Origin of the sequence: Streptomyces sp. NPDC059866, from assembly GCF_042731325.1 — a bacterium.
GTDB classification, from domain to species: Bacteria; Actinomycetota; Actinomycetes; order Streptomycetales; family Streptomycetaceae; genus Streptomyces; species Streptomyces flavusporus.
Genome location: NZ_JBHWJT010000024.1, coordinates 57,672 through 114,650 on the forward strand (window position 1 = coordinate 57,672; position 56,979 = coordinate 114,650).

General features: G+C 70.6%; 51 protein-coding genes, 2 tRNA genes and 2 pseudogenes (2 of these 55 running past the window's edge). 40 read left to right on the top strand and 15 right to left on the bottom strand.

Translation table 11 applies throughout. The annotated features are described in order from the left end of the window. Positions 1-203: the start of an MFS transporter gene (locus tag ACFV7R_RS32305; RefSeq protein ID WP_385269784.1), read on the bottom strand. Its footprint begins 1,165 nt before the window's first position; 203 of the gene's 1,368 nt are visible here — the first part of the coding sequence; the start codon lies at positions 201-203; its stop codon lies off the left edge, out of view. 84 nt (positions 204-287) lie between these two features. Here ACFV7R_RS32305 and ACFV7R_RS32310 point away from each other — a divergent pair, with 84 nt between their 5' ends. From ACFV7R_RS32310 to ACFV7R_RS32325, 4 genes are all read left to right on the top strand, one after another. Then, on the top strand, positions 288-1,259 hold the full coding sequence (locus ACFV7R_RS32310) for a LysR family transcriptional regulator (RefSeq protein WP_385269786.1): 972 nt from the start codon (positions 288-290) through the stop codon (positions 1,257-1,259). Between the two features lie 156 nt (positions 1,260-1,415). Beyond that, on the top strand, positions 1,416-2,420 hold the full coding sequence (locus tag ACFV7R_RS32315; RefSeq protein ID WP_385269788.1) for a hypothetical protein: 1,005 nt from the start codon (positions 1,416-1,418) through the stop codon (positions 2,418-2,420). Positions 2,421-2,440: 20 nt separating this feature from the next. Beyond that, positions 2,441-4,642, top strand: a complete 2,202-nt coding sequence (locus ACFV7R_RS32320; protein WP_385269790.1) for a glycosyltransferase — start codon at positions 2,441-2,443, stop codon at positions 4,640-4,642. Next, complete coding sequence (locus ACFV7R_RS32325; RefSeq protein ID WP_385269792.1) at positions 4,639-5,907, top strand: acyltransferase; 1,269 nt, start codon at positions 4,639-4,641, stop codon at positions 5,905-5,907. Before ACFV7R_RS32320 ends, ACFV7R_RS32325 begins: the two co-directional genes overlap by 4 nt. A 120-nt stretch (positions 5,908-6,027) precedes the next feature. Here the strand turns inward: ACFV7R_RS32325 and ACFV7R_RS32330 are convergent, their stop codons facing one another. Next, positions 6,028-6,279: a hypothetical protein gene (locus tag ACFV7R_RS32330; RefSeq protein WP_385269794.1), complete on the bottom strand. Its 252-nt coding sequence runs from the start codon at positions 6,277-6,279 to the stop codon at positions 6,028-6,030. Positions 6,280-6,642: 363 nt separating this feature from the next. Between ACFV7R_RS32330 and ACFV7R_RS32335 the strand changes: the two genes are divergently transcribed. From ACFV7R_RS32335 to ACFV7R_RS32380, 10 genes are all read left to right on the top strand, one after another. Further along, positions 6,643-7,230 carry a hypothetical protein gene (locus ACFV7R_RS32335; RefSeq protein ID WP_385269796.1) on the top strand — a complete coding sequence of 196 codons (588 nt, stop codon included), beginning with the start codon at positions 6,643-6,645 and terminating at the stop codon, positions 7,228-7,230. A 106-nt stretch (positions 7,231-7,336) separates the two neighbouring features. Further along, positions 7,337-8,266, top strand: coding sequence for a hypothetical protein (locus ACFV7R_RS32340; RefSeq protein ID WP_385269798.1), 930 nt, complete (start codon positions 7,337-7,339; stop codon positions 8,264-8,266). Positions 8,267-8,465: 199 nt separating this feature from the next. Beyond that, on the top strand, positions 8,466-9,851 hold the full coding sequence (locus ACFV7R_RS32345; RefSeq protein ID WP_385269800.1) for a nitrate/nitrite transporter: 1,386 nt from the start codon (positions 8,466-8,468) through the stop codon (positions 9,849-9,851). Positions 9,852-9,950: 99 nt separating this feature from the next. Beyond that, positions 9,951-11,147 carry a uroporphyrinogen-III synthase gene (locus ACFV7R_RS32350; RefSeq protein WP_385269802.1) on the top strand — a complete coding sequence of 399 codons (1,197 nt, stop codon included), beginning with the start codon at positions 9,951-9,953 and terminating at the stop codon, positions 11,145-11,147. A 154-nt stretch (positions 11,148-11,301) separates the two neighbouring features. Continuing rightward, positions 11,302-11,898, top strand: coding sequence for a CGNR zinc finger domain-containing protein (locus ACFV7R_RS32355; RefSeq protein WP_385269804.1), 597 nt, complete (start codon positions 11,302-11,304; stop codon positions 11,896-11,898). 328 nt (positions 11,899-12,226) lie between these two features. Next, positions 12,227-12,748 carry a sigma-70 family RNA polymerase sigma factor gene (locus ACFV7R_RS32360; RefSeq protein ID WP_010039908.1) on the top strand — a complete coding sequence of 174 codons (522 nt, stop codon included), beginning with the start codon at positions 12,227-12,229 and terminating at the stop codon, positions 12,746-12,748. Positions 12,749-12,798: 50 nt separating this feature from the next. Then, entirely contained in the window at positions 12,799-13,581 is a 783-nt protein-coding gene (locus ACFV7R_RS32365; protein ID WP_385269806.1) for an anti-sigma factor family protein, read from the top strand. Between the two features lie 116 nt (positions 13,582-13,697). After that, complete coding sequence (locus tag ACFV7R_RS32370) at positions 13,698-15,995, top strand: HelD family protein (RefSeq protein WP_385269808.1); 2,298 nt, start codon at positions 13,698-13,700, stop codon at positions 15,993-15,995. A gap of 370 nt (positions 15,996-16,365) precedes the next feature. Next, on the top strand, positions 16,366-17,790 hold the full coding sequence (locus ACFV7R_RS32375) for an NAD-dependent malic enzyme (RefSeq protein WP_385269810.1): 1,425 nt from the start codon (positions 16,366-16,368) through the stop codon (positions 17,788-17,790). Positions 17,791-18,144: 354 nt separating this feature from the next. Then, positions 18,145-18,426 carry an HU family DNA-binding protein gene (locus tag ACFV7R_RS32380; RefSeq protein ID WP_129799764.1) on the top strand — a complete coding sequence of 94 codons (282 nt, stop codon included), beginning with the start codon at positions 18,145-18,147 and terminating at the stop codon, positions 18,424-18,426. A 171-nt stretch (positions 18,427-18,597) separates the two neighbouring features. On the opposite strand, the gene murA is transcribed toward ACFV7R_RS32380, so the two are convergent. After that, positions 18,598-19,938: a UDP-N-acetylglucosamine 1-carboxyvinyltransferase gene (gene murA / locus ACFV7R_RS32385; RefSeq protein WP_385269812.1), complete on the bottom strand. Its 1,341-nt coding sequence runs from the start codon at positions 19,936-19,938 to the stop codon at positions 18,598-18,600. 251 nt (positions 19,939-20,189) lie between these two features. Between murA and ACFV7R_RS32390 the strand changes: the two genes are divergently transcribed. The 13 genes and pseudogenes from ACFV7R_RS32390 (at position 20,190) to ACFV7R_RS32450 (ending at position 32,395) form a co-directional block, all read left to right on the top strand. Next, positions 20,190-20,762, top strand: coding sequence for a YqgE/AlgH family protein (locus tag ACFV7R_RS32390; protein WP_129799762.1), 573 nt, complete (start codon positions 20,190-20,192; stop codon positions 20,760-20,762). Between the two features lie 29 nt (positions 20,763-20,791). Continuing rightward, positions 20,792-21,079, top strand: coding sequence for a DUF3039 domain-containing protein (locus ACFV7R_RS32395; protein WP_030054422.1), 288 nt, complete (start codon positions 20,792-20,794; stop codon positions 21,077-21,079). Between the two features lie 239 nt (positions 21,080-21,318). Beyond that, a complete protein-coding gene (locus tag ACFV7R_RS32400; protein WP_385269815.1) occupies positions 21,319-23,001 on the top strand; it encodes a beta-N-acetylhexosaminidase in 1,683 nt (560 codons plus the stop codon). 224 nt (positions 23,002-23,225) lie between these two features. Further along, positions 23,226-24,119, top strand: coding sequence for an FAD binding domain-containing protein (locus ACFV7R_RS32405; protein WP_385269817.1), 894 nt, complete (start codon positions 23,226-23,228; stop codon positions 24,117-24,119). Then, the gene (locus ACFV7R_RS32410) at positions 24,116-25,765 is read left to right on the top strand and encodes a 2Fe-2S iron-sulfur cluster-binding protein (protein ID WP_385269819.1); all 1,650 of its coding nucleotides are present in this window, start codon (positions 24,116-24,118) and stop codon (positions 25,763-25,765) included. Before ACFV7R_RS32405 ends, ACFV7R_RS32410 begins: the two co-directional genes overlap by 4 nt. After that, complete coding sequence (locus ACFV7R_RS32415; RefSeq protein WP_385269821.1) at positions 25,762-28,071, top strand: xanthine dehydrogenase family protein molybdopterin-binding subunit; 2,310 nt, start codon at positions 25,762-25,764, stop codon at positions 28,069-28,071. The genes ACFV7R_RS32410 and ACFV7R_RS32415 overlap by 4 nt, the downstream gene beginning before the upstream one ends. A gap of 14 nt (positions 28,072-28,085) precedes the next feature. Next, positions 28,086-28,217, top strand: a complete 132-nt coding sequence (locus ACFV7R_RS32420) for a hypothetical protein (RefSeq protein ID WP_385269823.1) — start codon at positions 28,086-28,088, stop codon at positions 28,215-28,217. Further along, on the top strand, positions 28,217-28,750 hold the full coding sequence (locus tag ACFV7R_RS32425; protein ID WP_385269825.1) for an AAA family ATPase: 534 nt from the start codon (positions 28,217-28,219) through the stop codon (positions 28,748-28,750). Before ACFV7R_RS32420 ends, ACFV7R_RS32425 begins: the two co-directional genes overlap by 1 nt. A 164-nt stretch (positions 28,751-28,914) precedes the next feature. Continuing rightward, positions 28,915-30,084: an SUKH-4 family immunity protein gene (locus ACFV7R_RS32430; RefSeq protein ID WP_385269827.1), complete on the top strand. Its 1,170-nt coding sequence runs from the start codon at positions 28,915-28,917 to the stop codon at positions 30,082-30,084. Positions 30,085-30,126: 42 nt separating this feature from the next. Further along, complete coding sequence (locus tag ACFV7R_RS32435; protein WP_385269829.1) at positions 30,127-30,603, top strand: GNAT family N-acetyltransferase; 477 nt, start codon at positions 30,127-30,129, stop codon at positions 30,601-30,603. An 11-nt stretch (positions 30,604-30,614) separates the two neighbouring features. Continuing rightward, positions 30,615-30,844 (top strand): annotated as a pseudogene (locus tag ACFV7R_RS32440) (hypothetical protein). Between the two features lie 94 nt (positions 30,845-30,938). Then, a pseudogene (locus ACFV7R_RS32445) lies at positions 30,939-31,539 on the top strand (tyrosine-type recombinase/integrase); the annotation flags it as partial. 610 nt (positions 31,540-32,149) lie between these two features. Continuing rightward, entirely contained in the window at positions 32,150-32,395 is a 246-nt protein-coding gene (locus tag ACFV7R_RS32450) for a biotin/lipoyl-containing protein (protein ID WP_385269830.1), read from the top strand. A 265-nt stretch (positions 32,396-32,660) separates the two neighbouring features. Here ACFV7R_RS32450 and ACFV7R_RS32455 read toward each other — a convergent pair. Then, positions 32,661-32,732: transfer RNA gene (locus ACFV7R_RS32455), tRNA-Cys, on the bottom strand. Between the two features lie 328 nt (positions 32,733-33,060). On the opposite strand from ACFV7R_RS32455, the gene ACFV7R_RS32460 reads away from it, so the two are divergent. Continuing rightward, a complete protein-coding gene (locus ACFV7R_RS32460) occupies positions 33,061-33,480 on the top strand; it encodes a hypothetical protein (protein WP_385269832.1) in 420 nt (139 codons plus the stop codon). Here the strand turns inward: ACFV7R_RS32460 and ACFV7R_RS32465 are convergent. Then, positions 33,452-33,549: transfer RNA gene (locus tag ACFV7R_RS32465), tRNA-OTHER, on the bottom strand. The genes ACFV7R_RS32460 and ACFV7R_RS32465 overlap by 29 nt on opposite strands. Before the next feature lie 182 nt (positions 33,550-33,731). Here ACFV7R_RS32465 and ACFV7R_RS32470 point away from each other — a divergent pair. From ACFV7R_RS32470 to ACFV7R_RS32485, 4 genes are all read left to right on the top strand, one after another. Continuing rightward, a complete protein-coding gene (locus ACFV7R_RS32470) occupies positions 33,732-35,177 on the top strand; it encodes an MFS transporter (protein WP_385269834.1) in 1,446 nt (481 codons plus the stop codon). A gap of 219 nt (positions 35,178-35,396) precedes the next feature. Then, positions 35,397-37,196: a DEAD/DEAH box helicase gene (locus tag ACFV7R_RS32475; protein ID WP_385269836.1), complete on the top strand. Its 1,800-nt coding sequence runs from the start codon at positions 35,397-35,399 to the stop codon at positions 37,194-37,196. 379 nt (positions 37,197-37,575) lie between these two features. Continuing rightward, positions 37,576-38,217 carry an IclR family transcriptional regulator gene (locus tag ACFV7R_RS32480; RefSeq protein ID WP_385269838.1) on the top strand — a complete coding sequence of 214 codons (642 nt, stop codon included), beginning with the start codon at positions 37,576-37,578 and terminating at the stop codon, positions 38,215-38,217. Between the two features lie 56 nt (positions 38,218-38,273). Further along, complete coding sequence (locus ACFV7R_RS32485) at positions 38,274-39,065, top strand: S16 family serine protease (protein ID WP_385269839.1); 792 nt, start codon at positions 38,274-38,276, stop codon at positions 39,063-39,065. Between the two features lie 14 nt (positions 39,066-39,079). Here the strand turns inward: ACFV7R_RS32485 and ACFV7R_RS32490 are convergent, their stop codons facing one another. Genes ACFV7R_RS32490 through ACFV7R_RS32510 form a run of 5 tightly spaced genes read right to left on the bottom strand, consistent with a single transcriptional unit; the run spans position 39,080 to position 43,291 of the window. Next, complete coding sequence (locus ACFV7R_RS32490) at positions 39,080-40,042, bottom strand: glycine betaine ABC transporter substrate-binding protein (RefSeq protein ID WP_385269841.1); 963 nt, start codon at positions 40,040-40,042, stop codon at positions 39,080-39,082. Next, a complete protein-coding gene (locus tag ACFV7R_RS32495; protein ID WP_385269976.1) occupies positions 40,039-40,869 on the bottom strand; it encodes an ABC transporter permease in 831 nt (276 codons plus the stop codon). Before ACFV7R_RS32495 ends, ACFV7R_RS32490 begins: the two co-directional genes overlap by 4 nt. Before the next feature lie 26 nt (positions 40,870-40,895). Next, positions 40,896-42,134 (bottom strand): betaine/proline/choline family ABC transporter ATP-binding protein, encoded by a 1,239-nt coding sequence (locus ACFV7R_RS32500; protein ID WP_385269843.1) that lies wholly within the window; start codon positions 42,132-42,134, stop codon positions 40,896-40,898. Then, positions 42,127-42,774 carry an ABC transporter permease gene (locus ACFV7R_RS32505; protein WP_385269845.1) on the bottom strand — a complete coding sequence of 216 codons (648 nt, stop codon included), beginning with the start codon at positions 42,772-42,774 and terminating at the stop codon, positions 42,127-42,129. The genes ACFV7R_RS32500 and ACFV7R_RS32505 overlap by 8 nt, the downstream gene beginning before the upstream one ends. A gap of 46 nt (positions 42,775-42,820) precedes the next feature. Then, entirely contained in the window at positions 42,821-43,291 is a 471-nt protein-coding gene (locus ACFV7R_RS32510) for an Lrp/AsnC family transcriptional regulator (RefSeq protein ID WP_129799745.1), read from the bottom strand. Between the two features lie 124 nt (positions 43,292-43,415). Between ACFV7R_RS32510 and hppD the strand changes: the two genes are divergently transcribed. Further along, positions 43,416-44,561 carry a 4-hydroxyphenylpyruvate dioxygenase gene (gene hppD, locus ACFV7R_RS32515; RefSeq protein WP_385269847.1) on the top strand — a complete coding sequence of 382 codons (1,146 nt, stop codon included), beginning with the start codon at positions 43,416-43,418 and terminating at the stop codon, positions 44,559-44,561. A gap of 52 nt (positions 44,562-44,613) precedes the next feature. Here hppD and ACFV7R_RS32520 read toward each other — a convergent pair whose 3' ends face one another. Beyond that, a complete protein-coding gene (locus tag ACFV7R_RS32520) occupies positions 44,614-46,065 on the bottom strand; it encodes a tetratricopeptide repeat protein (protein ID WP_385269849.1) in 1,452 nt (483 codons plus the stop codon). A 92-nt stretch (positions 46,066-46,157) separates the two neighbouring features. Here ACFV7R_RS32520 and ACFV7R_RS32525 point away from each other — a divergent pair, with 92 nt between their 5' ends. Next, the gene (locus ACFV7R_RS32525) at positions 46,158-47,564 is read left to right on the top strand and encodes an FAD-binding oxidoreductase (RefSeq protein WP_385269851.1); all 1,407 of its coding nucleotides are present in this window, start codon (positions 46,158-46,160) and stop codon (positions 47,562-47,564) included. Between the two features lie 10 nt (positions 47,565-47,574). On the opposite strand, the gene ACFV7R_RS32530 is transcribed toward ACFV7R_RS32525, so the two are convergent. Further along, positions 47,575-47,985 (bottom strand): SsgA family sporulation/cell division regulator, encoded by a 411-nt coding sequence (locus ACFV7R_RS32530; RefSeq protein ID WP_385269853.1) that lies wholly within the window; start codon positions 47,983-47,985, stop codon positions 47,575-47,577. Between the two features lie 242 nt (positions 47,986-48,227). Between ACFV7R_RS32530 and ACFV7R_RS32535 the strand changes: the two genes are divergently transcribed. Both ACFV7R_RS32535 and ACFV7R_RS32540 read left to right on the top strand, forming a co-directional pair. Continuing rightward, on the top strand, positions 48,228-49,877 hold the full coding sequence (locus tag ACFV7R_RS32535; protein WP_385269855.1) for an RDD family protein: 1,650 nt from the start codon (positions 48,228-48,230) through the stop codon (positions 49,875-49,877). 87 nt (positions 49,878-49,964) lie between these two features. Then, a complete protein-coding gene (locus ACFV7R_RS32540) occupies positions 49,965-50,615 on the top strand; it encodes an RDD family protein (RefSeq protein ID WP_385269857.1) in 651 nt (216 codons plus the stop codon). Here the strand turns inward: ACFV7R_RS32540 and ACFV7R_RS32545 are convergent. After that, positions 50,602-50,883, bottom strand: a complete 282-nt coding sequence (locus ACFV7R_RS32545; RefSeq protein WP_385269859.1) for a hypothetical protein — start codon at positions 50,881-50,883, stop codon at positions 50,602-50,604. The genes ACFV7R_RS32540 and ACFV7R_RS32545 overlap by 14 nt on opposite strands. Before the next feature lie 384 nt (positions 50,884-51,267). Between ACFV7R_RS32545 and ACFV7R_RS32550 the strand changes: the two genes are divergently transcribed. Together ACFV7R_RS32550 and ACFV7R_RS32555 are read left to right on the top strand one after the other, a co-directional pair. Next, positions 51,268-53,613: an immune inhibitor A domain-containing protein gene (locus ACFV7R_RS32550; RefSeq protein WP_385269861.1), complete on the top strand. Its 2,346-nt coding sequence runs from the start codon at positions 51,268-51,270 to the stop codon at positions 53,611-53,613. Positions 53,614-53,734: 121 nt separating this feature from the next. Further along, positions 53,735-54,064, top strand: a complete 330-nt coding sequence (locus ACFV7R_RS32555; protein WP_385269863.1) for a hypothetical protein — start codon at positions 53,735-53,737, stop codon at positions 54,062-54,064. 9 nt (positions 54,065-54,073) lie between these two features. On the opposite strand, the gene ACFV7R_RS32560 is transcribed toward ACFV7R_RS32555, so the two are convergent. Both ACFV7R_RS32560 and ACFV7R_RS32565 read right to left on the bottom strand, forming a co-directional pair. Continuing rightward, positions 54,074-54,661 carry an isochorismatase family protein gene (locus ACFV7R_RS32560; RefSeq protein WP_385269865.1) on the bottom strand — a complete coding sequence of 196 codons (588 nt, stop codon included), beginning with the start codon at positions 54,659-54,661 and terminating at the stop codon, positions 54,074-54,076. Between the two features lie 158 nt (positions 54,662-54,819). Continuing rightward, a complete protein-coding gene (locus tag ACFV7R_RS32565) occupies positions 54,820-56,166 on the bottom strand; it encodes a nicotinate phosphoribosyltransferase (protein ID WP_385269867.1) in 1,347 nt (448 codons plus the stop codon). A 57-nt stretch (positions 56,167-56,223) separates the two neighbouring features. Here ACFV7R_RS32565 and clpS point away from each other — a divergent pair, with 57 nt between their 5' ends. Together clpS and ACFV7R_RS32575 are read left to right on the top strand one after the other, a co-directional pair. Beyond that, complete coding sequence (clpS, locus tag ACFV7R_RS32570) at positions 56,224-56,541, top strand: ATP-dependent Clp protease adapter ClpS (RefSeq protein ID WP_129799735.1); 318 nt, start codon at positions 56,224-56,226, stop codon at positions 56,539-56,541. Positions 56,542-56,552: 11 nt separating this feature from the next. Continuing rightward, positions 56,553-56,979, top strand: partial view of a DUF2017 domain-containing protein gene (locus ACFV7R_RS32575; RefSeq protein ID WP_385269869.1) — the 5' portion only. It continues 176 nt past the right edge of the window; only the first 427 of its 603 coding nucleotides appear in the window; its start codon is at positions 56,553-56,555; its stop codon lies beyond the right edge, outside the window.

A 56,979-nucleotide genomic window follows, 5' to 3' on the forward strand; every position in this document is an offset into this window, starting at 1 on the left:
AACATGCCCATGGGAAGCCGGGCGATCAGGTTCCCGGCCGTGAAGGCCCGGGTGCCGGGGATCATGAACAGGCGGCGGTACGGGCCGGGCCGGCGGCCGCCGGAGCGGGGGGAGAAGTCGACGGTGACGAGGGAGTCCGCGGTGACGGTGTGGAGGGGCTGAGGGGTGACGGTGCGGAGGGGCTGAGGGCTGCTGTCCGGCATGGGGACAACCGTCGCCCGTGAACGATCACCGGGTCCAACACTTACTCCGTACCGATTCACGCACCCGTGTTGTAAGTTCGCCGGATGCCCGCCCCGCCCCACCTCGACCCCCGCCTCCTGCGCGCCTTCGTCACCGTCGCCGAGGAACTGCACTTCACCCGCGCCGCGGCCCGTCTCTACGTCGCCCAGCAGGCGCTCAGCAGGGACGTACGGCGGCTGGAGCGGGAGGTGGGCGCCGAGCTGTTCGTACGGACCACCCGGCAGGTGACGCTGACGGCGGACGGCGAGCGGCTGCTGCCGTACGCACGCCGGGTGCTGACGGCGCAGGAGGAGCTCCTCGCCGCCTTCGGACAGGCCCGCCCCCTGCTGGTCGACCTGAACTCCCCGGGGCTCGGCACCCCGCGCCAGGTGCTGCACCGGGCCCGTGAACTCGCCCCGGAACACGAGCTGATGGCCCGCTACGAGAGCGGGCTGACCGGCGCGGCGGGGGAGCTGCTCGCCGGGCGGCTCGACGCGTCGTTCGGGCGCTTCGCGGGGCTGGAACCGGCGCTGCAGGCCCGGCTGGAGCACCAGCTCGTCCGGTACGAGCCGATGGCGATCGTGCTGGCCGAGGACCACCGGCTGGTCTCCCTGGAGGCGGTGCCGCTCGCCGAGCTGGCGGGCGAGACCGTGTACGCGGGGGCGGGGAACCCGCGGACGCCGGAGTGGACCGACCTGGCGCGCCGACTGTTCGAGGGGCGGGGGATCGAGATCGCGCCACCGCTTCCCCTGGCCGTCGGTGACGAGGAGTTCGAGCGGATCATGGCCAAGACCCGCTGCCCGGTGCTCGCCGTGGTGGACTTCCCGGACATGCCCCGGACGGTACGGCGGCCGCTCGTCGACCCCGTTCCGCTGTCACCGGTGTCGTTGGTGTGGCGGAAGGGGCTGGTGCATCCGGCGTTCGACGCGCTGCGTCGGGCGGCGGCCGGGCTGGCGGCCGAGGAGGGGTGGCTGCGGCTGCCGGTCGGGGGCTGGATCCCCGCCATCGACAAGCGCTCGCCGAATGTCCAGAAATGACACCCCGCACACACACAACCTCCGCGTGCGCTACATTCATGGCCCGAGCACGGTGTGGTAAACGGGGCGCTCGAACCTCATGGGGGCTTGGTTCGGTCGACGGGTGCTCGGTGTCGTCTGCGCACCCGGAACTGTCCCGTGGGGGGAAGTGCGCGCGTGAGCAAGTGGCGAGAAGACGCCCGACCTGAAGCAGAGTGGCCCGAACCTGCGTCCCCGACGGGGGAAGTGCGGGGGCTGCCGGGCCGGGGTCGGGGCCGGGCCGGGGAGACCCAGGCCTTCCCGGAGACCGCGAGTACGTCGGCCGTACAGGACGACGACCGCGATCCGGAGACCAGGGCGATCGCCCTGCGCGATCCCTGGGCGGAACCCGAGGAGAGCGGACGCGCCGGCGGTGCGGCGGGCAGGCAGGCCGAGACGTCCCCCGAGATATCCGGCGCGCCCACCCACGACCCCCACGAGGTCACCGTCCAGCTCGACGCCGTAGGCCTGCACCTGGGTCAGCTGGTCCCCGGGCAGCCGGGACCCGCGCGGCCGGGCGGGGCGCAGGACGCCTCCGACGGGCCCGTGTTCGTGGACGAGTCGGGCCGCAGAAGCCGTACGTTCCGCCGGATAGGCATGGCCGTGGGCCTGGCCTGCGCGATCTACGCCGTCGTCATGGTCGTGACCCTCCTGTCCGGCAGCTCCAACGCTCCCTGGCTGCCCGTCCCGGACCAGAACGGCAAACCGGCCGGCAAGGTCGACAGCCCCCCGCTGCCCGCACAGTCGGCCCAGCCCACCGCCACCGGCGTCGAAACCCCGGGCAGCACGCCGACGGCCGGCCCCGACACCACGCCGGTGCCGGGCGACGCCGACGCCACCGCCCCCGGCACCGCCACCACCCCCGACGCGTCGGGCACGTCCGCCGACCCCACGCCCACCGCGACGCGGACGGCCCCCGACCCCGGCACCAGCGACCCGGCCCCGCCCGTTCCGTCGTCGCCGGTCACCAACTCGCCCGCCCCGAGCCCCACCGGCGGCACCTCGGCCGACCCCTCCCCGTCGGCGGGCGGTGACAGCGGGGGCACGAGCGCCGGCACCGGCACGGTGGCGGACGGCCCGCCCCAGCCGGTCCCCGCCGCCCAGGACCAGGCTGCCGCCGCGCTCACCACCCCGTCCCTGTAGTCCCTGGAGTACCACCTCTGATGGCATCCCGCCCAAGCCGTCAAGGGGCCGGCCGGACCGGAGCCCGCGACGGCTCCCGACGCCGCCGCCTGCCCCTGCGCTATCTGCTGCCCGTGCTCGTCCTCGTCGCCCTGATGGCGATGCTGATGCTGCGCGGCTACGTGCACAGCGAGATCCTGGCCGACCACCGCGTCCGCCCGCCGGCCGCCACCGACCGCGTACCGGAGCGGATCCTGAACGGCGGCCCGGTCATCGACACGCGCAGCGGCCGCACCACGAGCCTGAGCGTGCCCGACCACCGCCTCGTCCTCACCTTCGACGACGGCCCGGACCCGGTCTGGACGCCGAAGGTCCTGGACGTGCTGAAGAAGCACGACGCGCACGCCGTCTTCTTCGTCACCGGCACCATGGCCTCTCGCTATCCCGACCTGGTCAAGCGCATGGTGGAGGAGGGCCACGAGGTCGGCCTGCACACCTTCAACCACCCCGACCTCTCCTACCAGTCGAAGCAGCGCATCGACTGGGAGCTGTCCCAGAACCAGCTCGCGATATCCGGCGCCGCCGGCATCCGCACCTCGCTCTTCCGCCCGCCGTACTCCTCGTTCTCCGCCGCGATGGACAACAAGTCCTGGCCGGTGACCGAGTACATCGGCAGGCGCGGCTACATCACCGTCGTCAACAACACCGACAGCGAGGACTGGCGCAGGCCCGGCGCCGACGAGATCATCCGCCGCTCCACCCCGGCCGACGGCAAGGGCGCGATCGTCCTGATGCACGACTCCGGCGGCGACCGCAGCCAGACGGTGGCGGCGCTGGACCGGTTCCTGCCCGACATGAAGGACCGGGGCTACGAGTTCGACAACCTCACCGAAGCCCTCGACGCGCCCAGCGCGCACACGCAGGTCAGCGGCCTGGAGCTGTGGAAGGGCAAGGCATGGATCGTCCTCGTCCAGGCCTCGGAGAACATCACCGACGTGCTGGTGGCCGGCTTGGCGGTGGTCGGCTCCCTCGTCATCGGCCGCTTCGTCCTGATGCTCGTCCTCTCCGGCTGGCACGCCCGCCGCGTCCGGCGCCCCGGCTTCCGCTGGGGACCGCCGGTCACCGAACCGGTGTCGGTGCTGGTCCCGGCGTACAACGAGGCCAAGTGCATCGAGAACACCGTCCGTTCCCTGATGGCGAGCGAGCACCCGATCGAGGTGATCGTCGTCGACGACGGTTCCTCCGACGGCACGGCCCGCATCGTCGAGGCAATGGGGCTGCCCAACGTCCGGGTCGTCCGTCAGCTCAACGCGGGCAAGCCGGCCGCGCTCAACCGGGGCCTTGCGAACGCCCGTTACGACATCATCGTCATGATGGACGGCGACACCGTCTTTGAACCCTCCACCGTCCGCGAACTCGTCCAGCCCTTCGGCGACCCGCAGGTCGGCGCCGTCGCGGGCAACGCGAAGGTCGGCAACCGCGACTCGCTCATCGGCGCATGGCAGCACATCGAGTACGTGATGGGCTTCAACCTCGACCGCCGCATGTACGACGTCCTGCGCTGCATGCCGACGATCCCGGGCGCGGTGGGAGCGTTCCGCCGATCGGCGTTGGAACGAGTCGGCGGCATGAGCGACGACACCCTCGCCGAGGACACCGACATCACCATGGCGTTGCACCGCGACGGCTGGGGAGTCGTCTACGCGGAGAACGCCCGCGCCTGGACCGAGGCCCCGGAAACGGTCCAGCAGCTGTGGTCCCAGCGCTACCGCTGGTCGTACGGCACGATGCAGGCCATCTGGAAGCACCGCCGCGCCCTTCTGGACCGGGGCCCGTCGGGCCGCTTCGGCCGCGTGGGCCTGCCGCTGGTGTCCCTGTTCATGGTCCTGGCCCCCCTCCTGGCCCCGCTGATCGACGTGTTCTTGTTGTACGGCATCATCTTCGGCCCCACCGGCAAGACGATCATGGCCTGGCTGGGCGTCCTGGCGATCCAACTGTTCTGCGCGGCGTACGCCTTCCGCCTGGACCGCGAACGCATGACCCACCTCATCTCGCTCCCGCTCCAGCAGATCCTCTACCGCCAGCTCATGTACGTGGTCCTCCTCCAGTCCTGGATCACCGCCCTGACGGGTGGCCGGCTGCGGTGGCAGAAGCTGCGGCGGACGGGCGTCGTGGGCGCCCCTCTCGGGGCGGTGCCGAGCCAGCGGGGCGCGGAGACGGACGACCGGAGGCCGGTGGGATGAGCAACAGATACACAGAGGGCCCGGTCACCGGGACGACACCGTCGTCGTACGGCATCCCGCTGCAACGGACGCCCGACACCGCCCCGGACACGGCGGCGGCCCCGCCGGCGAAGCCGCCCGCCGGCCGGGACCGCTACCTGGACCTCCTGCGCTCGATAGCTCTGGTCCGCGTGGTCGTCTACCACCTGTTCGGCTGGGCGTGGCTGACCGTGCTGTTCCCGTCGATGGGCGTGATGTTCGCGCTGGCGGGTTCGCTGATGGCGAGGTCGCTGAAGCGCCCTGCCTGGGGTGTCATCCGGGGCAGGATCAGGCGGTTGCTGCCACCGCTGTGGGCGTTCAGCGCGGTGGTGCTGACACTGCTGTTCGCGGGTGGCTGGAACCCGACGAAGAACACCGAGGAGAGCCCCACCTGGGCCCTGCTGGAACTGGTCAACTACGTCATCCCGATCGGCGCTCCGCCGTTCCCCTGGCACATCGGCTCCAAGTCGGGCCTGCTGGAGGACACCTGGGCGGTACAGGCGTCTGGCCCGCTGTGGTACCTGCGGGCGTACCTGTGGTTCGTGGTCGCCTCCCCGCTCCTGCTGTGGGCGTACCGCAGGGCCCCTTGGCCGACGCTGTTGGCCCCGCTGGGCCTGACGGCGATCGTCGGCACCGGCCTGGTGAAGATCCCCGGCGAAACGGGCAACGCGGTCACGGACTTCGCGATCTACGGCGGCTGCTGGGTCCTGGGCTTCGCGCACCACGAGGGCCTGCTGCGTCAGATCCCGCGGTATGTGGCGGTCTCCTGCTCGTCCCTCCTCATGGCCTTCGGCCTGTGGTGGGCGTCGGGCCACCTCGGCGCGGACGGCTGGGATCTGAACGACATTCCACTGGCCCAGGCGACATGGTCGTTCGGCTTCGTCGTCATCCTGCTCCAGTACTCCCCGTCCTGGCAGGAACTGCCGGGCCGGCTGGCGAAGTGGGACCGCGTCGTGACGTTGTCCAACAACCGCGCGGTCACGATCTACCTCTGGCACAACATGCTGATCATGGCCACGATCCCGATCATCGACCTCGTCTACGAGCTTCCGTTCATGCAGGGCGACAGCGCGGTGGCGGCGATGGACGCGACGTACATGCTGTGGATGTTCTGCCTGGTCTGGCCCCTGATCGGTCTCGCGATCCTGACGGTCGGCTGGATCGAGGACATCGGGGCGCGGCGGAGGCCGCGGTTGTGGCCGGATGGTGGGAGGCGTGGGGGTCGGCGCGGGATTCGCCGTCAGTGACCGAACGCTCGTGCCGCCGGAGGACGCGTCGGTGCCGGGCGCACCATCGCAGCCGGCCGACGGGCGCCTCACCGGACGACGGTCGGACAGCAGACCCCGTCCTCCGTCGGCTGGCGGTGATCAGAGCTCGGGAGCGAGCAGGGTAAGCCGCAGCACCGCGGCGACGGCGAGCACCGTGGGGATGACGTACCACCACCTGCGCAGCCACTCCGCTTTCACGAACACCCACGTCAGACCCGCGGTAACCGCCGCCAGAGCCAAAGCAAGGCCCGAGGCGAACTGCGAGTGCGCGACGCTCTCGCTGCCCCAGGGCCCGGCGGGCTCCGCCATGTACGCGAGGAAGACGACGTATCCCGTAATCGCATGTCCCAACGTCAAAAGGAAGCCGCATACGACGGATCCGACCCCGAATCGGGACTGAGCTGCTGGTGCTCCGCCCAGTGACGTCTAGGTCGTTGAGGGCGGAATCGGACCGCTCACTTGAGGGCCTCCTTCGCGTCGTCGAGATTCCGGTCGAAGCCCCGGCCGTACGCTTGGGCATTCGGATCCTCGTAGTAGGAGCCGCCGTTGTAGCGGGTGGCAAGTTCTTGCATCTGCGCGCGGGTCATCTGTTCCGACGGATTGGCTATCGCCGACTCAGCAGATGAGCCGGTCCACAGCCAAGCAGAAGCCGACCAGACTGCGATGTCAGTGACAGCCCGTAGGGTGCGCGCAACGTCTCAAGGAGGAACTCCCGTGGGATTCTCGGGCCACCTGGTCTTTGCGCGCAGCAACCGTCCGTTGCTGGAGGCCCTCGTGTTCGACAGCCTCGATGAAGAGCTGGAGGACGCCGTGCACGTATGGGAGCCGCGGCCTGACGGCTGGCAGACGCTCCAGCTCGATCAAGGGATATGGCACGACGAATACCTGCCTGTCTTGGTCGATTGGAGCAAGGCGCCTGCCTGCGTCGCCGACATCTCCGACAGCGACATCGCCCTGGTGACCGGCCTGGATGCCACCGGACAGCGCTGGCAGGCGTGGCTCAACTTGGACAACGCCGCGCGGCTGCTCGTCGACGAACCCGAGGACGTGGACGATGTGATCGAATGGCTGGACACACCTGAGTTTCACGATGCCGTCAGACGCAAGCGCGCGGAACTCGACTTGGAAGTCCCATCCGACGCCGCCGGCGCCCTCGCATGGGCCGCAGCCGCCGACATCCCTGCCACAGCGCAGCAATCCAGGATCGAAGAGCTGCTTCGTTCCCAAGAGGCCTTCGCCGAAGACCTCTTCAGCACGCTGCTCGACGAACTGGGATTTCCCCAGTGCGCGCGCTGCTTGTGAGGATGCGGGATCTGTACAGCAGCGGATGACTCCCCGACGCCCGTGTGAAAAACTGCCCCGCGTTGCGGACGTGAAGACGGTGACCCGGCGGGGGAGTTGGTTGCGGGTGAGCAAGCGGCAGGTGCAGAAGATGCTGCAGTTGATGGCCGGGGGTGGGCCGGTTCAGCTCACCAGTCCCATGGCCTCCGTGAAGAAGCTCGCCCGGCTCGCCTTCATCGCCCAGCAGTTCGGGTACGAGTACGCGGACGCACGGCAGACCGGCGGTCGCAACAACGCGCTCGTGATGATGATCGTGCCCGATCCCAGCCCGCACGCCCGTGCGCGGGCCGCGCAGAACTGGGCGCAGTATCCGAACGCCGGCGACGGCGTCTCGCTGCCGCCCCTCGTGCCGGACGCCCTCGAGCTCCTCAAGGCGCGGATCAACTTCGACCTCACCGGCCGGCACTCCGAGAAGCAGCGGCTGGGGTACGCGGCGGTCGTCATCACTGTCGGGTCCTTTGTCGTCACCGTGAACATCGGCGGGGACACCGGCCTCCTCATCGGCGGGATCATGTGGGCCGTGACCATGGGCCTGCTCGGCTTCGCGCTCACCTGGGGCCGGAAGCGCAACGCCAAGTTCGCGGCCCTTCTCCAGGCCGCCGGGTTCGCGCCGGTCACCGACGAGAGCGGGCGGCTGCGGTATCTGCCGCCGGGGGCGCAGCTTCCGGGGCACGGGAATCCGTTCGCGAGTGGGCCGTACGGGGGGCCGGCCGCGGGGCCGTACGGTGGTCAGCCGGGTGCGCCCGGTGGTTACGGGCAGCAGCAGGCGCCGGGGCCGTACGTCCCTCCGCCTGCGTCCGGGACGCCGGGGCCCTACGCCCCTCCTCCGCCCGCGTCCGGGCCGTACCCCGCCGCCCCCCAGGCCCAGCCCCAGCCGGGGCCCCAGCCATACGGCCACCCTCAGCCGTATCCACAGCAGTCACCCCAGCCCCACCAGCCCCAGGCCCACCACCCTCAGCCCCAGCAAAACCCCCATTGGCAGCCCCCACAGCACTGACCCGGCACCAACCCGGCACCACCCCGGGCCGCCCCCGGGCCACCCCGCACCGAAGAACCTCTCATCCCGCTCCCACCCAGGGTGAGAGCAAAGTTCCTTTCCGGTCACCCACAGCCACAGACCGGAAACGCGCCCTCCCTACCTTCGGGACTCAACCGCTCAGAGCAGTACCCGAGTCCCGGAGCACCGTGGAGGCGTCATGACAGCCCCGAGTACAGCCCCCGCACCCCCGAGCAGGGGCGGCCGCTGGATCCAGCACTGGGATCCGGAGGACGAGACCTTCTGGAACGAGACGGGTGAGAAGGTCGCCCGGCGGAACCTGTTCTTCTCCGTTCTCTCCGAGCACATCGGGTTCTCGATCTGGACCCTGTGGTCCGTGATGGTGCTCTTCATGGGGCCGGAGTACGGGCTCACCCCCGCCGACAAGTTCACGATCGTCTCGATGGCCACGCTGGTCGGCGCCATCGTCCGGGTGCCGTACACCTTCGCCGTCGCCATCTTCGGTGGCCGGATGTGGACGGTCATCTCGGCGAGCCTGCTGCTCCTGCCGACGGTCGCCGCGTTCGCCGTGATGGAGCCGGGGACGTCGTTCACCACGTTCCTGCTGTGCGCGATGCTGGCCGGTGTCGGCGGCGGGAACTTCGCCTCCAGCATGACCAACATCAACGCCTTCTTCCCCCTCCGTAAGAAGGGGTGGGCGCTCGGTCTGAACGCCGGCGGCGGCAACATCGGCGTGCCCGTGGTGCAGCTCGTCGGTCTCGCGGTCATCGGCGCCAGTGGCGGCCCGCGCGTGCTGCTCGGGATCTACATCCCGTTCATCGTGATCGCCGCCGTCCTCGCGTGGCTCAAGATGGACAGCATCTCGTCCGTAAGGAACGACACCGGCGCAGCCAAGGACGCCGTGAAGGAGGCCCACACCTGGATCATGTCCTTCCTCTACATCGGCACGTTCGGTTCGTTCATCGGGTACAGCTTCGCCTTCGGACTGGTCCTCCAGACCCAGTTCGGCCGTACGCCGCTGCAGGCCGCCTACGTCACCTTCATCGGCCCGCTGCTCGGTTCCCTGATCCGCCCGCTGGGAGGCGCGCTCGCCGACCGGTTCGGCGGCGCGAAGATCACGCTGTGGAACTACGTCGCCATGGCCGCCGCCACCGCGGTCATCATCGTGGCCTCGATGCAGAAGTCGCTGCCGCTGTTCACCACCGCGTTCATCGCCCTGTTCGTCCTGTCCGGTCTCGGCAACGGCTCGACGTTCAAGATGATCCCCGGCATCTTCCACAACAAGGCCCTCGCCAAGGAACTCACCGGTGAGGAGGCCGCCGCCTACGGCCGCCGGCTGTCCGGCGCCTCCATGGGCCTCATCGGCGCGGTGGGTGCGCTCGGCGGGCTCGGGATCAACCTGGCCTTCCGCCAGTCGTTCCTGAGCGTGGGCTCCGGCACCGGCGCCTTCGTCGCCTTCCTGGCCTTCTACGGCCTGTGCTTCGTGGTCACCTGGGCCGTATACCTTCGCCGCCCGGCCGCCTCGGAGACCAACGCCACACCGGCCTCAGAGGCAAAGCCGCAGCTCAGCTACGCCGAGGTGTGACGTAACACGGGCGACATCGAGCCGAACCGAGCCTGTCACGCACCGTTGACAGGCTCGATCGGCATGTAGGTGCAACGACTCGAGTGCGGGACGAGAGTTATGTACGAGCAACAACAGCGACCGGATCAGCCGGCGAGGCAGGCGGCGGACATGGTGGGACAGCGGGCGGAACACGGGCCCCTCGCCGGGTTCACCGTGGGCGTGACGGCCGCGCGCCGGGCCGACGAACTCGGGGCGTTGCTGCAGCGGCGCGGCGCCGCCGTCCTGCATGCTCCCGCCCTGCGCATCGTGCAGCTCGCCGACGACAGCGAGCTGCTCGCCGCCACCAAGGAGCTCATCGACCGCGTACCGGATGTGGTCGTGGCCACCACCGCGATCGGTTTCCGGGGCTGGGTCGAGGCCGCCGACGGGTGGGGGCTCGGGGAGGCGCTCCTGGACCGGCTGCGCGGGGTGGAGCTGCTCGCGCGCGGGCCGAAGGTGAAGGGGGCGATCCGGGCCGCGGGGCTGACCGAGGAGTGGTCGCCGTCCTCCGAATCCATGGCCGAGGTGCTCGACCGGCTGCTGGAGGAGGGCGTCGACGGGCGGCGGATCGCCGTACAACTGCACGGGGAGCCGCTGCCCGGGTTCGTGGAGTCGCTCAGGGCGGGCGGGGCCGAGGTCGTCGGCGTTCCCGTCTACCGGTGGATGCCGCCGGAGGATCTCTCGCCGGTCGACCGGCTGCTGGACGCCACCGTCTCGCGCGGGGTGGACGCGCTCACCTTCACCAGCGCGCCGGCCGCCGCGTCCCTGCTGTCCCGGGCCGAGGAGCGCGGGCTGCTGCCCGAACTGCTCGCCGCGCTCCACCACGACGTGCTGCCGGCCTGCGTCGGGCCGGTCACCGCGCTGCCGTTGCAGGCCCGCGGCGTCGACACGGTGCAGCCCGAGCGTTTCCGGCTGGGTCCCCTCGTACAGCTGCTGTGCCAGGAGCTGCCCGCGCGGGCGCGGTCGCTGCCGATCGCCGGGCACCGGGTGGAGATCCGCGGGCATGCGGTGCTGGTGGACGGCGACCTCAAGCCCGTACCGCCCGCCGGGATGTCACTGCTGCGCGCGCTGTCCCGGCGGCCCGGCTGGGTGGTCGCGCGTTCCGAGCTACTGCGCGCGCTGCCCGGCGCCGGCCGGGACGAGCACGCCGTGGAGACGGCGATGGCCCGGCTGCGTACGGCGCTGGGGGCGCCGAAGCTGATCCAGACGGTCGTCAAGCGCGGCTACCGGCTCGCCCTGGATCCGGCTGCCGATGCGAAGTACGCGGACGTGTGACGGCCGGACAGGAGTAGCGCGCGGGCTTGAACGCGCGCTCGCACAAGCGGGTGTCCAGGAGCGCTCGGTACGCGGGGTTCCGGTCGCCGCGGTGGGCAGGCACTGTGAGAGGGAACGGTTCCTCAGCCTCCCCCGGCTAGGCGGTGACGCGCGCATGGCACTGGGTACGGCCCCGGCCCCGTACGAGCTGCGGTTCGACGCCGGGCGGATCTGTCTGGACCTGCTGGCGACCACCCACCCGGTGGAACGGCTCGGCTCCGTCGAGGTGCTGCGCGCCTGGATCACCGGGTCGGGGCTCGTCCCGCCCGGTACCCCGCTGGCGCACGCCGACGCCTCCTGGCTGGTCGGCGTCCGTGAACTGCGCGTCCACGTCGGCCAGTTGGTGCACGGCACGCCGGCGCCCACGACCCGGCCGTACGATCTCGCGCTCGCCCGCGTCAACGACATCGCCCGCACCGCACCACCGGCGCCGCGCGCCCTGCGCGCCGAGGACGGCACGCTCGTACGGGAGTTGGCCGGGCCCCCTGAGTGCGCCGCACTGCTCGGTGCGATCGCCCGGGACGCCGTGGAGCTGCTCACCGATCCCGTCGCCCGGGCGAGCCTGCGGCAGTGTGCGGGCGACGACTGTCCGATCGTCTACCTCGACACGTCCCGGGGCCGGCGCCGGCGCTGGTGTTCCAGTGAGGTGTGCGGGAACCGGGAGCGGGTCGCCCGGCACCGGCGTCGCACGGCCGCTCTCACTCGCGGCTGACGGCCCTTTATGTGCCTTCTGCGGCATGTCTGTTGGTGTGTCGTCGAAGTGATTTCGACAACATCGCGTTTCGGACTCCGAACGCCCCATCGCCGTGACGATCTTGCCAGTGTGGCGAAAACGTAAAGGTGAAGCGGGGGGATTGTGTACCCATGTCCCCCTCGTCACGTCACTCCGAAGAAAACTGTCACCTCACTTTGAACACACAACAGCTCGCGTCCGTACCCGGTGTTGAGCGACCGACTGGGGGAACCCCCGGACACCGGAGGTGGGCGTGCGCAAGGATGCGGCCGTGGCCAATGAACGTGGATCGAGGGCCCGACATCGCATGTCCCAGCCCTCGGAACCTGACGAGGAGCTGATGCGTGCGCTGTATCGAGAGCACGCCGGACCGCTGCTCGCGTACGTGCTGCGCCTGGTCGCCGGAGACCGGCAGCGAGCCGAGGACGTCGTGCAGGAGACGCTCATCCGTGCCTGGAAGAACGCCGGTCAGCTCAACCGAGCGACCGGATCGGTACGCCCCTGGCTGGTGACGGTCGCCCGGCGCATCGTCATCGACGGCCACCGCAGCCGGCAGGCCCGGCCGCAGGAGGTCGACCCGTCGCCGCTGGAGGTCATCCCCGCGGAGGACGAGATCGACAAGGCGCTGTGGCTGATGACGCTGTCGGACGCACTCGACGACCTGACCCCGGCCCACCGGGAGGTGCTCGTCGAGACGTACTTCAAGGGGCGTACCGTCAATGAGGCGGCAGAGACGCTGGGCATACCCAGTGGAACCGTGCGTTCACGGGTGTTCTACGCCCTGCGTTCGATGAAGCTGGCACTGGAGGAGCGGGGGGTGACGGCGTGATGAACCCATACGGGGGATACGGAGCAGGGGGTCCGGGTATGTCTGGCCCCATGCAGGGAACACAGGGCGGCGGATCAGTGGGCCCGAACGAACACGAGACCGTCGGTGCCTACGCCCTCGGGATTCTCGACGACGCCGAAGCAACCGCTTTCGAGGCCCACCTCGCCACCTGTGAGTGGTGCGCCCAGCAGCTCGACGAGCTCGCCGGGATGGAACCGATGCTGGCCGCTCTCGCCGATCTGCCCGGTGCCGGCACGCCCTCGATCGGCGAGTCGCTGTCCGCCAGGCCCAGCCCGCGGCTCGCGGAGAAGCTGGTCGACGAGGTCGCCGAGCGCCGTGCCCAGAAGCGCCGTCGCGGTATGTACATGGTGGCCGCGGCCGCCGCGCTGATCGTCGGCGGCCCGCTGGTCTCCGTCGCGGCGACCGGGGGCGACGACTCGGGGGGCGGCAACGTCCCGCTCCAGGCGTCCAGCCCCGCCAAGGCCGCGTTCGACGGTATGCCCGACCGGGTCACCGCGACCGACCCGAAGACCAAGGTCAGCGCGACCGTGGCCATGGAGGAGAAGCCGCACGGCACCGACGCCGTTCTGGAACTCAAGGGTGTCAAGGGCCCCGAGAAGTGCTCCCTGATCGCCGTCGGCAAGAACGGCGAGCGCGAGACGCTCAGCAACTGGTCCGTCCCGAACTGGGGCTACGGCCTCCCGGACGCCAAGACCGAGCAGGCCAAGAACCCGCTCTACGTCCAGGGCGGCGCCGCCTTCACCCCCAACGAGATCGACCACTTCGAGATCATGACCTTCGACGGTGAGCTGCTGGCCGAGGTCGACGTGTAAGTCGTACGACAGGCCCCGGGGGCGTTGTGGACAACGGACCCGGGGCCCATACGTAGCCTTTCCGGGTCCTCTTCGCGTACGGTGGACGGCTGCCCAGCACGTCAGAAGGGGGCCCGGTGGCCGCTCAGGCTCAACAGGAAACCGCGCTCGGCTCGGTCCATGACTCCGTACGCGACCGGGAGATCGGCGTGGAACAGGAACACCTGGACAGGGTGTACCGCCGCCTGGAGGAGAAGATCCACGAGGCGGAGTTCCTCATGCAGGACGCGGCCCGACGCGGCCAGGTCGGCACGCCCGGTGCGCTCGCCGAGCGCGACGCACAGGTCTTCCGGGCGGGCGTCCACCTGAACCGGCTGAACAACGAGTTCGAGGACTTCCTCTTCGGCCGCATCGACCTGCTGCCCGGCAAGGACGGCAAGAAGGGCCCGGACGGCGCGTACACCGCGGTCGAGCCCGCCGAGGGCGCGGTCCGCGACGACGGCACGGCCGACATCGCCGAGACCCTGCACATCGGCCGCATCGGCGTCCTCGACCAGGACTACGCGCCGCTGGTCATCGACTGGCGGGCCCCCGCCGCGGCCCCCTTCTACCGCTCCACGCCGGTCGACCCCGGCCGGGTGGTCCGCCGCCGGGTCATCCGCTCCAAGGGCCGCCGCGTCCTCGGCGTCGAGGACGACCTGATGCGCCCCGAGCTGAAGGCGTTCCTCGACGGCGACGAACTGCCCGTCATCGGCGACGGTGCCCTGATGGCCGCCCTCGGCCAGGCCCGCAGCCACACCATGCGGGACATCGTCGCCTCCATCCAGGCCGAGCAGGACCTGGTCATCCGCGCCCCCGCCGCCTCCGTGACGTACGTCGAGGGCGGCCCCGGCACGGGCAAGACCGCCGTCGCCCTGCACCGCGCGGCATACCTCCTCTACCAGGACCGGCGCCGCTATGCGGGCGGCATCCTGATCGTCTCGCCGACCCCGCTGCTGGTCGCGTACACCGAGGGCGTGCTGCCCTCCCTCGGCGAGGAGGGCCAGGTCGCCATCCGCGCGATCGGTTCGCTCGTCGACGGCGCCGAGGCCGCGCTGTACGACTCCCCGTCCGTGGCCCGCGCCAAGGGCTCGTACCGCATGCTCAAGGTGCTGCGGAAGGCCGCCCGCGGAGCGCTGGAGCTGAACGATTCACCGCAGCGCCTCCGAGTCGTCGCCTTCGGCCGGCGGCTCGAACTGGAGGCCGCCGAGCTGGAGCGGATCCGGCGCACCGCACTGGGCGGCACGGCTCCGGTGAACCTGCTGCGTCCACGGGCGCGCAGGCTGCTCCTCGACGCGCTGTGGGAGCAGTCGGGCGGCGCGACCCGCCACTCCGACCCCGAGCTCGCCGCCGAGCTGCGCTCCTCGTTCGACGAGGACGTGACATCCGAGGACGCCTTTGTGGGCTTCCTCGACGCCTGGTGGCCGGAGCTGACCCCGCAGCATGTGCTGCGGGCCATGGCCGACGAGAAGCGGCTGGGCCGCTGGGCCCGCCGGATCCTGAACCCGGGCGAGGTGCGCAAGGTGGCCCGCTCGCTCAGGCGGGACGGCCACTCCGTGCACGACATCGCCATGCTCGACGAGCTGCAGGCCACCCTCGGTGTCCCCGCCCGCCCCCGGAAGAAGCGCGAGCTCGACCCGCTCGACCAGCTCACCGGCCTGGAGGAGCTGATGCCGGTGCGCGAGGAGTCGCAGCGCGAGCGGGCCGAGCGGCTGGCGCAGGAGCGCACCGAGTACGCGCACGTCATCGTCGACGAGGCCCAGGACCTCACGCCCATGCAGTGGCGCATGATCGGCCGGCGTGGCCGGCACGCCACCTGGACGGTGGTCGGCGACCCGGCCCAGTCCTCCTGGTCCGACCCGGACGAGGCGGCCGAGGCCCGCGACGAGGCGCTCGGCACCCGCCCCCGCCGCCGCTTCCGCCTCACCGTGAACTACCGCAACCCGGCCGAGATCGCCGAACTGGCGTCCAAGGTGCTGGCCCTCGCCATGCCCGGCTCCGAGTCGCCGTCGGCGGTGCGTTCCACCGGCGTCGAGCCGCGCTTCACGGTCGTACGGGAGTCCCTGGGGCACACCGTGCGCGAGGAGGCGGCCCGGCTCCTCGACCGGGTGGACGGCACGGTCGGTGTGGTGGTGGCCATGAACCGGCGTGAGGAGGCCCGGCGCTGGCTCGCCGGGCTCGGTGACCGGGTGGTGGCGCTCGGCAGCCTGGAGGCGAAGGGCCTGGAGTACGACGCGACGGTGGTCGTCTCGCCCGCGGAGATCGCCGACGAGTCGCCCGCCGGGCTGCGGGTGCTGTACGTCGCCCTGACCCGGGCCACCCAGCAGCTGACGGTCGTCTCCGACGCGCGCGACGAGCCGGACGCGGCCGGGGTGCCTGACCTGCTCAGAGACTGACGCGGAAGAGGCCGACCCGGATGGACTCCCGGGACGGGAATGGCCGTGCGGGATCCGTTTGTTAGCCTTGACGTGACACCGGCCCGATCCAAGCCCCCGGGCCCAACCTTCGTCGCTTCGAGCGACCACTTGCCGCGAGGCGAGCATGGCGGGTCGGTGTCACTGACTTGTGAGAGGCCCACGTCACGATGTGACGTGGGCCTCTTTCGTTGCCTGATCGTTTCTCGTATGGTGGAAGAAGTTTTCCGAAATCACATCCCTGGGTGTGAACTAAATGAGCGCAATCCCGGGCGGCTACCGCGTACTCAGGGGTAGGTGCGACGATCGGACGGCACAACGCAGCATTCGGTGAAAGCAGAGGAAGTCGGCCATGGCAACGGCGCCCAGCGTCTCCTACTCGATGACCATCCGGCTGGAGGTGCCCGCGAGCGGAACCGCCGTCTCGCAGCTCACCACCGTCGTGGAGTCCTCCGGAGGCTCGGTGACCGGCCTCGACGTCACCGCGTCCGGCCACGAGAAGCTCCGTATCGACGTCACCATCGCGGCGACCTCGACCGGCCACGCCGACGAGATCGTGGAGAAGCTCCGCGGCATCGAGGGCATCACGCTCGGCAAGGTCTCGGACCGTACGTTCCTCATGCACCTCGGCGGCAAGATCGAGATGGCGTCGAAGCACCCCATCCGCAACCGTGACGACCTGTCCATGGTCTACACGCCGGGTGTGGCCCGCGTCTGCATGGCGATCGCCGAGAACCCCGAGGACGCCCGCCGCCTCACCATCAAGCGCAACTCCGTTGCGGTCGTGACGGACGGCTCCGCCGTGCTGGGCCTCGGCAACATCGGCCCGAAGGCCGCGCTGCCCGTCATGGAGGGCAAGGCGGCCCTCTTCAAGCGGTTCGCCGGCATCGACGCCTGGCCCATCTGCCTGGACACCCAGGACACCGACGCCATCGTCGAGATCGTGAAGGCGATCGCCCCGGGGTTCGCCGGCATCAACCTCGAGGACATCTCCGCCCCCCGCTGCTTCGAGATCGAGGCGCGGCTGCGCGAGGCCCTCGACATCCCCGTCTTCCACGACGACCAGCACGGCACCGCGATCGTCGTCCTCGCCGCCCTCACCAACGCACTTCGCGTGGTGGGCAAGGCAGTTGGGGACGTGCGGGTCGTCATGTCCGGCGCGGGCGCGGCCGGTACGGCGATCCTGAAGCTGCTGCTCGCTGCGGGCGTGAAGCACGCCGTTGTCGCCGACATCCACGGTGTCGTGCACTCCGGCCGCGAGGACCTGGTCGATGCCGCCCCCGACTCGGCGCTGCGCTGGATCGCCGACAACACCAACCCCGACGGCATCACCGGCACCCTCAAGGACGCCGTGCGCGGCGCCGACGTCTTCATCGGCGTCTCGGCTCCCAACGTGCTCGACGGTGACGACGTGGCCGGGATGGCCGACAACGCGATCGTGTTCGCGCTCGCGAATCCGGACCCCGAGGTCGACCCGGCAATCGCTCGTCAGACCGCGGCAGTTGTGGCCACCGGCCGCTCCGACTTCCCCAACCAGATCAACAACGTCCTGGTCTTCCCGGGCGTCTTCCGTGGCCTGCTGGACGCACAGTCCCGTACTGTTAACACGGAGATGATGCTCGCCGCCGCGAAGGCGCTGGCGGACGTGGTGACCGAGGACGAGCTGAACCCGAACTACATCGTCCCGAGCGTGTTCAACGACAAGGTCGCTGGCGCGGTCGCGGGCGCGGTACGGGAAGCGGCGAAGGCTGCCGGAGCGTCGGCGACGGCGTTGTGACCCATGCGGCGTCGGCGTCCACCCGCGCTGTGCTGTGGCTGTGAGGATTGCCACGGCTGCGCTGGTCAACGGCGCGTCGTGGAACCACCTGGCGTCGGCTGCCATCTAGGGTGGCGGCCGGTCAGTGGCGCTTTTCGTGTGACCCCCACGGGTGTTCTCACGACTCCTGCGGGTGCCGGATTGGCATTCCCGCCGCAGGTGGGGGCAGGATGCGTCCCTGGGCGCGAGCGTCGGACGACGGACCCGGGTCCGGGGACTGTCCGAGGACCCTGGCAGCATCGGCTTCGCTGTGCCCGATATGCGGCTCCGCCGCGTGGCACGCCTCAACGGCAAGAAGAACACGGGAGTAACAAAATGAACCGCAGTGAGCTGGTGGCCGCGCTGGCCGACCGCGCCGAGGTGACCCGCAAGGACGCCGACGCCGTGCTGGCCGCGTTCGCCGACGTGGTCGGCGAGATCGTCTCCAAGGGCGACGAGAAGGTCACCATCCCCGGCTTCCTGACCTTCGAGCGCACCCACCGTGCCGCTCGCACCGCGCGCAACCCGCAGACCGGCGACCCGATCCAGATCCCGGCCGGTTACAGCGTGAAGGTCTCCGCGGGCTCCAAGCTCAAGGAAGCCGCCAAGGGCCAGTAATCCTGCCCGTACACCACGGGACGGTGTGCGGCGCCTGAGTAACGCCAATGGGGCGGCCACCCGGCATCCGGGAGGCCGCCCCATCGTCGTAGCTGTGCTCATCCGGGGGGACAACCCCGGGCCCCCGGCCGGGACCGGCGCTGCCCCGGGCCGGAGCGGCGAGGCTGGTGCCTAGCCGAGCGCCTTGCCCGGCAGCTCGACCTTCGCGCCCAGCTTCACCAGCTTCTCCATGAAGTTCTCGTAGCCCCGGTTGATGAGGTCGATGCCGTGGACCCGGGACGTGCCCTGGGCGGCCAGCGCGGCGATGAGGTACGAGAAGCCGCCGCGGAGGTCGGGGATGACCAGGTCGGCGCCCTGGAGGCGGGTGGGGCCGCTCACGACCGCCGAGTGCAGGAAGTTGCGCTGGCCGAATCGGCAGTTCGAGCCGCCCAGGCACTCGCGGTAGAGCTGGATGTGGGCGCCCATCTGGTTGAGCGCGGACGTGAAGCCGAGACGGGACTCGTAGACCGTCTCGTGAATGATCGACAGCCCCGTCGCCTGCGTGAGGGCGACGACCAGCGGCTGCTGCCAGTCGGTCTGGAAGCCGGGGTGGACGTCCGTTTCGAGGGCGATGGACTTCAACTGTCCGCCGGGGTGCCAGAAGCGGATGCCCTCGTCGTCGATCTCGAAGGCGCCGCCCACCTTCCGGTAGGTGTTGAGAAACGTCATCATCGACCGCTGCTGAGCGCCACGGACATAGATGTTGCCCTCGGTGGCGAGCGCCGCGGACGCCCAGGAGGCGGCCTCCAGGCGGTCCGGGAGGGCGCGGTGGGTGTAGCCACCGAGCTGGTCCACACCGGTGATGCGGATCGTGCGGTCGGTGTCCATCGCGATGATGGCGCCCATCTTCTGCAGTACGCAGATGAGGTCCTCGATCTCCGGCTCGACCGCCGCGTTCGCGAGTTCCGTCACGCCCTCCGCGAGGACGGCCGTCAGCAGCACCTGCTCGGTCGCGCCGACGGACGGGTACGGCAGCTGGATCTTCGTACCGCGCAGCCGTTGCGGGGCCTCCAGGTACTGCCCGTCCGCCCGCTTCTCGATCCGCGCGCCGAACTGCCGCAGCACGTCGAAGTGGAAGTCGATGGGCCGGCCGCCGATGTCGCAGCCGCCGAGGCCCGGGATGAACGCGTGGCCGAGACGGTGCAGCAGGGGGCCGCAGAAGAGGATCGGAATACGCGAGGAACCCGCGTGGGCATCGATGTCAGCGACGTTCGCGCTCTCCACCCGGGTCGGGTCGAGGAGCAGCTCGCCCGGCTCGTCGCCCGGACGCACCGACACGCCGTGCAGCTGGAGCAGACCGCGGACCACACGGACGTCACGGATGTCCGGGACGTTGCGCAGTCGGCTCGGCGCACTGCCCAGCAGGGCGGCGACCATGGCCTTCGGTACGAGGTTCTTCGCACCACGGACACGGATCTCGCCCTCCAGCGGGGTTCCGCCGTGGACAAGCAGGACATCGTCGTTGACGGTCATGAATCTCGCGTTCCGATGAGTTGGGCAGGGGCCGGAGGGACAGACTAATGGCCGCCGACCCCCCTCCTGTAAGCCCAAGCAGCGCCCAGCTCTGTCATAGCTCTGTCACAACACGAACCGTTCCCAATCGGGCACATGGGGTCACTGGCGGCGGCGTGCGCCGGGGGTGCTTCCTGCCGCCCTGAGCTGCATTCACTCCCGACCTCCCATTGGCTCCCCACACCGAGCGAAGATGCGGGATCATGTCTGCCATGACCGAGGTGTCCTCGCTCACAGGACGGCTGCTCGTGGCAACGCCCGCCCTGGCGGACCCGAACTTCGACCGCGCGGTGGTGCTCCTTCTCGACCACGACGAGGAGGGCTCGCTGGGTGTCGTTCTCAACCGTCCGACGCCGGTGGGGGTGGGCGACATCCTGGAGGGCTGGGCGGAGCTGGCCGGCGAACCCGGCGTGGTCTTCCAGGGCGGGCCGGTCTCCCTGGACTCCGCTCTCGGTGTGGCGGTCATCCCGGGCGGCGCGTCCGGGGAGGCCGTCCCGCTCGGCTTTCGGCGGGTGCACGGTGCGATCGGCCTGGTCGACCTGGAGGCCCCGCCGGAGCTGCTCGCCTCGGCCCTCGGCTCGCTCAGGATCTTCGCCGGATACGCGGGCTGGGGCCCCGGCCAGCTGGAGGACGAGCTGGTCGAGGGCGCCTGGTACGTGGTCGAGTCCGAGCCGGGCGACGTCTACTACCCGGCCCCCGAACGGCTCTGGCGCGAGGTGCTGCGCCGACAGCGCAACGAGCTGGCGATGGTGGCCACCTATCCGGACGACCCTTCGCTCAACTGATGCGTGTGAGCTTCAGTACCCTTGGCCGTATGAGCACTCTCGAGCCCGAGCGCGGGACTGGTACGGGGACACTCGTAGAGCCCACGCCGCAGACTTCCCACGGCGACGGTGACCACGAGCGCTTCGCCCACTACGTCCAGAAGGACAAGATCATGGCGAGCGCCCTCGACGGTACGCCCGTCGTGGCGCTGTGCGGCAAGGTCTGGGTGCCCGGCCGCGACCCGAAGAAGTACCCGGTGTGTCCCATGTGCAAGGAAATCTACGAGTCCATGGGCGCCGGCGGGGACGACAAGGGCAAGGGCGGCGACAAGAAGTAGGCCGTCAGGCCGGTAGGCCGTAGGTCCGTAGCCGGGCAGCTCTGCCCGCCTGGTTTTCCGGGAGGCCCCCCGGGGTGTGTTTCGGTGCGCCCCGGGGGCCTTCGTGTCGGGCCCCTCCTCGGACTCCTTCCGGCGTTTCTTCGGGGAGCAGGAATTGGGCCGGCAATTCTTCAACAGTCCTGGTCGCCAAGTCCCTCATCATCAGCGACACTTCGCAGTCGACGCAAAGGACTGACGACGTGACTGCATTGACGGATCTGATTCCGGCGCCGCGCGCCGTCGAGGGGCCCATGCGCTGCGAGGTGCTGTTCGACCGGGAAACGGCCCTGTGGGCCGCCCCGGGCACGGGCACCACGGAGCGCTGGCTGCGCTCCACCGTGGGTGCGGCCCTCGGCCTGCCGTTTCCGCCCGGACCGGAGGACCGCCCCGGCTCCGTACGGCTGTACCTGGACGACGCACTGGAGCCGGAGGCGTACCGGCTCTCCGTCGGCGCCGACCGGGGCGCCGAGATCCGGGGCGGCAGCGCGGCCGGCGTCTTCTGGGGTGCGCAGACACTGCGCCAACTCCTCGGCCCCGACGCCTTCCGACGCGCCCCCGTACGCCCCGGAACCACCCTCGGAATCCCGCACCAGATCATCGAGGACGCCCCCCGGTTCCGCTGGCGCGGCCTCATGCTCGATGTCGCCCGGCACTTCATGCCCAAGGAGGGCGTGCTGCGCTACCTGGACCTGATGGCGGCGCACAAACTCAACGTCTTCCACTTTCACCTGACGGACGATCAGGGCTGGCGGATCGAGATCAGGAAGTACCCGAAGCTCACCGAGGTCGGCTCCTGGCGGGCGCGCACGAAATTCGGCCACCGGGCCTCGCCGTTGTGGGAGGAGAAACCGCACGGCGGCCACTACACCCAGGACGACATCCGGGAGATCGTCGCCTACGCCGCCGAGCGGCATATCACCGTCGTCCCGGAAATCGACGTACCGGGACACTCGCAGGCCGCCATCGCCGCGTATCCGGAACTCGGCAACACCGACGTCATCGACACCACCGCCCTCACCGTCTGGGACACCTGGGGGATCAATCCGAACGTACTCGCCCCCACTGACAACACCCTGCGCTTCTACGAGGGGGTGTTCGAGGAAGTCCTGGAGCTGTTCCCGTCGGAGTTCGTTCATGTCGGCGGCGACGAATGCCCGAAGGACCAGTGGAAGCAGTCGCCGGCCGCACAGGCGCGGATCAGGGAACTCGGGCTCGCCGACGAGGACGAGCTGCAGTCCTGGTTCGTCGGCCACTTCGCCAAGTGGCTCTCCGCGCGCGGGCGCAGGCTCATCGGCTGGGACGAGATCCTGGAGGGTGGGAGCCGAGCCGAGGGGCTTGGAGCGCCCGGAGGCGAGGCGACAAGAATCAGCCTCGCGGACGGGGCGGCCGTGTCGTCCTGGCGCGGCTACGCGGGCGGAGTCGCCGCCGCGCGGGCCGGTCATGACGTCGTCATGTGCCCTGAGCAGCAGGTGTACCTGGACCACCGCCAGTCCGCCGGCGCGGACGAACCCGTACCGATCGGCTATGTGCGCACCCTGGCGGACGTCTACCAGTTCGAGCCGGTCCCGCCGCAGCTCAGCGGGGAGCAGACGCGCCATGTCCTGGGCACGCAGGCCAACGTGTGGACCGAGGTGATGGAGGACCAGGCGCGCGTGGACTACCAGGTCTTCCCGAGGCTCGCGGCCTTCGCCGAGGTCGCCTGGAGCGTCCTGCCCGCCCCGGCGGAACGGGACTTCGAGGACTTCGGGCGGCGGATGGCCGTCCACTACCGGCGGCTCGACGCCCTGGGAGTGGCGTACCGGCCGCCCGCCGGGCCGTGGCCCTGGCAGCGGCGTCCCGGCGTGCTCGGCCGGCCGATCGACGGTCCGCCCCCGAACAAGTGATGGAAAAAGCGCCCAAGCGTCACCGAAGAGTGGCAATTCCAACGCACGGGTGACGAACGTCCAAATCGGACTATTTCCCCGGTGAGGTGGGCGAACGCCTCCTAGCGGACCCGCGCGTTCGGGTCCTGCGAAGATGTGCCAGAGTTGCCACGTCCGCCCTGTCAGCACGTACCGTACGGCAGCACGGGCGGGACCAGGTGGGGCAGCGGGAAGGGGCAGCCGGTTTGACCACGCACGCACCGCAGGCGGCGCAGGCCGTCACGCTGCCCGCCACGCTGGACGAGGCAGTGGCGGCGCTCACCGCCATGCCCGCCGCCGTGCCCGTGGCCGGCGGCACCGATCTGATGACCGCCGTCAACTCGGGGCAGCTCAGGCCCGCCGGACTGGTCGGCCTCGGCAAGATCAGCGAAATCCGCGGCTGGCAGTACCAGGACGGGCACGCCCTGCTCGGCGCGGGCCTCACCCACGCGCGTATGGGCCGCCCCGACTTCGCCGCGCTCATCCCGGCGCTCGCCGCCGCCGCGCGGGCCGCCGGTCCGCCGCACATCCGCAACGCCGGCACCCTGGGCGGCAACATCGCCACGGCCGCCCCCACCGGCGACGCGCTGCCGGTGCTGGCCGCCCTGGAGGCGACGCTGATCGTCGCGGGTCCGGGCGGAGCCCGCCGGGAAGTCCCGGTGTCGCACCTGCTGGCCGGCATGGAGATGCTGCGCGCCGGCGAACTCATCGGCTACGTGCGCGTGCCGCTGCTGCACGCGCCGCAGGTCTTCCTGAAGGCGACCGGCCGCACCGGCCCCGGGCGGGCCGTCGCGTCCGTCGCGCTCGTCCTCGACCCCGCCCGCCGCGGAGTCAGGTGCGCCGTCGGCGCCATAGCGCCGCTGCCGCTCAGGCCCCTGGAGGCCGAGCAGTGGGTCGCGCAACTCATCGACTGGGACAACAACCGCGCGATCGTCCCCGAGGCGCTGAACGCCTTCGGCGAGTACGTCGCCGCGGCCTGCATCCCCGACCCGGTCCCGGCCGAGGACGGCTCCGTACAGCAGCTTCCGCCCGCCGTACTGCACCTGCGGCGCACCGTCGCCGCGCTGGCCCGACGAGCACTGGGGAGGGCGCTGTCGTGACCGACGACCAGCACGAAGGGGGCACGCCCCAGGGCGGCGGCCGCTGGGACCCGCTGCCCCAGGGCGACTACGACGACGGCGCCACTGCCTTCGTGAAACTCCCCGAGGGTGGCATCGACGCACTGCTGGCCTCCGCCGACAGCCCGCTCGCCGCCCCCGGCCACGGTTACGTACCGCCGCCGATAACGGTCACGCCCGCGACCACCGCCGGCACCGACCCCGCCGCCACCGGCACCTGGGCGATGCCCTCCGAAGGCGTGCAGTGGCCCGACCCGAACGCGGTGCCGCAGGACGCCTCCGGGCAGGACCGGTTCACGTACGACCCCCCGGCCACGGGCCAGTGGACCTTCGAGGACGCCAACGCCGCGGAGGCACCCGCGGCACCCGGCCACGACGTGACCGGGCAGTGGTCGATTCCCGTTGCGAATGGTGATCTTCCGGACGAATCGGGTGAGTTCACCACCTCGTCCCTCGTGGAGCAGTGGGGCGGCACACCACCGGCCACGCTTCCCGGCGGTGCATCCGCGCCCTGGGCGACCGAGTCGGTGGGGCAGCCGTGGAGCCGGGAGCCGTCGCCGGGCGCGGGGCGGGGGCCGTCCGGGCATGAGCACGGTGAGCCGGGGGCGTCCGGGGACCGGCGTCATGAGCCGGAAGAGTCCGGCGCCGCCGCGCCGCAGCCCGATCCGGGGCACTCCGGGCACTCCCGTCCGGGGCAGGCCGCGCCATCCGCGTCCGCCGCTCAGGCAGCCGGTCCCGCCCAGCCGTACACGGAGGCTCCGCCGCCCGCCCCGGTGGCCGGCGGGACGGTCGAGGACACCCGGGGTACCCAAGGGCCCGCCGAGGCCGCTGAGAGCCCTGCTGAGCCCTCCGCGCCGCCCGCACCGGCCTCCGATTCGGGCGCCGGGCCGGAGGACGCCGAGCAGTCCGTGACGGACGCCGACGGCGAGACCACGGACGACGCCCCGGAGGATGCCGGCGCACCGGCCGCCCCGTCCGCACACGAGGAGCACCCGCTCGCCTCGTACGTGCTGCGCGTCAACGGCACGGACCGCCCCGTCACCGAGGCGTGGATCGGCGAGTCGCTGCTCTACGTCCTGCGGGAGCGGCTCGGCCTCGCGGGCGCCAAGGACGGCTGCTCGCAGGGCGAGTGCGGGGCCTGCAACGTCCAGGTCGACGGGCGGCTCGTCGCCTCCTGCCTGGTGCCCGCGGTCACCGCGGCCGGCAGCGAGGTGCGCACCGTGGAGGGCCTGGCCGCCGACGGGCAGCCCTCGGACGTGCAGCGGGCGCTCGCCAGGTGCGGTGCGGTGCAGTGCGGTTTCTGCGTGCCGGGCATGGCGATGACCGTGCACGACCTTCTGGAGGGCAACCCGGCGCCGACCGAGCTGGAGACCCGCCAGGCGCTGTGCGGCAACCTGTGCCGCTGCTCCGGCTACCGGGCCGTCCTGGACGCCGTCAAGGACGTCGTCGCCGAACGCGAGGCGCACTCCGCGGCCGACGCGTCCGAACACGACGCGGACGAGGCACGTATCCCCCACCAGGCGGGGCCCGGGGCCGGCGGCGTCAACCCGTCGGCGTTCGAGTCCCCCGGGACACCCGGCCCGCACGACCAGCCGTACGGACAGGGACAGGACGGAGGCCAGGCGTGAGCAACGAAGCCGCCACCGCGACCACCACCGCGGAGGCCGTCCCCGCTGCCGAGTCGATCCCGCACGGCCTCGGCGCCTCCCTGCCCGCCGCGGACGCCCGCGCGAAGACCGAGGGCACCTTCCCGTACGCGGCCGACCTGTGGGCCGAAGGACTGCTGTGGGCGGCCGTGTTGCGCTCACCGCACCCGCACGCGCGCATTGTGTCCATCGACACCTCCCACGCGCGTGAGATGCCCGGCGTACGGGCCGTCGTCACGCACGAGGACGTGCCCGGCGCGCCGCTGCACGGCCGCGGCAGGTCCGACCGCCCCGTGTTCGCCTCCGAGGTCGTACGCCACCACGGTGAACCCATCGCCGCCGTCGCCGCCGACCACCCCGACACCGCGCGGATGGCCGCTGCGGCCGTCATCGTCGAGTACGAGGTACTCGACCCGGTGACCGACCCCGAGCAGGCCTTCGAGGCCGAGCCGCTGCACCCCGACGGCAACCTGATCCGGCACATCCCGCTGCGCCACGGCGACCCGGAGGCGGCCGGCGAGGTCGTCGTCGAGGGCCTGTACCGCATCGGCCGCCAGGACCCGGCGCCCATCGGCGCCGAGGCGGGCCTCGCCGTGCCGCGCCCCGACGGCGGAGTGGAGCTGTACCTGGCGTCCACGGACCCGCACACCGACCGCGACACCGCCGCCGCCTGCTACGGCCTGGAACCGGAGCGCGTGAAGGTCGTCGTCACCGGCGTGCCCGGCGCCACCGCCGACCGCGAGGACCAGGGCTTCCAACTCCCGCTCGGCCTGCTGGCGCTCAAGACCGGCTGCCCGGTGAAACTGACCGCCACGCGCGAGGAGTCCTTCCTGGGCCACGCGCACCGGCATCCGACCCTGCTCAGGTACCGCCACCACGCGGACGCCGAGGGCAAGCTGGTGAAGGTCGAGGCGCAGATCCTGCTGGACGCGGGCGCCTACGCCGACACCTCCTCGGACGCCCTCGCGGCCGCCGTCTCCTTCGCCTGCGGCCCGTACGTCGTTCCGAACGCCTTCATCGAGGGCTGGGCCGTGCGCACCAACAACCCGCCCTCCGGCCATGTGCGCGGCGAGGGCGCGATGCAGGTGGCCGCCGCCTACGAGGCGCAGATGGACAAGCTGGCGAAGAAGCTGGGCGTCGACCCGGCGGAGCTGCGCCTGCGCAACGTCATGGCGACGGGCGACGTACTCCCGACGGGCCAGACGGTGACGTGCCCGGCTCCCGTCGCGGAACTCCTCCAGGCCGTACGGGACTTCCCCCTGCCCGCCCTGCCCAAGGACACGCCCGAGGACGAATGGCTGCTGCCCGGCGGCCCCGAGGGCGCGGGCGAACCCGGCGCGGTGCGCCGCGGCGTCGGATACGGCCTGGGCATGGTGCACATGCTCGGCGCGGAGGGCGCCGACGAGGTCTCCACGGCGACGGTGAAGGTCCAGGACGGTGTGGCGACGGTGCTCTGTGCGGCCGTCGAGACCGGCCAGGGCTTCAGTACGCTCGCGCGTCAGATCGTCCAGGAGACGCTGGGCATCGACGAGGTGCACGTGGCCCCCGTGGACACCGACCAGCCCCCGGCCGGCGCGGGCTGCCGCGGCCGCCACACATGGGTGTCGGGCGGTGCGGTGGAACGCGCGGCCAAGATGGTCCGCACGCAGTTGCTGCAACCCCTGGCGCACAAGTTCGGCATGTCCACCGAACTGCTCCAGATCACCGACGGCAAGATCACGTCGTACGACGGAGTCCTGTCGACCACCGTCACCGAGGCGATGGACGGCAAGGAACTGTGGGCGACCGCGCAGTGCCGCCCGCACCCCACCGAACCGCTCGACGCGACCGGCCAGGGCGACGCCTTCGTCGGGCTCGCCTTCTGCGCGATCCGCGCCGTGGTCGACGTCGACATCGAGCTCGGTTCCGTACGGGTGGTCGAGCTGGCGGTCGCCCAGGACGTCGGCCGGGTACTGAACCCGGCGCAGCTCGCGGCCCGTATCGAGGCGGGCGTCACCCAGGGCGTGGGCATCGCCCTCACGGAGAACCTGCGCACCCCACGCGGAGTGATACGGCATCCCGACCTCACCGGGTACGCCCTGCCGACCGCCCTGGACGCGCCCGACATCCAGATCGTCAAGCTGGTCGAGGAACGCGACGTGGTCGCCCCCTTCGGCGCGAAGGCGGCCAGTGCGGTACCGGTCGTGGCGTCCCCGGCGGCGATCGCGTCGGCCGTGCGCGCCGCGACGGGCCGCCCGGTGAACCGACTGCCGATCCGGCCGCAGGCGGCGGTGGTGACGGGGCAGTGACCGGGGAGCGGGGCGTGGGCCCGGCGCCCGCTCCGGAGGGACCGCGCCACGAACCGGCGCCCGGCGTGGGCAAGTTGGTGGTCTGGGTCCTGTTGTTCCTGCTGGCGGCGATCGTGGTCGTGCTGGGCGGCGTGTACCTCACGTGATGCGCGGGGGCGTGCTCATCACCGGCGTGACGGCCGCCGGGAAGTCGACGGTCGCGCAGGCGCTGGCGGAGCAGCTGCCGAGGGCGGCGCATGTCCGTGGGGACGTGTTCCGGCGGATGATCGTCTCAGGGCGCGAGGAGTACGAGCCCGGCGTCGACGGCGAGGGCGAGGCCCAACTCCGGTTGCGATACCGGCTGTCGGCGGCGACGGCGGACGCGTACGCGGAGGCCGGGTTCACGGCGGTCGTGCAGGACGTGGTGCTGGGCGCGGACTCGGCGGCGTACGTACGGCTGGTGCGCACGCGCCCGTTGTACGTGGTCGTCCTGGCGCCGAGCCTCGAAGCCGTGGCGGCGCGGGAGGCGGGGCGGGCGAAGACGGGTTACAGGGCCGGGTCCTGGACGGTCGAGGAGCTGGACGGGGTGCTGCGGGCGGAGACGCCGCACATCGGGCTGTGGGTGGACTCCTCGGAGCTGACGGTGGGGGAGACCGTGAAGGCGATTCTGGCGGGAAGGGAACGGGCGAGGGTGGGCTGAGCGTCTTCTGGGGCGGAGCATTGCCAGTGGTGGTGCTGGTCAGGGGCGTTGTCAGTGGTGGCGCGTAGTGTTCTGGGCAGTGGGAACGGCTGCCGGGTTCGGCGTGCCGGCCGGTCGGCCGTGTCCTGCCCGGGGACGGTGAGCAAGCACATGCGGGGGAGCACATGGGCACGACGTACGCCGGTGGTACGGCGATCACCCTGGCCAAGGCCGAGCTGGACCCGTATGTCACGCACGTGGCGACGCGGCGATGGCTGACGGGGCCCGGACTGCCGAGTGACAGCGGTGTGTTGACCTTCGCGGCGCTGTCCGAGGACGGCCTGCGGACGGTGGCGGACTCGACGGGCGATCCGGACGGTCGGCTGGCGGCGGAGCTGCGGGATCAGCTGGTGATAGGCGGGCTGCTGAGTCCCGGCGACATGGAGACGGAGTCTGTCCTGCTGGACGGGGCGACGGGCGAGATCTCGACGACGTACTTCCTCCACGACCGCCCCGACCTGATGGACCGCCGCCCCCTCGCACCGTCGCTGGCGACGCTGGTGCGGTTCGCGGCGGCGACGGATGAACTGGCGGGCCTGCGTGGCCAGTTCGCCTCGTACGTGGGGCGCTACGGCCCGAAGGCAGCGGCTGAGGCGTCACGGCACCTGCTGGCGATCTTCGAAGAGGGGACGGACGGCGAGGTGCCGCCGTTCTGGAAGATGGCGGCCCTGATCCGCCCGCTGTCCCTGGCGGTGGGCCGGGCCGGTGAGTCGGGCCTGGCCCTGGACCTGCCGACCCGCCTGCTGGACCAGGAGTTCGGCCAGGGCAAGGTGGTCCGCTTCGAGGAGGTCGACTTCCCCCCGACCCTCACGCACGAGCCGACCCGCCGCTTCCTGCGCGAGGTGGGCCTGCCGGAGGACGCCTTCTTGTTCTCCCTGGACACGGACGTACCGCTACAGACGCTGGCCGAGCACTACGCCGACGACGAGGACCAGGCGAGAGAACTCCCGCCCCGGGCCGACCACTTGATACGCCTGGGCCACCTCGTCGAGGACAACAGCCTGTTGATCGACGGCGTGACGGGCGCGATCCTGAACTGGAGCGATCCCGAGGCGACGCTGTACCCCCTGAACACGGACGTCTCCACCCTCGCCTTCACCCTCTGGCTGCTCCACCGCGAGAAGGCGATCGACGAGGAGTCGGGCCACGAGTTGACGACCGACGCGTACGACCAGCTGGCGATGACGATGCTCCAGGTCCTGTCGACGGTCGACCCGACAGGCATCACGACCAGGCGGGAGGGCCGGCACTACTGGACGGAGGTGTTCCAGGACGAGGCGGGCGGAGTGCTCTGAACCGACGGGCGGGACGTGATCGTGCCGACGCACAATGCACAGATGGAGAACATCACCATCCGCCCGGCCGAGCCCGGTGAGTTGGCCGCAGTCGCAGAACTCCGCTGGCGGTGGATCACCGAGAACGGCGACGCACCGGCGCTCGCGGAACGGGCGGACTTCGTACGGCACTTTGTCACCTGGGCGAACGAGAACACGTCCTCGCACCGCTGCATGGTCCTGCTCCGAGACACCGAGATCATCGGCATGGCCTGGCTGGCGGTACTCCGCCGCGTACCGACCCCGTACGCACTGCACCGCGCATCCGGCGACCTCCAGTGCGTCTACGTCGTACCCGAGGCGCGGGACGCCGGCCTGGGCGGCCGCTTGATCGACGCGACCCTGACCGCGGCGAGGGAACTGGGCCTGGAACGAGTGACGGTCCACTCCTCACCCCGAGCGATCCCGGCGTACGCCCGCCACGGCTTCGAGTCCTCACCGCGCCTGCTCCACAACCACGTTGCCCGGAGCACGTCGTAGGAGGGAGACCCTTGGCACGGACCGAGTACTACGACGACCCGGACGCCCCCGAGCCCAACAGCCTCGTGGTGGCGGCATCGGCCGTCGTCACGGATGCACCCTGACCATCTCGGACGAGTCGACCGACGTCCGCTTCGTCGCCCCGTCCGACCTTGACGCCCTGCCGATGCACCATACCCAGCGCCTGCGGCTCCAACATTTCCTGGAGCGCCGAGCAATGCCGTATCTGGGGTGGGGCTGAGGCAGGACCTTTCTTGGAGACCGCAGGTTTGTCCGCGCAGGTCAGAACATGATCCGGACGCGTTCGTCGACGTTCAATCCCGTACGTACGTGGTGATCGCCATGGTGGGTTCCTCGTTGTCCGCCGCAGTCGCCACCGTCCGCAGTACGCCCACGGGTGCGTGGAACCCTTGCGGACGCAAGGCCGCCGGGTACTGCCCGCAGAGGCGACGCACCAACCCGGAGATTTCCACCACCAAGTCGCGCGCCGGCCGCCGCGCGGTCGGCCTCCCGGAACAACTCGTTGACCTGCTGCGCGCCCACCTCAAGGCGCAGGAGGCGGAGCGGGAGGCGGCCGGAAAGCGCTGGGTGGAAAACGGCCTAGTGTTCCCCGACGAGTACGGCCGCAGCCCGTCCCACCGCAGGGACTGGACCGAGTGGAAGGCTCTTCTGGCAGAGGCGAAGGTCCGGGACGGGCGTCTGCACGACGCGCGCCACACAGCCGCGACCGTTCTACTGATCCTCGGTGTTCCCGAGCGGGCCGTCATGGGTCTCATGGGATGGTCGACCACCGCCATGGCCGCCCGGTATCAGCACATGGTCGATGCCGTGCGGGCCGACATCGCGAGGCAAGTTGACGGTCTGATCTGGAAGACCGAGACGGACCGGCCGGGCGATGACGACGGTGCGGCCGGTGTGCTCGTCCCCCTCAACTGAGACGCATGGACGAAGAGTAGGCGGTGCCTCTCCCGGGAGCCGCCTGCTCTCGGCCGTCAGATTGATCACGACCTGGTTGCCCGCTGCGCTCTTGGCTGCCCCAAGTCCTGCACGGGTATCCAACGTGCGATCACTAATGGATCAACCTACCCTTATTTTGAGGCGCCAGGACGGGGTTCCGTGATTTCTTGCCGAAAAGGGATGTGCGCATCGAATCCGGCCGAGTAGCGGATAGGGGCCATTGGTGCGTCGCTTGGGCCGCGCCGTTGAAGGCAGCAAGGTGAGCGGATATGCGAACTCATTGCGGCATTGCGGTCCGCAGACTGCCAGGTAGTGAGGGGCCCTTGTCTCGCAAGGGAGCGGATTTTTGCCCGCGTCGAAATGCACAGCACTCTCCTCGCAAGGGGTGATCATGTTCAGGACTGCACGTAGGCGAGTTCCCCGTGTCATCGGTGGATCCTGTCTGGTCGCAACGCTTGCCCTTTCCCCTGGCGTTGTTTCTCCTGGTGCTGAGGTGCAGACGTCGGCACTAGCGAATACACCAGCCCAGACCCCGGAACCCAGCACGCCCTCGCCGACCCCGGAACAGCAGCAGAGTACGAACGTCGTCATGCCCTCGCTCGGAGAAACGGTCACCGAAGCCACCGTCGGTCCGTGGGAGGTTGAAGTCGGCGATACCGTCGGGGCTGGCCAATCACTGGGCACGGTCTACACGGACAAGGTAGAAGTGGTCATTGAAGCACCGGTCTCCGGTGTCGTGCGTGAAATTGTTGTCGATGAGAACGAGACCGCCAAGGTCGGTGACACGCTGGCCGTCATTGGCCCTCCAGACAATTCCAGTCAGGCAGGGGAATGATCCGTCCATTTGAAGTGCCCGTCATGAGGAAGTCTTGCGCGGTGGTCTGCCCCTTGTTCAGGGAGCAGTCACCCAAAACGGGTGCACGCCTCCGGTGGACACCCGAGCATTCCCGAACCTTGCATCGGCTGCACCACACGACGGGACGCCATCGACGAGGTACGGGTGCCAAGCAGCAACTGAGACGGGAACTGAGACGGATGAGTAACGGGGCGGTACCCCTTACAGGGTGCCGCCCCTTCATTTTGCCTGTTCAAGGCGCCAGAGGCCGTGGCAGGATTCGAACCCGCGTAACTCGCTTTGCAGGCGAGCCCCTCAACCACTCGGGCACACGGCCATGTCGGTGGAGTGTGGTGTTCCGTTCCGAACTCGTTGAAACGACCGTATGGCGGGGTGCGGAAGGGCTTCAAGGGAATCTCGGATGCTGCAATGGGACTGCCACACGCCGTTCATGAAAGGTCCGTCATCGGTGCTGGCTACCTCGGATATCGAGCAGGCGGCCTGCCCGTTGGCGTGAGCAGCGAATCCCGAAGCCCCTGCCAGCCCAATGCGGGCCGCGCAGTGGAGGGGCTTCTCGTCGTATCCCGACTCAGCTGGGCCGTTCACCCAGGACAGTGCGCAGCCAGTCCAGCGGGTCCATGCTCAGTAGTTGGTCGGCGAGTTCGATGGCGGTCTTCGTGACGAGGCGGCCGCGGCTGTTGTCGATCCATATCGTCGGAGAGTTCCAGGTGGGCGGTTTCACCGATCCAGTACGCCCAGTAGTTGAGGTCCTCGACGGCGGGCCTGTCATCTGCGATCCGCGCGGGCCCCGGTACTACGCGCTGGTCCCCGGCGGCATGTCCACGACGTGGCGTGACGCGGCCGAGGAATGGCGGCCGCTGGGCGTGGACTGCTTGGGTCGCGGCACTTACCTGGGTGTGCCGAGGGTGGACATCGTGGAGTTCGACCCGCAGACGTTCGTCTCGTATTGGGCGGTGCCGATGCCGTCGGCCGCCGAGTTGTGCACGCCGCTCAAGGTGGCGCGGCTGATCGCAGAGGGGAAGCGTGTGCTTGACGAAGCCGTGGCGGGAATCGCACCCGCGTGACTCCCCGCGAGCGGAGCTCGCTGATGGATGCAGCGCAGGCGAGCCCCTCAACCACTCGGGCACACGGCCGTGTGATTCGAAGGTAGGGCGGGCCGACGAGGGCCTCAAGGAAAGCCGGGGCGCTGCAATGGGACTGCCCTACGGCGTTCACAAAAGCCCAGGAAGGGCCTGCGGGCCTACGACCATGGGCTGAGTCCACCACCGTCTCCCGACAGGGGTCACATCAGGTTGTGCCCCTTACGCTGGCGTACATGGCTGCCCTGGACCCCCGCGACACCGACGTCGCAGACACCCGCACCGTCCCGTCGGAACCCGACAGTGACAGTGTGCTGAGCCGGTCCTACCGGGCGCTCAGCGTCGGGATCGTCTCCGTCGTGCTGCTGATCGCCTTCGAGGCGACGGCGGTCGGCACCGCGATGCCGGTCGCGGCGCGGGAGCTGGACGGTGTGTCGCTGTACGCGTTCGCGTTCTCGGGGTACTTCACGACCAGCCTGTTCGGGATGGTGCTCGCCGGTCAGTGGTCGGACCGGCGCGGCCCGCTCGGCGCGCTGACCACGGGTATCGCGGCGTTCGCCGCGGGGCTGCTGCTGTCCGGGACCGCGGCTGCGATGTGGCCGTTCATCCTCGGGCGGGCGGTGCAGGGGCTCGGCGGCGGGCTGGTGATCGTCGCGCTGTACGTCGTCGTGGGCCGCGCCTATCCGGAGCGGCTGCGACCGGCGATCATGGCGGCGTTCGCGGCGGCCTGGGTCGTGCCGTCGATCGTGGGACCGCTCGCCTCGGGAACGGTGACCGAACACCTCGGCTGGCGTTGGGTGTTCGTCGGGATCCCGGTGCTCGTCGTCCTTCCGCTGGGGCTCGCGCTGCCGCAGATACGACGCCGGGCGTCCGGGGCCGTCGACGACTCGGCGGACGGCGCCTCCTTCGACCGGCGTCGCATCCGGCTCGCCCTCGGCATCTCCCTGGGCGCCGGGCTGCTGCAGTACGCCGCGCAGGATCTGCGGCCCCTCTCCCTCGTCCCCGGCATCGCGGGTGCCGCCCTCCTCGTGCCGGCGGTGCTCGGACTGCTCCCGCGCGGTACGTACCGGGCGGCACGCGGGCTGCCGTCCGTGGTGCTGTTGCGCGGGGTCGCCGCGGGATCCTTCATCGCGGCCGAGTCGTTCGTGCCGCTGATGCTGGTCACCCAGCGGGGGCTGTCACCGACGCTCGCCGGGTTCTCGCTCGCGGCCGGGGGCGGGACGTGGGCGCTGGGTTCGTGGGTGCAGTCGCGACCGCGCCTGGAGCCGTACCGCGAACGCCTGATGACGCTGGGGATGGTGCTGGTCGCCGCGGCCATCGCCACCGCGCCGAGCGTGCTCATCGACTCCGTGCCCGTGTGGATCGTGGCCGTCGCCTGGGGCTTCGGCTGCTTCGGGATGGGCCTGGTGATCTCCTCCACCAGCGTGCTCCTGCTCCACCTCTCCGCCCCCGAGGAGGCCGGCACCAACTCCGCCGCCCTCCAGATCTCCGACGGCCTGTCCAACGTCGTCCTCCTCGCGGCGGGCGGCGCGGCCTTCGCGGCCCTGGGCGGCGGCACGGTGACGCACGCGGCGACCGAGGCCACGGGTTCGCATCCGGCCGCCTTCGCCGCCGTGTTCCTGCCGATGGCGGGGGTGGCGTTGGTGGGGGCTTGGGTGACTACGCGGTTGCGGGAGAGGTAAGCGGTAAACCGATCGCCGCTGCGTGACCGTGGCCACTGCCCTCCTCGCATGCAAGAGCTCACTCTCGGTCTCGTTCGTGGGACGGCTGCGGGAGTTGTGACGTGGATCCCACCCACGGGCGACCCGGCGCAGTTGGCGCATTGACACCGCCGGCCCGCCGGTAGGGTGGCCCGGTTGTCGTACCCAGCCGAGCCGCCCGACCCACCCCCCCCGGAGACCGTGACTACCACCGCCGCTTCCTCCTCGTCCTCCCATCACCTCTCGCCCGCGTTCCCCGGCCGCGCCCCCTGGGGTACTGCCAGCAAGCTGCGTGCCTGGCAGCAGGGTGCGATGGAGAAGTACATCCAGGAGCAGCCGCGTGACTTCCTCGCGGTCGCCACGCCCGGCGCCGGCAAGACGACCTTCGCGCTGACGCTGGCGTCCTGGCTGCTGCACCACCATGTCGTGCAGCAGGTCACCGTGGTCGCGCCCACCGAGCACCTGAAGAAGCAGTGGGCGGAGGCCGCGGCGCGGATAGGGATCAAGCTCGACCCGGAGTACAGCGCGGGCCCGCTCAGCAGGGAGTACCACGGCGTCGCGGTCACCTACGCGGGCGTCGGCGTCCGCCCCATGCTGCACCGCAACCGCGTCGAGCAGCGCAAGACCCTCGTCATTCTCGACGAGATCCACCACGCCGGTGACAGCAAGTCCTGGGGTGAGGCCTGTCTCGAGGCCTTCGAGCCCGCGACCCGCCGGCTCGCGCTCACCGGTACGCCCTTCCGGTCCGACACCAACCCCATCCCCTTCGTGACGTACGAGGAGGGGAACGACGGGATCCGGCGGTCGGCCGCCGACTACACCTACGGGTACGGCAACGCGCTCGCCGACCACGTCGTGCGGCCCGTCATCTTCCTCTCCTACAGCGGCAACATGCGCTGGCGCACCAAGGCCGGGGACGAGATCGAGGCCCGGCTCGGCGAGCCCATGACCAAGGACGCGATCAGCCAGGCCTGGCGTACCGCGCTCGACCCCCGCGGCGAGTGGATGCCCGCGGTGCTGCGCGCCGCCGACCAGCGGCTGACCGAGGTCAGGAAGGCCATCCCGGACGCGGGCGCCCTCGTCATCGCCTCCGACCAGGACTCGGCGCGTGCCTACGCCAAGCTCATCCGGGACATCACCGGCAACAAGGCGACCCTCGTCCTCTCCGACGACGCCGGCGCCTCCGACCGGATCGACGAGTTCAGCAACAACACCGACCGCTGGATGGTCGCGGTGCGGATGGTGTCCGAGGGCGTCGACGTGCCGAGGCTCGCGGTCGGGGTGTACGCCACCACCATCTCGACGCCGCTCTTCTTCGCGCAGGCCGTCGGGCGTTTCGTACGGTCCCGCAGGCGTGGCGAGACCGCGTCCGTGTTCCTGCCGACCGTGCCCGACCTGCTCTCCTTCGCCAACGAGATGGAGCGCGAGCGCGACCACGTCCTCGACAAGCCGAAGAAGGACGGCGAGGAGGACCCGTACGCCGAGGAGGAGAAGCTCCTCCAGGAGGCCGAGAAGCAGCAGGACGAGGACACCGGCGAGCAGGACATGCTCCCCTTCGAAGCCCTCGAGTCGGACGCCGTCTTCGACCGGGTCATGTACAACGGCGCCGAGTTCGGCATGCAGGCCCACCCGGGGAGCGAGGAGGAGCAGGACTACCTGGGCATCCCCGGACTGCTGGAGCCCGAGCAGGTGCAGCTGCTGCTGCAGAAGCGGCAGGCCCGGCAGATCGCGCACAGCCGCAAGAAGCCGGACACCGAGGCCGACCTGCTCGAACTGCCCGCCGAGCGGCGGCCGGTGGTCTCGCACAAGGAGCTGATGGAGCTGCGCCGGCAGCTCAACACCATGGTCGGCGCGTACGTCCACCAGAGCGGCAAGCCGCACGGCGTCATCCACACCGAACTGCGCCGGGTCTGCGGCGGCCCGCCGAGCGCGGAGGCCACGGCCGGGCAACTGCGGCAGCGGATCGCCAAGGTGCAGGAGTGGGCCACCCGGATGCGGTGACGCTGGGCGCTGTGCCTTGCCGGGTTTCGCGGTTGTAATTCGGCTGCGGGTCGTCTGTGGCTGGTCGCGCAGTTCCCCGCGCCCCTTGCAGGGGCGCTTCGCGCACCGTACGTATGCGGGCAAAGGGCGATACTCCGTATCCGCCACTGCCCGGATTCTGGACGGAGCCTTCCGCTCAGCGAACCCCCTTCGCTACTGTCCCGCTACGCACACGCCCCGTGGCAGCGCCGCCGCGGAGCGCAGCCGTGAAGCGACTGAGTCCGGACCACCGGCCGGGCCGTCAGCCGATCGGCAGCCTCTGAAGCGCATCGCTGACGGGACTCGGCGACGCATCCGCCGCGAGGGGGCTGTCGACCTCACCACCAAAGGAGTGGGCGTCGTGACCGCGGAGACCTCTCAGACGCTCGACCGGGGACTGCGCGTCCTCAAACTGCTGGCCGACACCGACCACGGGCTGACCGTCACCGAACTGTCCACCAAGCTGGGCGTGAACCGGACCGTGGTGTACCGGCTGCTGGCCACGCTGGAGCAGCATGCGCTCGTACGTCGTGACCTGGGCGGACGTGCCCGGGTCGGGCTGGGTGTGCTGGGGCTCGGGCGCCAGGTGCATCCGCTGGTGCGGGAGGCCGCGCTGCCGGCGCTGCGGTCGCTGGCCGAGGACATCGGTGCGACCGCGCATCTGACGCTGGTGGACGGGGCCGAGGCGCTCGCCGTCGCCGTCGTCGAACCGACCTGGACGGATTATCACGTGGCCTACCGGGCGGGCTTCCGGCATTCGCTGGAACGTGGCGCCGCCGGCAAGGCGATCCTCTCCGCCCGGCAGCGGCCGGCCGGTGAACCCGGGTACACCCTGACGCAGGGGGAGCTGGAGGCGGGGGCCTGTGGGGCCGCCGCGCCGTTGGTCGGGGTCAGCGGGGTCGAGGGCAGCGTCGGGGTCGTGATGCTGGCGGACGCGGTGCCGGAGCGGGTCGGCCCGCGGGTCGTGGACGCGGCACGCGAGGTGGCGGAGGCACTGCGCTGACCGGCGTGATCCGAACCGGGGGCGGCTCGAACACGCCGTCGCGTTAGATTGACCTCGTGCTCTCTCGTCTCACACGCTCCCAGGCTCTCGCCGTCTGCGCTCTGCCCGTCGTGGGCCTGATCGCCACGGCGGCGTTCGCGCCGCTGCCGTTCTCGGTGGCGCAGCCCGGGATGACGGCGAACGTCCTCGGCGATGACCAGGGCACGCCGGTGATCACGATCTCCGGTGCCCCGACCCGGGACACGAGCGGGCAGCTGCGGATGACGACGATCGAGGCGACCAACCCGGACGCGCACATCTCGCTCGGCGATGTGATCGACGCCTGGTGGCGTACCGACCAGGCCGTCATGCCGCGCGACGCGGTCTATCCCAGCGGTGACAGCGTCAAGGAGATCGAGCGGCACAACGAGGCCCAGATGCGTCAGTCCCAGGACGAGGCGACCCGGGCCGCGCTGACCTACCTGGACCGGGGCGACGAGAACATCAAGGTCGACCTCGAACTCGCCGACGTCGGCGGCCCCAGCGCCGGCCTGCTGTTCTCCCTGGGCATCGTCGACAAGCTCGACGGCGACGGCAGCGGCGGCGACCTCACGGGCGGCCGCACCATCGCCGGTACGGGGACGATCGACGCCGACGGCGCGGTCGGCGCGGTGGGCGGTGTGGCCCTGAAGACGCAGGCCGCTCGGCGGGACGGGGCGACGGTGTTCCTGGTGCCGCGGGCCGAATGCGCCGACGCCAAGTCGGAACTGCCGAAGGGGCTGCGGCTGATTCCGGTGACCACGCTGAAGGGGGCGGTGGACTCCCTGGTGAATCTGGAGAAGGGGACCGGCTCGGTACCGAGCTGCTAGCGGCCGAGCACGGCTCATCCCTCCTTGACGAACCCCTCCTCCACCAGCCAGTCCAGTGCCACCTGGTGCGGATCCTCCCCGTCGACGTCCACCTTCGCGTTGAGCGTCTGTGCCACGGAGTTGTTCAGCTTCTTCGTGATCGGGTCGAGGATGCCGGTGATCGCCGGCCACTCCTTCAGTGTCCTGGTGTTGATCACGGGTGCCGCGTTGTAGTTGGGGAAGAACTTCCGGTCGTCCTCCATCACCACCAGGTTCATGGACTTGATGCGCCCGTCGGTGGTGAACACCTCCCCGAAGGTGCAACTCCCCTTCGCCGCCTGGGTGTAGATGATCCCGGTGTCCATCTGGGTGATGCGGGCCGGCGGGATGTTCATGCCGTACGCCTTCTGCATCCCCGGCAGCCCGTCCGCCCGGTTGGCGAACTCGCCCTCCACGCACAGCGTCACGGCCGAGGGGTTCGACGCGGACAGGGCGGCCACGTCGGAGAGGGTCCGCGTGCCGTACTTCTTGAAGTTGGCCTGGTTCATCGCCAGGGCGTAGGTGTTGTTGAGGGACGCCGGCGGCAGCCAGGTCAGGCCGTTCCTCAGGTCCGCGTCGTGCACCGCCTGCCACTGCTGCTGGGGATCGGTGATGGGCTCGCTGTTGCCCATGTACGTGATCCAGGCGGTGCCGGTGTACTCGTAGACGCCGTCCGCGTCACCGCTCTTGACCGCCTCGCGGGAGCCCACGGAGCCCTGGATACCGGTGCGGTCCAGGACGTTCGCGCCGGCCGCCTCGAAGGCGATGCCCATGATCGCGCCGAGGATGAGCTGCTCGGTGAACTCCTTCGACGTCACGGTCAGATCGGCGCCCTTCAGCGGCTCGCCCTGTCCGATCGAGCCGGGCCGCACGTCGTCCACCATCGGCGAACCGCTGGTCAGGCCGCAGCCGGAGGCGGCGACCAGCAGCCCGGCCAGCAGCAGACACCCGCGCCTCATCGCCCCACCTCCAACCCCCGCGGCCGCAGCAGCAGTTCCGCCAGCGAGGCCATCCAGTCCACCAGCAGGGCCAGCGAGATGGTGAGGATCGAGCCCAGCACCAGCACCGGCATCCGCTGGCTGGTGATGCCGGTGGTGATCAGCACGCCCAGTCCGCCGCCTCCGCCGAAGGCCGCCAGGGTCGCCGTACCGACGTTCAGGACCAGCGCCGTACGGACGCCGGCCAGGATCAGCGGGACCGCCAGGGGGAGTTCGACCTGCCTCAGCACCCCCACCGGGGACATGCCGATGCCCCGCGCGGCCTCCAGCAGGGTCGGGTCGTTGGCCTTCAGGCCGGTGACGGTGTTCGACAGCACCGGCAGCACGGCGTAGATGATGATGCCGATCAGGGCCGCCCTGCGGCCGATGCCCAGCCAGATCACCAGCAGGGCGAGCAGGCCGATCGCCGGGGTCGCCTGGCCCATGTTGGCGATCGCCATGGCCGCCGGGGTCGCCCTGCGGAAGGCCTTGCGGGTGAGCAGGATGCCCAGCGGGATGGCGATGATCAGCACGAAGAACGTGGAGATCACGGTCAGTTCGATGTGCTGCCACAGCGCCTTGGACACCCGGCCGCCGGACAGCGCGTTCTCGGAGATCGTGTCCAGGTCGGCCTGCGCGAACCACAGCCATGTCGCGAGCAGCAGCGCCACCAGGAACGCGGGCAGCACGGTCAGCTTCTGCCAGCTGATCCGGGGGCCCGTCGGACTCGGCGGGGGCGGCGGCTCCTGGTCGTCCGGGAGCTCGCCCTCCTCCAGGTAGGGGCGGCCCTCGACGTCGCGCTCGCCCATCGGCCGGTTCTGGTCCGAAGAGGTGGTCACGCCTTCGCCTCCCCTCCGTTGCCCTCCTGCTCGGCATGCGTCTGGGCGGCCCTCGCCTCCTCCAGGTCGTGCCGGTGCGCCATGGCCTCCAGCCGGTCGGCCTCCAGCAGCTCGTGCACGGAGTTGATGAGCGTCTCCATGTCGACGACGCCGGTGTACTCGCCGCGCCGCCCGGTCACCGCCACCCGCCCGGCGCTGTCCGTGAGCACCGCCTCCAGCGCGTCCCGCAGCGTGGCGTCCCGGGTCACCGTGTCGTACACGAGCGTGCCCGCGCGCGCCAGCGAGCCCTTGGCCCGCATCAGATCGCCACGTCTGAGCCACTTGTACGGGCGGCCCCGCTTGTCCAGCAGAAGGATCTCGTTGGTGCCGCTGGAGCGGAGCAGGTTGAAGATGGACTGGAGCGGGTCGTCGACGGTCACCGTCGGGTAGTCGGTGATCTCCACATCCCGTACGCGGGTCAGGTTCAGCCGTTTCAGCGCCGCCCCGGCGCCGACGAAACCGGAGACGAAGTCGTCCGCCGGGTTGGTGAGGATCGCCTCCGGGGTGTCGAACTGCGCGATGTGCGAGCGCTCCCGCAGCACCGCGATCCGGTCGCCGAGCTTGATCGCCTCGTCGAAGTCGTGCGTGACGAACACGATCGTCTTGTGCAGCTCGCGCTGCAGCCGGATCAGCTCGTCCTGGAGGTGGTCCCGGGTGATCGGGTCCACCGCGCCGAACGGCTCGTCCATCAACAGCACCGGCGGATCGGCGGCCAGCGCCCGGGCCACGCCCACCCGCTGCTGCTGGCCTCCGGACAGCTGGCGGGGATAGCGGCCGTGGAACTCGCGCGGGTCGAGCCCGACCAGGTCGAGCATCTCCTCGACCCGCTCCCGGATCCGCGTCTTGGACCAGCCGATCATCTTCGGGACGAGCGCGATGTTCTGCGCCACCGTCATGTGCGGGAACAGACCGGACGCCTGGATCGCGTACCCCACATGGCGGCGCAGCTTGACCGGATCCATGCGGGTCACGTCTTCCTCGTTGATCCGGATACGACCGCTGCTCGGCTCGATCAACCTGTTGATCATCTTGAGCGTGGTTGATTTTCCGCATCCGGACGGACCGACGAAGATGACGGTCTCGCCCGCATTGATGTGCATGGTGACGTTGTCCACAGCCGGGGCCGGGTTGCCCGGGTAGCGCTTGCTGAGGTTCTCCAGCTCGATCGCGGCCCCCCTGGTGGACGTCTCAGGCACGGATCCCCCTGGGGATGGTCAGCCGTCCGATGAGGACGTACACGGCGTCGAACAGCAGGGCCAGGATGATGATCGCGAGCGTGCCGGCGAGCACCTGGTTGAGTGCGTTCTTGCTGCCCAGGGACGCCAGGCCGCGGAAGATCAGATTGCCGAGGCCGGGGCCGGAGGCGTACGCCGCGATGGCCGCGATGCCCATCAGCATCTGCGTCGAGACCCGGATGCCGGTCAGAATCGGCGGCCAGGCGAGCGGCAGTTCGATCCGCACCAGGCGCATCGGCCGGGACATCCCGATGCCCGTGGCCGCGTCCACCAGCGTGGGGTCCACGCCGCGCAGCCCCACGATCGCGTTCCGCACGATCGGCAGGAGCCCGTACAACGTCAGTGCGATCACCGTCGGCGGTACGCCGAGCCCCACGACCGGGATCAGCAGACCGATCATCGCCAGCGACGGAACGGTCAGGATGGCAGAGGTGGCCAGGGTGGCGAGGTTGCCCGCCCACTCCGAGCGGTAGGTGACGACGCCGATCAGCACGCCCAGCAGAGTCGCCACGACCATGCACTGGAAGACGGCGCTGGCGTGTTGGTAGGCGTCGGTGAGCAGCTGCTGGTGGCGGCTGCCGAGGTACTCCCAGAAGTTCACCCGCGATCACCCCACAGCCCTGCTCACGCCCACCGGTCGCGGTGGCTCACTCCCGAAGCGCCGCCTGCTCCACCAGCGGGATGATCCGCAGCGGAACGGGGTTCTCCATCACGATCGCCGTGGCGGCCCGGACGATGCCATCAAAACCGACGACCCGGTCGATCACACGTTGAAGGTCGGCGTTGGAGCGGGCCACCAGCCGGCACAGCATGTCGCCGCTGCCGGTGGTGGTGTGCAGCTCCAGGACCTCCGGTACGGTCGCCAAATGAGCCCGTACGTCGGGCCCTTGGCCCTGCCGGATCTGCAGGGTGGCGAAGGCGGTGACGGGGTAGCCGAGGGCCGCCGGGTCCACCTGCGGGCCGAATCCGCGGATGACGCCGTTCGACTGAAGCCGGTCCAGCCGCGCCTGCACCGTGCCGCGCGCGACGCCGAGCCGCCGCGACATCTCCAGCACGCCGATCCGCGGCTCACGTGCCAGCAGCACGATGATGCGGCCGTCCAGGTGATCGATCGCCACAGCGGGCCTCCCAGTTGGTCATCCTGTACACAACGCCCGCCGATACGGGCATCCTACTGGTCACATTGCCCAGCAAGGACGCAAACTATTGCGCACCTTGCGGGCCCGGAGAGACGCTGCGGCTATGACGCAGACCACACACCACACTCCCGACACCGCACGGCAGGCCGACCCCTTCCCGGTCAAGGGAATGGACGCGGTCGTGTTCGCCGTGGGCAACGCCAAGCAGGCGGCGCACTACTACTCCACCGCCTTCGGCATGCGCCTGGTCGCCTACTCCGGACCGGAGAACGGCAGCCGCGAGACCGCTGCGTACGTCCTGGAGAACGGCTCCGCCCGCTTCGTGTTCACCTCGGTGATCAAGCCCGCCACCACCTGGGGCCACTTCCTCGCCGAGCACGTGGCCGAGCACGGCGACGGCGTCATCGACCTCGCCATCGAGGTGCCCGACGCACGCGCCGCGTACGCCTACGCCGTCGAGCACGGGGCCCGGTCGGTCGCCGAGCCGTACGAGCTGAAGGACGAGCACGGCAAGGTGGTCCTCGCCGCGATCGCCACGTACGGCCAGACCCGCCACACCCTGGTCGAACGCTCCGGTTACGACGGCCCCTACCTCCCCGGCTTCGTCGCCGCCGCGCCCCTCGTCGAACCGCCCGCCCAGCGCACCTTCCAGGCCATCGACCACTGCGTCGGCAACGTCGAGCTCGGCCGGATGAACGAGTGGGTCGGCTTCTACAACAAGGTCATGGGCTTCACGAACATGAAGGAGTTCGTGGGCGACGACATCGCGACCGAGTACAGCGCGCTGATGTCCAAGGTGGTGGCCGACGGCACACTCAAGGTCAAGTTCCCGATCAACGAGCCCGCCATCGCCAAGAAGAAGTCCCAGATCGACGAGTACCTGGAGTTCTACGGCGGCGCGGGCGTCCAGCACATCGCGCTCAACACCAACGACATCGTCCAGACGGTACGGACGATGCGGGCGGCCGGCGTGCAGTTCCTGGACACGCCCGACTCGTACTACGACACCCTGGGGGAGTGGGTCGGCGAGACCCGCGTCCCCGTCGACACCCTGCGCGAGCTGAAGATCCTCGCGGACCGTGACGAGGACGGCTACCTGCTCCAGATCTTCACCAAGCCGGTCCAGGACCGCCCGACCGTCTTCTTCGAGATCATCGAGCGGCACGGCTCGATGGGCTTCGGCAAGGGCAACTTCAAGGCGCTGTTCGAGGCGATCGAGCGGGAGCAGGAAAGGCGCGGCAACCTCTGAGCGCTCCCGAGGAGGGCAGCGGCGGAGTCCGGTACCGGACTCCGCTCACGCCCTACTCACCGTCCGGCTCACCCAACTCGCCCAGCGCCGCCTCCGCCACGGGCACGTGCAACGGCGAGAAGTACGGGTTGATCCGCAGCGCCTCCCGCAGATGCCGCCGCGCGGGCCCGTCCAGCCCCAGCTCCTTCTCGATCATCCCCCGGTGGTACGAGTACAGCGCACTGCGCACCTCACCCCCGTGCTCCCTGTTCGTCGCCCGCTCCGCGAACCACAGCGCCTCCTCGTGCTCGCCCGCCCGGTGCAGCGCCCACCCCAGCGCGTCGGCCACCGCGAGCCCGGGCTGGCGCCGCCACTCGGCCCGCAGCCGCTCCACCGCCGCCCCGGGATCACCGTGGTCCGCCTCGAACCGCCCGAGCACCAGCTCCTCGTCGACCCCGCCCTCGGCGGCGTTGAGCACCTGCGACCGCAGCCGCTCGAACTGCACCCCCGCCGCCTCCTGCAGCCCCAGCGACTCGTACAGCTCGCCCAGCTCCAGGGCGTAACCCGGCGACGGCTGCTTGTCGAGCGCCACCCGGTACGCGCTCAGTGCCTGAGCCGTCCGCCCCAGCGCCGCCAGCACCCGCCCCTGTCCGGCCTGCGCGGCCCGCTGGTCGGGATCGAGCCGCACCGCCTCCTCGAAGTACCGCAGCGCCGCCTTGAGGTCCCCGCGTTCCCAGGCGAGCTGCCCGGCCCGCTCCAGCCACGCCGCCCGCTCGGCCGGAGACCCGGCGGCCGCCGCCGCGTCGGACAGGGTCGCCGCCGCGTCCTCGCGCCAGCCGCGGTCCCAGTACACGCCGGCCGCCCGGGCCATGACCGCCGGTCCGGAGTGCAGTTCCTGGAGCCGTTCGAGGGTCCGCCGGCTCGCCTTGTAGTCGCCGAGGCCGGTGTACGCGTCGATCAGCAGCGGGTAGATCGTCCACCTCTTGGCGTCCACCTTCAGTGCCGCTTCCGCCCACTTCCGCGCGGTCCGGAAGTCGCGACGGGCGTTGGCCAGCGCCGCCATGCCGTTCAGCGCGTCGACGTTGCCGCGCGGCCGCACCTTCAGGGACATCCGCAGGGCCTGCTCGGCCTTCGGGTAGTTCGTGGCGTCGGCGGTCCGCCACCCCTGCTGGACGTACGCCGCGCCCAGCACCGCCCACGACCGGGCGTCCGTGGGCCGCGCCCGCAGTCGGGCCTCGCGGTCGCCGATCAGCGCCTCCAGCTCGGCCGACGCGGCCGGCACCCCGTTCGTGACCGCGGTCATCGCCGGTGCCGCCGGACGCGGCGCGGGCCGCGGCGGGCGGTCCGGCCGCTCGGGCCGCAGCATCAGCACCCCGGCGACGAAGAGGCACCCCACGAGTGAGCCGATCACGACACCCGCGAGGAGCCGGGAACGGCGCCGCGGGCCACGCCGTCCCGCCCGCTTCCGACCCTCGCCCCGCTCCTGGTTCTTCCGGGTCTCCTCGGTCTCCATGACGGTGTTCATGCCGCACACTGTGCGCCAGTACGACGACCGGGTCCCGGCACGCCGAGGGTGCCGTCGACGGGGTTCACACCGATGGCCCCGGGTGACACGCTGTGATCATGAGCCGTATCCAAGCCCCTTCCGACGAAGTGCAGGGCAGCCTCACGGACCGGCTGCTGGCGGGCCTGCCGGCCGAGGCCGTCCTGACCGACCCCGACGTCACCGCCTCCTACGCCAACGACATGGCGAGCTTCTGCCCGGCCGGCAGCCCGGCCGTGGTCGTGCTGCCGCGCACCGTCGAACAGGTCCAGCACGTCATGCGCACCGCCACCGAGCTGCGCGTCCCGGTCGTCCCGCAGGGCGCCCGCACCGGGCTGTCCGGCGGGGCCAACGCCTCCGACGGCTGCATCGTGCTGTCCCTGACGAAGATGGACCGGATCATCGAGATCAACCCGGTCGACCGCATCGCCGTCGTCGAACCCGGCGTCATCAACGCCGCCCTGTCCCGCGCGGTGGGAGAACACGGCCTGTACTACCCTCCCGACCCCTCCAGCTGGGAGATGTGCACCATCGGCGGCAACATCGGAACCGCCTCGGGCGGCCTGTGCTGCGTGAAGTACGGGGTGACCGCCGAGTACGTCCTCGGACTCGACGTCGTCCTGGCCGACGGACGGCTGATGTCCACCGGCCGGCGCACCGCGAAGGGCGTCGCCGGTTACGACCTCACACGCCTGTTCGTGGGCTCCGAGGGCTCCCTCGGCATCGTCGTACGGGCGATCCTGACGCTGAAGCCGCAGCCGCTCCAGCAGCTGGTGCTGGCCGCCGAGTTCGCCTCCGGAGCCGCCGCCTGCGACGCCGTGTGCCGGATCATGGCCGGCGGGCACGTGCCGTCCCTCCTCGAACTGATGGACCGTACGACGGTCAAGGCCGTCAACGACATGGCGCACATGGGCCTGCCGGAGACCACCGAGGCCCTCCTCCTCGCCGCCTTCGACACCCCCGACCCGGCCGCCGACCTCGCCGCCGTCGGCGCGCTGTGCGAGGCCGCCGGCGCCACCGAGGTCGTCCCGGCCGACGACGCGGCCGAGTCCGAACTGCTCCTCAAGGCACGGCGGTTGTCGCTCACCGCACTCGAGGCCGTCAAGGGCACCACGATGATCGACGACGTGTGCGTGCCCCGGTCCAGGCTCGGTGAGATGCTCGACGGCGTCGAGCGCATCGCCGAGAAGTACCAGCTCACCATCGGCGTCGTCGCCCACGCGGGCGACGGCAACACCCACCCGACGGTCTGCTTCGACGCACAGAACCCCGACGAGTCCCGGCGCGCCCGCGAGTCCTTCGACGAGATCATGGCCCTCGGCCTGGAACTCGGCGGCACGATCACCGGCGAACACGGCGTGGGCGTCCTGAAGAAGGAGTGGCTGGCGCGCGAGATCGGCCCCGTGGGCGTGGAGATGCAGCGCGCGGTCAAACAGGTCTTCGACCCGCTGGGCATCCTCAACCCGGGCAAACTGTTCTGAAGCGCGCGCCTCACCGGGCGAGCAGCTCGGCCAGACCGTCGTCGAGGCCGAGCTGAGCGCCCTCACTCCCCGGGGGCACCACCCGCAGTGTGCGCTCCAGCCAGGCCGACACCTGCGCGGCCGGGGCCTCGAGCAGGGCGTCCCCGTCGGGTGAACTCAGCGCTATCAGAACGACACTGCGCCCGTTCGCCTTCGACGGCCACACCCGCACGTCCCCGCGTCCGCACGGCCGGAACACCCCCTCCACGAGGAGTTCACGGGCGAACGTCCAGTTGACGGGCTGGTCGGAGTCGATGTGGAAGGTGATGTGGACGGCGTAGGGGTCGTCGGAGCGGTAGCCGAGCCGGGCCGCGACCGGGACGCTCCGCTCGGGCGACAGGACGAGCCGCATCTCCAACTCCCGCTCTACCACGGTGTGCATGGCTGTCTTTCCTCTCTGCACAGGTCTGCACGGATCTGTCGTACGGGCCCTTGGGCGGGCCCGTACGAGTGGAGAGCGGGGGAAGGCGGGAGCATTACGCGGATTCCCCGAAGTTTTTTCGCGGGGGTAGCACAAGCGTGCTCGAAAGGGGCGGGTCCGGCGGGACGGGCGGTGCCGGTCCGGCGGGTCTGATAGATGTGGAGGCCCCCATAACACCCCCGAGCAGATACGGGACGACGGACATGAGCGCCCCAACCCCGGCACCCGGCGACGACAGGCCCCGCGAGGGCTATTACCCGGACCCTTCCATTCCCGGATATGTCCGGTACTGGAACGGTGCTGCCTGGGTACCGGGCACCAGCCGTCCGGCCCCGGCCGACGGCGAACCGCTCGCGCCACCGCCCGGCGCGCCCCCCGCGCAGCCCGCCGTCGAGGAGACCGGGCCGCACTTCTTCGACGAGGACCCCGAACCGCAGGCCCAGGCCGGCCCCGCCGACGCCCAGCACGGCAGCCGCCCCGAGCCGGCCTCCGCGTGGGGTGCCGACCGCTCCCGGCAGTCCGGCTTCGGCGGCGACCAGGACCGCCGCGTCTCCTGGGGCGCACCGCAGGGCGCCGACCCGCGCGTACCCGCCGACGCCCCCACGTCGCCCGACGGCCGGTCCGCTCGCACGGACGGCACGGCGACGATCCCGCCGGCCGCGTCCGACGCGGACGCGGCCGGCGGCAACACGTTCGTCTTCCGCCGTCCGACCGCCGACTCCCAGGGCCCGGGCGCCGGTACGGACGGTGCCGCCGAGGACGAGGGCACGATGACCTTCCGCGCCGTCAGCCGCAGCACGGGTCAGCAGGACGGGACACCGGGGGCGCAGCCCGGGAGCCCGGGCATGCCGGGGCCGCGAGCGTCGGGCGCCGCGGCGGGTGTCTCCGGCTTGGCGGGTTCCGGCCCAGCGGGTTCCGGCCCGGGTGTGTCCGGTCCGGCGGGCGCCGCCCCGGGCGCATCCGCCCCGGCGGCATCGATCCCCGGCCCCGCCGGCCCCGGCGCCCCCACCCCGGCGCCCTCCGCCGGATCGGGCGCCCCCGGTTTCGGTGCCGGAAAGGCGGCCGCGGCGCGCGCTGCCGCGGTGCAGGCCGGACAGGCGCAGGTGGCGCCAGCAGCGCAGGCCGGTGTGCAGGAGGCGCCGGCCACCCCGCAGTCCACCACCCCCTCGTCCGCGCCCCCCGGTGTGCCCCATCAGGCCGCCGCTCCAGGCACCGCCGCCCCGGTGACCAGCGGCCCCGGTGGCGGCCAGTCCTCCTGGGCCCAGCAGGTCCACCATCTCGCCGGCGCCTCGGGGGCCGACGAGCAGCCGGTCGCACCGTGGAAGCCGCCGGTCGAGGACCCCTTCCAGGCGGCGGCGCGGCGGCAGGCGGCGGCGCGGCCCGCGGCGCTCGGCAAGCGGCTGGCCGCCCGCCTGATCGACACCGTGGTCGTCGGCGCCGTCACCGCCGTCGCCGCCGTACCGCTCGGCGCACAGGCCCTCGACCACATCCAGGGCAAGATCGACGAGGCCAAGCTCTCCGGCCGGACGGTCACGGTCTGGCTGCTCGACGGCACGACGTCCACCTACCTGGGCATCATCCTCGCCGTCCTGCTCCTCTTCGGTGTTCTCTACGAGGCGCTGCCGACCGCCAAGTGGGGCCGCACGCTGGGCAAGCGGCTGCTCGGCCTGGAGGTGCGGGACATCGAGGCGCACGAGGCTCCGTCCTTCGGCGCGGCCCTGCGCCGCTGGCTGGTCTACAGCGTCCCCGGACTGCTCTGCGTCGGTCTCATCGGCGTCCTGTGGTGCCTGTTCGACAAGCCGTGGCGCCAGTGCTGGCACGACAAGGCCGCACATACGTTCGTCGCGGGCTGACCTCCACCCGGGTGACCAGGTAATTCCGTACCCCCGGACGGCCGCTCGCCGGATGCGCGGTGGGAGGGTTCGCGGTCCACTCGGGCCATGAGCACCGAACCGCCCCCCGGATCCGGCGGACAGCCGCCGGAGGACGATCCGTTCAAGAAGCAGCCCCCGCCCGGCGAGGGGGCCGGCTCACCGTACGACTCGCCCCCGGGCGGCCAGGAACCCCCGCCGTACGGCGGTGACCAGCCACCTCCCTACGGGGGTGGCCCTTATGGCGGTGGCCCCGAGGAGCCGCTCGCGGGCATGCCCCCGCTCGCCGACAGCGGCAAGCGCACGCTCGCCCGCATCATCGACATGATCCTCGTCGGCGTCGTCGTCTGGCTGCTCGCCTGGGGTTTCAACGTCGACGAGTACGGGGTGGGCGCCGACGAGGTCGACACCGGCAGCTCCCTCGGGCAGTCCACCATCGCCGCCGTGCTCTTCATGGCGTACGACACCTTCATGATCAGCAAGTGGGGGCAGACCCTGGGCAAGAAGTGGCTCGGCATGCGGGTGGCCAACCTCGACAACGGCGCCACGCCCTCGGTGCAGACCGCGCTGATCCGCTCCGCGGTGCTCTGGATTCCGTTCGCGTTCTGCTGTGCCTGTCTCTGGACGGTGATCTGCGGCGGCTGGAGCTTCTTCGACAAGCCCTACAAGCAGGGCCTGCACGACAAGGCGGCCAAGACGGTGGTGGTCAGCGCGACGTGACGCCGGACGTCGGCTGCCGTACCGGCTCGGGTGCCGCCGGGACCGGAGCCGCCACGCGGGAGGCCGGGGCGGAGCGCCGTACGACGGTCGGTGTGCGCTTCGGCACGGGTACCGTCAGGGCGACCAGCAGCCCGAGGACGAGCGCCGCGACGGCGATGACCCCGATCCCCGCACCCGAACTCGTCTGTGACAGCAGCAGCATGGCGAGCGTCGAGGCGATGACGGTCAACGAACCGTAGGCGAGCTGTGCGGCAGTCGGACGAGGCATGGCAATCGAGTCCTAGAAAGTGGGGGTGGTCTCCCCCCGTGCCTCTAGGGGGAGGGTGCGGACAGAATCTATTCGCGTGCATGCCCGAGTGGAACGAACCGTAAGCGTGAGATGACCAACAGTGCCGATGCATAAGGGGCGCACCGATTCATGCCGTCCAGGAAGTGGACGGTCCTGCGCGCCCGTTGAGCGAAGCACACTGTTCGGTAAGCGAAACGTCGTCTCCGCATAATGCAGTTGTCCTGCTCAAGTCAAGGTCTGTCTTTTCTCCTCAACCTCTAGTCAAATGTCGTCACTTGACTACACGCGTTGATCACGCGCGCGCGGAGCGCTCCATGACCCGGCCCTCCCTTCCGCGCGCCCGGACGCGGGGGAGGATCTCAAGTGACCAGCAGACCCTGGACGTTCAGAGCGACCGCGACCGCGGTCGCATTCGCGGCGGCGACCGCCATGTTCTCCACCTACGCGGTGGCGCAGGGCGATCCCGCCGACTCCGCCGCCGTAGAGCGGAGGGACCCGGCGACACCCGAGGTGCACGACGAGCACGAGCACGACCTCGACGGCCCGCTCACCAAGACCGTCGAAGCTCAGCGCGAAGAGGCCCTGAAGCAGGTCATATCCGGCGAGGCCGAGGTCGAGGAGCGCAAGGGCTCCAAGGTCGTCGAGCTCGAGAGCCGTAAGGGCCACAGCAAGTACGTCGAACTCGGCCGGGAGAAGACGGACAAGATCTTCACCGTTCTGGTCGAGTTCGGCGACCAGATCGACAGCCGCTACGGCGGCACCCCCGGCCCGCTGCACAACCAGATCGCCGAGCCGGACCGCAAGCAGGACAACAGCACGGCCTGGCAGGCGGACTACAACCGCGAGCACTTCCAGGACCTCTACTTCGGCGACGGCACCGCCTCGATGAAGACCTACTACGAGAAGCAGTCCTCGGGCCGCTACTCCATCGAGGGCGAGGTCACCGACTGGGTCAAGGTCCCCTACAACGAGGCCCGTTACGGCTCCAACAAGTGCGAACCCGACAACTGCGCCTGGTACGCGGTGCAGGACGGCGTCAACGCGTGGGTCGACCAGCAGAAGGCAGCCGGCAAGACCGAAGCGGAGATCAAGGCCAAGCTCGCCGAGTACGACCAGTGGGACCGCTACGACTTCGACGGTGACGGCGACTTCAACGAGCGCGACGGCTACATCGACCACTTCCAGATCGTGCACGCCGGCGAGGACGAGTCCGCGGGCGGCGGCGCGCAGGGCGAGGACGCGATCTGGGCCCACCGCTGGTACGCGTTCGGCACCGACGCCGGCTCCACCGGCCCCGACGGCAACCGGCTCGGCGGCACGCAGATCGGCGACAGCGGTATCTGGGTCGGCGACTACACCATCCAGCCGGAGAACGGCGGACTCGGCGTCTTCGCCCACGAGTACGGCCACGACCTCGGTCTGCCGGACCACTATGATATCAACGGCGGCGAGAACTCCACCGGCTTCTGGACGCTGATGTCGTCCGGTTCCTGGCTCGGCACCGGCAAGGACACCATCGGCGACCTGCCCGGCGACATGACCGCCTGGGACAAGCTCCAGCTGGGCTGGCTCGACTACGACGTCGCCAAGGCGGCCACGAAGTCGACGCACATGCTGGGCGTCGCCGAGTACAACACCAAGAACAAGCAGGCCCTGGTGGTCGAGCTGCCCAAGAAGGCGGTCACCACCGAGCTCGTTCCTCCTGCACAGGGCGCGACTCAGTGGTGGAGCGGCAGCGGAAACAACCTGAAGAACACGCTCAGCCGCTCCGTGGATCTCACCGGCAAGTCCTCGGCGACCCTGACGCTGGACGGCTGGTGGGCGATCGAGGCCGACTACGACTACCTCTATGCCGAGGTGTCCACCGACGGCGGCGCCAACTGGACGGCGGTCGACGGCACGGCGGACGGCCAGGCCATCCCGCGCGACGGCAGCGACAAGCCGGCGTTGACCGGCTTCTCCGAGCAGTACAAGAAGCTGTCGTACTCCCTCGACGCCTACGCGGGCAAGAAGATCGAGCTGCGCTTCCGCTACGCCACCGACGGCGGTGTCGCGGAGAAGGGCTTCGCGGCCGACCAGATCTCCGTGACCGCCGACGGCACCGCGCTGTTCACGGACAACGCGGAGAGCGCGGACGCGGCTTGGACGGCGACCGGCTTCTCCCGGATCGGTGCGTCGTTCACCAAGGACTACGCGCAGTACTACATCGCCGAGAACCGCCAGTACGTGTCGTACGACAGGACCCTGAAGGTCGGCCCGTACAACTTCGGCTTCGCCACCACCCGTCCGTCCTGGGTCGAGCACTTCCCGTACCAGAACGGCCTGTTGATCTGGAAGTGGGACACCTCCCAGGCCGACAACAACACCAGCCAGCACCCGGGCGCCGGTCTGCTCCTGCCCGTCGACTCCCACCCGACCGCGCTGAAGTGGTCCGACGGCACGCTGATGCGCAACCGCATCCAGACCTACGACGCGCCGTTCAGCCGCTACCGCACGGACGGTGTCACGCTGCACAAGGCTGACGTCGTCACCCGCATCCCGTCGTCGAAGGGCGTGCCGGTCTTCAACGACCACACCAGCACCTACTACGACGAGAGCAACAAGGCCGGCGGCGTCAAGATCACTGACACCAACACCAAGATCAGGATCGTCAAGGAGGCCAAGAACGGCTCGACGATCTTGCTCCAAGTCGGCCCCGCGGTGAAGTAAACAGAATTTCCGCAGGTCAGAAGCGTATCGGCGGTAACCCCTGGCGGGTTGCCGCCGATCGTGTTTAGGTGCGTCCTGATGGCTCTCTTATTGACACCTGAGCGAACGGGGATGTGACTGCATGGCCGCAGGAGGTTTCTGCAAGCTGCCGAACGGCACGGTGGTCGTGGCGCTGAACCTGCCCAGCCCCGCCGCCGACGGCCCGTCCGGAGTGCGTGTCCTGGTGCACGCCCGGAACCGGGCCCGTGCCCTGACCCGGCTGCGCAACCTCGGCCTGCGCGCGGTCTACCTGCGCGGCAACGCGGCCCCGCCGACCCCGGACGAGATCACCGCGGTCCTGCACCACCCCGACGGTCTGATATGGCGCACGGTCCCCGACAGCGAAGTCGGTCCCATGGAGCTGTGGCGCCCGATCAGGGCCCTGCTCAGACAGCCGACGGCACAGGCGTAAGGCCCGCCCCTACTGAACGACCGGCTTCCCGGACAGCTCCACGCCCGCTTCCCGCAGCTCCTCCAGCGCCCGCTCGGTGCTCTCCTGGGCCACCCCGGCGGTGAGGTCCAGCAGCACATGCGTACGGAAACCCTCCCGCGCGGCGTCCAGGGCGGTGGCCCGTACGCAGTGGTCGGTGGCGATGCCGACCACGTCCACCTCGTCGATCGACCGGTCCTTCAGCCAGTCGGCCAGGGACACACCGTTCTCGTCGACCCCCTCGAACCCGCTGTACGCCGCCGAGTACGCCCCCTTGTCGAACACGGCGTCGATCGAGCCGGACGCGACGGCCGGGGCGAAGTTCGGATGGAAGCCGACCCCCTCCGTGCCCGCGACGCAGTGCGCGGGCCAGGAGTGGGCGAAGTCGGGGTTGTCCGCGAAGTGGCCCCCGGGGGCGATGTGGTGGTCGCGGGTCGCCACGACATGGCGGTACCCGGCGGGGGCCTGCCCGATCAGCTCGGTGATCGCGGCAGCCACATCGGCACCTCCGGCCACCGGGAGGCTGCCCCCTTCGCAGAAATCGTTCTGCACGTCTACGACGATCAAGGCGCGGCGCATGGTCGGTGTCCTTCGGCTATGGGGCGGCTATGGGGTCTCTTCGGTCACGGTGCCGAGAGGTGCGGGCCCGGCCGGTGATGAACCTGAACCTCCGAGCCTAGAGACTTCGGGGACGGTGCGGGAGGGGGCACCACGGGGCGCGCACCTGGGCGCCCCGCCTAACCCGCGGAACCCTCGTGGACGTACTCCGTCGGAATGACGGGTTCCCCCTGCGACAGCTGCGTGGCCGAGAGCGGCAGAGCGGCGAGGGCGGCGATGTGCCTCTCGCGCGGGGTGTCGAGCGGCTCGCGGGCGACCACCTCGCCGCCCTTGACCAGCTCGACCAGGAGCTGCCGGTCGACGAGCCCGTCCGGTACCGGCCCGGTACCGACCACCTCCGCCTCCGCGACGCCCTGCTCGTCCGGCCGGCGCGCGGCCCACTTGCGGCCACCGACGGAGGTCTTGCCGCCGGTGGCCTTCTTCGCCACCGGCACCAGCGGCGCCTTCGGGTCGGCGGACCCGGCGCGGGCGACCAGCTTGTACACCATGGAGCAGGTCGGGTGCCCGGAGCCGGTGACCAGCCGCGTACCGACGCCGTACGCGTCCACGGGCGCCGCGGCGAGCGAGGCGATGGCGTACTCGTCGAGATCCGAGGTCACGATGATCCTCGTGTTCGTGGCCCCCAGCTCGTCCAGCTGCTGCCGCACCCGGTGCGCGACCAGCAGCAGGTCGCCGGAGTCGATCCGGACGGCGCCCAGCTCAGGGCCGGCGATTTCCACGGCCGTACGGACCGCCTCGGCGACGTCGTAGGTGTCCACCAGCAGGGTGGTCCCGCGGCCCATGGTGTTGACCTGGGCCTGGAAGGCGTCCCGCTCGCGGTCGTGCAGCAGGGTGAACGCGTGCGCGGACGTGCCGACCGTGGGGATGCCGTAGCGGAAGCCGGCCGCCAGGTCGGAGGTGGAGGCGAAACCACCGACGTACGCGGCGCGCGCCGCGGCGACGGCGGCCAGCTCGTGGGTGCGGCGGGCGCCCATCTCGATCAGCGGGCGCTCCCCGGCCGCCGACGCCATGCGCGAGGCGGCCGCGGCGATCGCGGAGTCGTGGTTGAGGACGGAGAGGATCACCGTCTCCAGCAGCACACACTCGGCGAACGACCCCTCGACCCGCATGACCGGCGAGCCCGGGAAGTACACCTCGCCCTCGGGGTAGCCCCAGATGTCGCCGCTGAACCGGTAGTTCGCGAGCCAGTCCAGGGTCTCCTCGCCGACGATCCCGTGGGCGCGCAGGAAGCCGAGGACGCCCGCGTCGAAGCGGAAGTTCTCGACGGCGTCCAGGACACGGCCGGTGCCCGCCACCACGCCGTAGCGGCGCCCCTCCGGCAGCCGCCGGGTGAAGACCTCGAAGACACTGCGCCGCCCGGCCGTGCCCGCCTTCAGGGCGGCCTGGAGCATCGTCAGCTCGTACTGGTCCGTGAAGAGCGCCGTCGACGGAACTTCCACCGGCAGCCCAATGTCCGCTGTGCTCATGGCAACCGATGGTACCCCCATTTCGTCAGTGTGACGATTTAGCGGGCGCATGGCAGCATGGGACATGTGACGTCAGCCGCTCCCATCGAGATCGAACGCACCGAGTCGGCGGAGGAGGTCTCTGCCGTACCAGAGCCCGACGTCCCCTGGGTCACGATCGTCCACAACGACCCGGTCAACCTCATGAGCTATGTGACGTACGTCTTCCAGTCGTACTTCGGCTACTCCAAGGACAAGGCCACCAAGCTCATGCTCGACGTCCACCACAAGGGCCGGGCGGTCGTCTCCAGCGGCAGTCGCGAGGAGATGGAACGCGACGTGCAGGCCATGCACGGCTACGGTCTGTGGGCCACCCTCCAGCAGGACCGGAAGTAGCGATCGCCGCCATGCCAGGAACCTTCGAACCGCTCCCCGGCGGCGGCGCGGCCGTCGCCCTCGACGACGTCGAGATCTCCATCATCCGGTCGCTGGCCGTCCAGCTCCTGGAACTCATCGGCCCCGGCCCCGGCGAGGACGCCTCCGCCGACCCGCTCGCCGAGCTGTTCGCCGAGGGACCCAGCGAACCGCCCTCCGACCCGGTGCTCCGGCGCCTGTTCCCGGACGCCTACCGCGACCCCGAGGGGACGCCGGGGCCCGAGGCGGCCGAGGAGGAGAAGGCGTACTCCGCCGAGTTCCGCCGCTACACCGAGAACGACCTGCGCGCCGGCAAGCGCGAGAACGCCCTCGCGGTGATCCGCTCACTGGACACGCTGACGTCCGCGGGGGACCGCGGGGCGGTCCTGGAGCTGACGGTGGGGCAGTCCCAGCAGTGGC

Coding starts and splice junctions, on each gene's coding strand:
- ACFV7R_RS32310 (WP_385269786.1), top strand. CDS start 288: ATGCCCGCCCCGCCCCACCTCGACCCCCGCCTCCTGCGCGCCTTCGTC.
- ACFV7R_RS32320 (WP_385269790.1), top strand. CDS start 2,441: ATGGCATCCCGCCCAAGCCGTCAAGGGGCCGGCCGGACCGGAGCCCGC.
- ACFV7R_RS32325 (WP_385269792.1), top strand. CDS start 4,639: ATGAGCAACAGATACACAGAGGGCCCGGTCACCGGGACGACACCGTCG.
- ACFV7R_RS32345 (WP_385269800.1), top strand. CDS start 8,466: ATGACAGCCCCGAGTACAGCCCCCGCACCCCCGAGCAGGGGCGGCCGC.
- ACFV7R_RS32350 (WP_385269802.1), top strand. CDS start 9,951: ATGTACGAGCAACAACAGCGACCGGATCAGCCGGCGAGGCAGGCGGCG.
- ACFV7R_RS32355 (WP_385269804.1), top strand. CDS start 11,302: ATGGCACTGGGTACGGCCCCGGCCCCGTACGAGCTGCGGTTCGACGCC.
- ACFV7R_RS32360 (WP_010039908.1), top strand. CDS start 12,227: ATGTCCCAGCCCTCGGAACCTGACGAGGAGCTGATGCGTGCGCTGTAT.
- ACFV7R_RS32365 (WP_385269806.1), top strand. CDS start 12,799: ATGCAGGGAACACAGGGCGGCGGATCAGTGGGCCCGAACGAACACGAG.
- ACFV7R_RS32375 (WP_385269810.1), top strand. CDS start 16,366: ATGGCAACGGCGCCCAGCGTCTCCTACTCGATGACCATCCGGCTGGAG.
- ACFV7R_RS32380 (WP_129799764.1), top strand. CDS start 18,145: ATGAACCGCAGTGAGCTGGTGGCCGCGCTGGCCGACCGCGCCGAGGTG.
- murA (WP_385269812.1), bottom strand. CDS start 19,938: ATGACCGTCAACGACGATGTCCTGCTTGTCCACGGCGGAACCCCGCTG.
- ACFV7R_RS32390 (WP_129799762.1), top strand. CDS start 20,190: ATGACCGAGGTGTCCTCGCTCACAGGACGGCTGCTCGTGGCAACGCCC.
- ACFV7R_RS32395 (WP_030054422.1), top strand. CDS start 20,792: ATGAGCACTCTCGAGCCCGAGCGCGGGACTGGTACGGGGACACTCGTA.
- ACFV7R_RS32425 (WP_385269825.1), top strand. CDS start 28,217: ATGCGCGGGGGCGTGCTCATCACCGGCGTGACGGCCGCCGGGAAGTCG.
- ACFV7R_RS32430 (WP_385269827.1), top strand. CDS start 28,915: ATGGGCACGACGTACGCCGGTGGTACGGCGATCACCCTGGCCAAGGCC.
- ACFV7R_RS32435 (WP_385269829.1), top strand. CDS start 30,127: ATGGAGAACATCACCATCCGCCCGGCCGAGCCCGGTGAGTTGGCCGCA.
- ACFV7R_RS32450 (WP_385269830.1), top strand. CDS start 32,150: ATGCCCTCGCTCGGAGAAACGGTCACCGAAGCCACCGTCGGTCCGTGG.
- ACFV7R_RS32460 (WP_385269832.1), top strand. CDS start 33,061: ATGGCGGTCTTCGTGACGAGGCGGCCGCGGCTGTTGTCGATCCATATC.
- ACFV7R_RS32470 (WP_385269834.1), top strand. CDS start 33,732: ATGGCTGCCCTGGACCCCCGCGACACCGACGTCGCAGACACCCGCACC.
- ACFV7R_RS32490 (WP_385269841.1), bottom strand. CDS start 40,042: ATGAGGCGCGGGTGTCTGCTGCTGGCCGGGCTGCTGGTCGCCGCCTCC.
- ACFV7R_RS32495 (WP_385269976.1), bottom strand. CDS start 40,869: ATGGGCGAGCGCGACGTCGAGGGCCGCCCCTACCTGGAGGAGGGCGAG.
- hppD (WP_385269847.1), top strand. CDS start 43,416: ATGACGCAGACCACACACCACACTCCCGACACCGCACGGCAGGCCGAC.
- ACFV7R_RS32520 (WP_385269849.1), bottom strand. CDS start 46,065: ATGAACACCGTCATGGAGACCGAGGAGACCCGGAAGAACCAGGAGCGG.
- ACFV7R_RS32530 (WP_385269853.1), bottom strand. CDS start 47,985: ATGCACACCGTGGTAGAGCGGGAGTTGGAGATGCGGCTCGTCCTGTCG.
- ACFV7R_RS32535 (WP_385269855.1), top strand. CDS start 48,228: ATGAGCGCCCCAACCCCGGCACCCGGCGACGACAGGCCCCGCGAGGGC.
- ACFV7R_RS32540 (WP_385269857.1), top strand. CDS start 49,965: ATGAGCACCGAACCGCCCCCCGGATCCGGCGGACAGCCGCCGGAGGAC.
- ACFV7R_RS32545 (WP_385269859.1), bottom strand. CDS start 50,883: ATGCCTCGTCCGACTGCCGCACAGCTCGCCTACGGTTCGTTGACCGTC.
- ACFV7R_RS32555 (WP_385269863.1), top strand. CDS start 53,735: ATGGCCGCAGGAGGTTTCTGCAAGCTGCCGAACGGCACGGTGGTCGTG.
- ACFV7R_RS32560 (WP_385269865.1), bottom strand. CDS start 54,661: ATGCGCCGCGCCTTGATCGTCGTAGACGTGCAGAACGATTTCTGCGAA.
- ACFV7R_RS32565 (WP_385269867.1), bottom strand. CDS start 56,166: ATGAGCACAGCGGACATTGGGCTGCCGGTGGAAGTTCCGTCGACGGCG.
- clpS (WP_129799735.1), top strand. CDS start 56,224: ATGGGACATGTGACGTCAGCCGCTCCCATCGAGATCGAACGCACCGAG.